This is a genomic window from Hephaestia sp. MAHUQ-44 (assembly GCF_023806085.1).
Taxonomy (GTDB): Bacteria; Pseudomonadota; Alphaproteobacteria; order Sphingomonadales; family Sphingomonadaceae; genus Sphingomonas.
The window spans coordinates 57672-115168 of record NZ_JAMSLX010000001.1 but is presented as its reverse complement, the minus strand read 5'-3'; the positions used below and the strand labels follow the sequence as shown (position 1 = coordinate 115168).

Sequence of the window (57497 nt, the reverse complement as noted above, 5' to 3'; positions counted from 1 at the left end):
GGGCGGCATCGCGCATATCGAGGGCATCACCGGCAAGCGTTTCGGCGATGCGGCCGATCCGCTGCTGGTATCGGTGCGCTCGGGTGCGCGCGTCTCGATGCCGGGGATGATGGATACCGTCCTCAATCTGGGGCTCAACGACCAGACGGTTGCCGGGCTCGCCGCCAAGGCGGGCGACGAGCGGTTCGCGTGGGACAGCTATCGCCGCTTCATCCAGATGTATTCGGATGTGGTGCTCGGGCTCGATCACGGGGCGTTCGAGGAAGCGCTCGAAATCGCCAAGGAAGATCGCGGCTACAGCCTCGATACCGAGATGAGCGCCGACGACTGGAAGGGGCTCGTCGCCGAATATAAAGCGGTGGTCGAACGCGAATGGGGCAAGCCCTTCCCGCAGGACGTCAACGACCAATTGTGGGGCGCGATCGGTGCCGTGTTCGGCTCGTGGCAGTCCGAGCGCGCCAAGGTCTATCGCCGGCTCAACCATATTTCGGGCGATTGGGGCACCGCGGTCAACGTCCAGGCGATGGTGTTCGGCAATATGGGCGATACCTCGGCGACGGGCGTTGCGTTCACGCGCGATCCGGCAACCGGCGAAGCGGCCTATTATGGCGAATTCCTGATCAACGCGCAGGGCGAGGATGTGGTCGCGGGCATCCGCACGCCGCAATATCTGACCCATGCCGCCCGCGCGGCGGCGGGGGCAAAGGCCGCGTCGATGGAAGAGGCGATGCCCGAGACCTTTGCCGAGCTGGCCAAGGTCTTCCGGTTGCTCGAAGACCATTATCGCGACATGCAGGACATCGAGTTCACCGTCGAGCGCGGTACCTTGTGGATGCTCCAGACGCGCAGCGGCAAGCGCACCGCCAAGGCCGCGCTCAAGATCGCGGTCGATATGGCGACCGAGGGGCTGATCACCGAGGAAGAGGCCGTCGCGCGCGTCGATCCGGCGGCGCTCGATCAGTTGCTGCACCCGACGCTCGACCCGCAAGCGGTGCGCGACGTGCTCACCAAGGGCCTCCCCGCGAGCCCCGGTGCCGCATCGGGGGCTGCGGTGTTCGACAGCGATACCGCCGAACGCCGTGCCAATGACGGCGAGGCGGTCATCCTGGTGCGGGTCGAGACCAGCCCCGAGGACATCCACGGAATGCATGCCGCCAAGGGTATCCTGACCGCGCGCGGCGGGATGACCAGCCACGCCGCCGTCGTGGCGCGCGGCATGGGGCGGCCGTGCGTATCGGGGGCGGGTACGCTCTCGATCGATGCCAAGGCCCGCGTGATGCGGATCGGCCAGCGCGAGATCAAGGAAGGCGAGACGATCACGATCGACGGCGCCACCGGCGAGGTGATGGCGGGCGCGGTGCCGACCGTGCAGCCCGAGCTTGCGGGCGATTTCGGCACGTTGATGGTGTGGGCCGACAAGGTCCGCCGGCTCAAGATCCGCGCCAATGCCGAAACCCCGGCCGATTGCCGGACCGCGCGCGAATTCGGTGCCGAAGGCGTGGGGCTGTGCCGCACCGAACATATGTTCTTCGATGCCGCGCGCATCACCGCGGTGCGCCAGATGATCCTTGCCGCCGACGAGCAGGGGCGGCGCGCCGCGCTCGACAAATTGCTCCCCGAACAGCGGGCCGACTTCACCCAGATTTTCGAGGTGATGGCGGGGTTGCCGGTGACGATCCGGTTGCTCGATCCGCCGCTGCACGAATTCCTGCCGCACGAGGAATCCGAATTCGCCGAGGTCGCCGCAGCGGCCGGGGTCGATGTCGAGACGCTCAAGCGCCGCGCCGCCGAACTCCACGAGTTCAACCCGATGCTCGGGCATCGCGGGTGCCGGCTGGGCGTGACCTATCCCGAAATCTACGAGATGCAGGCGCGTGCGATCTTCGAGGCGGCGTGCGACGTTGCGGCGAAATCGGGCTCAGAGTCTCATGGGGCGGTGGTGCCCGAAGTGATGGTGCCGCTCGTCGCTACACGGCGCGAGCTGGAGCTGATGAAGGCGGTGGTCGACAAGGCCGCCGAGGCGGTGTTCGCGGAGCGGGGCCGGCGCCTCGATTATCTCGTCGGGACGATGATCGAACTGCCGCGCGCCGCGCTCAAGGCGGGCGAGATCGCCGAGGTCGGCGCGTTCTTCTCGTTCGGCACCAACGACCTGACGCAGACCACGCTGGGCGTCAGCCGCGACGATGCCGGCCGCTTCCTGACCACTTATGTCGATCGCGGCATCTATGCGACCGACCCGTTCGTCAGCCTCGATGTCGAGGGCGTCGGCGAACTGATCGAGATCGCCGCCGAGCGCGGACGCACGACGCGCCCCGACATCAAGCTCGGCATCTGCGGCGAGCATGGCGGCGATCCCGCCTCGATCCACTTCTGCGAGGCGCTGGGGCTCGATTACGTCAGTGCGTCGCCCTACCGTGTGCCGATCGCCCGGCTCGCGGCGGCACAGGCGGCGTTGAAGAAGCGCTGAGCGTTCGCGCCCGCCATCCCGGCCTGCGCGCCGGGGTGGCGGGCAGTCAGGTCAGGCGGCGGCGTTGCCTTCGCGCAGCATCCGGGCGAGCGCACGCCAGCGTTGCTCGCCGATCGTGCCGTCGGGGACGCCGATTTCGCGTTCGAGCGCGGTCTCGGCATTGGCCGGGATCGCCTCGATATCGGCGAAGCTGCGGATTCCGGCGGCACGCAGCCGATTGGCGAGCATCGCGTCGATGCCGCGAATCCGTGTCAGATCGTCATCGTCGCCCGCGCCGAGCCATGGGCCACGCGCCGGTGCGCCCATCGGGAGTGCGGCCGCGGGCACCGCGACGCGTGCATGGCCCAGCGCGGCATTCTCCCGCTCGAGCGCGTCGATCCGCGCGTCGGCCTGGTCGCGATAGGCGGCGTGCGCTTCGCGCTCGGCCTCGTAGCGGTCGCGCCATTTGCGGCCGCCGGGGTGGCTTGCGAGCCCGAACAGCCAGCCCGCGACCAAGAGCAGGGCCAGCACGGCATATTGGGTCGGCGTGGTGAACAACATCGTCGAGCGCTCCCAAGGGTTACGGGGCGTCAACGATGCGGCGTCGCCCGCGTTCCCTCGGGGGAGCGGGCCGGCGCCGCAAGCCACGCAAATGACTTACATCAATTGGTGAGCAGCGCGTCCTTGATCGAGCACGCCGCCGGCCCGAGGATGACCACGAACAGCGTCGGCAGGATGAACAGGATCAACGGCACCGTCATGATCGCGGGCAGCCGGGCGGCCTTTTCCTCGGCGCGCATCATCCGTTCGTTGCGGAATTCAGCCGACAGCACGCGCAGCGCCGAGGCGAGCGGGGTGCCGTATTTCTCGGTCTGGATCATCGTCGTCACGACGCCCTTGACCGCATCGAGATCGACGCGCTGGGCGAGGTTTTCGAATGCCTGCCGACGATCCGACAGAAACCCCAGCTCGATCGCGGTCAGCGTGAATTCGTCACCCAGCTCGGGATAGGCGCGCCCGAGTTCGCGCGCGACGCGGTGGAAGGCGGCGTCGACCGTCAGCCCCGCCTCGGCGCAGATGACGAGCAGATCGAGCGCGTCGGGCAGGCCCTTGCGGATCGCATCGGTGCGCTTGGTGATCTTGTTCTTGAGATAGATGTCGGGTGCCTTGTAGGCGAGGATGAACGCGCCGGCGACGACGCCGTAACGCTTGAGCGCGCTCCATTCGGCGAGCCCGCCCATGCCGTAGACCCATAGCGCCATGCCGCCGCCGATCACGATCGGCAGCACCAGCCGGCCGAAGATCACCGCAACGGCATATTCCTTCCGGCGGATGCCGGCCTGCATCAGCTTGATCTGCGCGGTCTTGACCTGGCTGTCCTGCAACACCTTGAGCGACGACAGGAAGCTGCGGATGCGATCGGTGGTCTGGTTGTGGCGCACCAGCTTGGCGCGGCGCTTCGAGGTCGAGGCGGTGATGCCCGCCTTCAACTGCTCGCGCCGGTCGTTGAGCGCCTTGACGCGCTTCGCCATCGGATCGCGCACGGTGGTGGCCGCGTAGATCGCGAGCAGCACCGCGAAGGCGGCGACGCCCGACAAGAGCGTCGCGACCCACAGAACGTCGACTCCAAGAAGGGTTGGTCCGCCGGTTTCAGCCATAATCGTCGCCGTCTCCCGTCAGATCTCGAAATTGACCATCTTGGCCATGATGAAGGCACCGATGCCCATCCAGATCAGCCCGCCGATGCCCGCGACCATCAGCCGCGGGTCGATGAAGAAGTTCTGCATATATTCGCCGTTGATCATCAGGATCAGGAAGAACACGATGAACGGCAGCGAGCCGACGATATAGGCCGAGGCCTTGGATTCGGACGACATCGCCTTGATCTTGAGTTTCATCTGCCCGCGCTGGCGCAGCACGGTTGCGAGGTTGGCGAGCGTCTCGGCGAGGTTGCCGCCGGTTTCGCGCTGGATCGCGATCGAAATGACGAAGAACTGGAATTCGGGCGTGTTGAGCCGGTCGGCGGTTTCCTGGAGCGCGACATCCATCGTGCGGCCGATCTTCATCTTGTCGGAAACCGCGCGGAATTCCTCGCCGACCGGGCCATCGACCTCGTTGCCGACGACGGTCATCGTTTCCGAAATCGGCAGCCCCGACCGCAGCCCGCGCACGAGCAGTTCGATCGCGTCGGGAAATTTGGCGGTGAATTTGTTGACGCGGCGCTGGATCGTCTTGCCGACCACGAAATGCGGAATGCCCAGCCCGAGGAATACGCCGAGGAACAGCCCGAGCAGCAGCGGCATACCCTTGAGCCACAGCACGAGGCCGACGAGCAGGGTGATACCGAGCGATACCATGCCATATTGGCCGAGCGTCCAGCTCTGGCCGGTCATGGCCAGCCGTTTCTTGAGCAGCGCCGGGCGCGGCAGCAGCCGCATCGCGGCGGCATCCACGCGCGTCGAGCGGTCCGCGGTAATCTTGCGCAGTCGAGCCTCGACCACCGCGGCCGCCGAACCCGAATGGCGTTCGCGCACGAGCTGGAGGCGGCGTGCGCTGGCCTTGGCCGGCGACGGGCCAGCGAAGGCGAACGCGACCAGCGCCACCACCACAAGGGCCCCTATGGCCATCAACATCAACGGCAAGATCGCCATGGTCGTTTCCGTTCTCCGGTCCGCCGCTCAGCCTGCCCGATTCGGACAGCGCGTCATTTCTTTTCGCGGCGCTTTGATATCAGCGCTTTCAGATCGGTGAATTTGCCGATCAGCGATGTACCCCTGGTCTTGGCCTTGTCGTCGTCGCCATCATCGCCGGCGTCGCTTGTGGCCATCAGGCGATCGGCGAGGTTGACTAGCGGCGCGATCGTCTTGCTGCCCTTGCCGGCCTCGGCCATCGGCTTGCCCAGTTTCGCCGATTGCGCGGCGGTCTTCTGGTCGAAGGGGACGACGTAATCGACCGCGCGTTCAATCGAGCCTTCGAAATCCTTGCGGCTGATCTCGAGCACGCTGGCGAGCGGTACGCGATTGGCAACCACGATGATCTGCACATGCGCGGCGTTCGATTTGAACCATGACAGGATGCGGATCGTGTCGCGCGCCGCCGCCAGCGTCAGTTCGGTGACGACCACCGCGACCTGAATCTCGCTGATGAGGTGCGGATGCTGGACGAGCATGCCGCGCGGCAGATCGACGATCGTGCATTCGAACGCCGTGCGCATCTCCTCCTGAAGCTGATAGAAAGCGGAGCCGTCGGTGATGACCGGCGAATTCATCGGGGCTTCTGCCGAGAGCACGGCGAGCTTTTCGCTCGCCCTGACCATCGCACGTTCGATGAACAGCCCGTCGATCCGGCTGGGATTTTCGATCGCGTCGGTCAGCCCGCGGCCCGGTTCGAGATCGAGCGCGAGCGCGCCGGTGCCGAAATGGACATCGAGATCGAGCAGGGCGGTGGCGCGCTTGCCGCGCTCGCTGAGCAGCCAGGCGAGCGAGGTTGCGAGCGTCGAGGCGCCCACGCCGCCGCGCGCGCCGATCACCGCGGTTGCGCAATGCGGCCGTTCGACCGAGGCCTCGACGGCCTTGGGGGCGTTGAGCATCGTCTGGGCGTGCGCAAAGGCTTCGCGCAGCATATCCGGGCTGAGCGGCTTGAGCAGGTAATCCTGAATCCCGCTGGCGACGAGATCGCGATAGAGCCGGACGTCGTTGACCTGCCCGGCCGCGATCACGATCGTCCCCGGCTCGCACACTTCGGCGAGCGCGTTGATGTCGTTGAGCGGATCGCCCGATTCGGAAAGATCGACGAACAGCACCTGCGGGCTTGCCGATACCGACAGCGATTGCACCGCGTTGCGCAGGCCGCCCTTGTTGACCTTGTCGACCGACCAGCCGACCTCGGCGGCGATCGGGCGGATCGCCTCAGCGGTGGTTTCGTCGCAGACGAAGGCAACGAACGGCTCGCGATTGCCGGCGCGCGCGGGATTCCAGGGAGCGTTCATCATTTGCCTCCGGTGGTTTCGGATTGCAGCCCGTTGGCGCCGGTCGGCTTGGCGGTGCGGAAGGTCTGGATCGCCTTGGTGGCGGTGGCCGGATCGACCGACGGCGCGCCCGGCTGGCCGCGCACCAGATCCTGCGGCCGCGCGACCATCGCGGCGAGGTTGCTGTTGACCGCGCAGCCGAAATTGGAGCTGAGGCTGCCGCTGAATTCGTGGTTGCCGAGGCGGCTGAAATCGGGGCAGCCGGGCACCGCCGCGGTCATGCGGGTAACGACGACGCGCATCGTATCCGGGGTCAGCGGTTGCAGCGACACCGCCGGCACATCGGCGACCAGCAGGCCGTAGCGCGCGACCTGCTGTGCGATCTCGTCGCGCGCCGGGGTCGCATAGGGCGAGGGGTCGTCGATCCCGACACTGTCGCCATAGCCGACGTTGAGCGAGGCGAGCCAACCGTCGAGCCGCCGGGCTTCACCCGTCGCCAGATGGCCGTTCGCGATGCTCAGATCGAAGGCGTAATCAGCGCGGGTGACGACGGGCTGGTGCACCGATTCGAGGCCGCGGTTGACCGTGCCCCCGCAACCCGCGAGCAGCAGCGCCGGCAGGGCCAGCGCGAGAGTGAGGGAACGCTTCGACATCATCGTCTCCACAGGCGCGATCAATTGAGGCTGAAGCCGGGCGCGGCTTCGGTTTTGGTCGATCCGGCGGCCAGCACGGCCTTGCGGTCGGCGGGCGCGGACGGAGGCGGCGTGCCCGGCGAAACCGGCGCGACCGCACCGATCGAGGGCGCGCCACCGGGGGCGGCGACGGTCGGTTTGGGGCGTTCCGCCCCGCTCTTGCCGCCACCGACATTGCCAAGCAGGATATGCTCGAGATCGGTCGGTTCCTGATAGCCGTCGGTGGGCAGCACGACCTGGTTGGCGTTGATCGGCTTCACCAGATACGGCGTGATTACGATCACCAGTTCGGTTTCGTTGCGCTTCCAGCCGTTCGAGCGGAACAGCGCGCCGAGCACCGGCACGTCGCCGAGCCCCGGGGCCTTTTCGATCGTGTTCGCGCGGCTGTTGCTGAGCAGGCCGGCGATGACGAAGCTCTGGCCCGAGCCAAGTTCGACCGTCGTTTCGGTACGCCGTGTCGTCAGCCCCGGCACCGACGTGCCGCCGACCTGAACCGCGTTGGCATAATCGAGTTCTGACACTTCGGGGCGGACACGCAGCGAGATGCGCCCGTCCGACAACACCGTCGGCGTGTAGGCAAGGCTGACGCCATATTGCTTGTATTCGACCGAGGTCGTGCCCAGCCCCTGGCTGAGCGGGATCGGGATTTCGCCGCCCGCGAGGAAGGTCGCGGTCTCGCCCGACAACGCCGTCAAATTGGGATTGGCGAGCGTCGTCACCTGGCCGCTGGTCTCACCCAGATCGAGCGACGACAGCACGTCGAGCCCGAGCAGCTTGCCCGCGAAGCCGAGCATCGTCTGCTGCGAGCCGCGCGAGAAATCGTAAGCGGTGCCGGGATTGGCCGGATTGATGATCTTGCCGGTCGCCAGGTCGTAGGGAACCTGCGTCGTCCCGCCACCCGGAAGCGGATAGGGGATGGTCGGATATTTGGAGACGTCGATCGCACCGATCGTGCCCGGCGAGCGGCCCGAACCGATCCCGAAGCTGAACCCGCCGGTGGTGTCGCGCGTCAACAGATTGGCGTTGAAATTCTTGATGAAGCTCTTGCTGACCTCGGCGATGCGGACCTGCAAATTGACCTGAAGCGGGGTCGCGGTGCGCAACCGGCTCAGCACCTGGGTCTTGTCGCCGACAAAGGCCTGGACGAGGCGTTCGGCCTCGGCCGCATCGTCGGGCGCGGCGACCGTTCCGGTCAACAGCATCAGCCCGTTCATCGGCGTCGCGGTGACGCGCGCATCGGGCATCGCCAGCAGCAGCATCTGCTGGACCGAATCGATGTTGTTGCCAACCTGGATGGTCGAGGAATAGACGACCTTGCCCGCCTTGGTGGTGGCATAGACCGTGGTTTCCCCCGGCGCCTTGCCGAAGACGTAGAGCTGCGTCGGCGAGCGGACCTGGACGTCGGCGATGCCCGGATCGGCGACGAACAGGTCGCTCATCGGTGCAGGCAGCGTCACCAGCCGGCCGCGGCCGGTGTTGATCTGGACGATCGCGCTCGGGCTGGCCGACACGGTCTGCGCGGCGGATGGTGCCGGGGCGGTGCCGAGCATCCCCGCGGCGAGCGCCACGGCGAGCGGCCAGCCGATCGGCTTGGACGTGATCCGCATCTCAGTTCTTCCCCCCAACCGGAACCTCGGTGACCGCGGTTCCGCGTGCAACCCGGACGACCGGGCCGGTAATGATCGCCTTGCCGACGGGAATGCCGGTGGCACCGTCGCCGAGCGCCGGCGGCGCCTGTTCCGTCTTGCCGGGCACCGAACTGCGCTGGAAGCGCGACACATCGGCGCCGGTCGAATAAGTGGAGCCGCCGGCGACCGGCTGGCTCGCGATTCGGAGCAGCATCGCCTTTTCGGCCTTCGGATCGCCATCGGGCACGTTGACGTCGCCCGAGGCGATCGCCTCTTCGAGCTGGGTCTGGTTGTCGGCGATCGAGCGCAGCGACAGCGAGAGCTCGCCGACGGTCTGCGCGACCGCGACCTGCTCGGCGATCTTGGGCGTGGCTTCGACGGTGACGGTCGAGAAGGTCTTGACCACGGTCTTGCCTTCTTCGTCGGTGGTATTGTCGGTGCGCTGGTCGGTCGCGAGCACGCGCAGGTTGCGCATCACCGTTTCCGAGACCTTGAGCGGCGGGCCGTCGCCGCCACCGGCAACGTCCTGTGTCAGCACCAGATCGACCCGGTCGCCTGGAAACACGAAGCCCGCGACCGCCGTCTTGGCGGAGACCGGGAAGGTGACCGCGCGCATGCCGGGGCCAAGCGCCGCAGCGAGGAAGCCGCGATCGCCGGGCTTGACCAGCGCGCCCTGCGTCACCGGCTGCCCGGCGGTGATCGCGTTGCGCACGACGGTGCCTTGCAGCGCGGTCAGATCGGTCGACGCCTTGAGATAATAAGCGTTGTCGACCAGTTCCTTCGGCCAGGGCTGAAACTTGATCGCGCTGGCGTCGAGAATCGTGCCGACCGGCAGCGCGCGCGTTGCCACGAGCACTTCGGGGCCGTCGATCTTCGCGGCTTCGACCGCGGCGGACGCGTTCGGGGCCGCGGCGCCGGAAATCAGGCTCCGCGCCATGAAAGCGGTGATCGCCGCAACGACCAGCGCGCCGACCAACAAAAAGACTTTCCTACCATCCATGACGCATCAGGCCTTTCGGACGAGAACCGGTTGAGCCGGCATTAAGCATGCAACTGGTTAAAAAGCGGTTCGCGAAGTGCGAGCAGCGCGGCGACCGCGATCGCGACGCCGTACGGAATTTCGAGCGGGGTCGTCGCGCGGCGCCAGCGATGCTCGATCGCCAGCGCCAGCGTGATCACGCCGCCCGCCAGCGACATCACCACCAGCAGCCACACCAATTGTTGAAGCGGGAACCACAAGGCGAGTGCGCCGATCAGCTTGACGTCGCCGCCGCCCATCCAGCCCGCCGCGAAGATCAGCACGAACACCGCGAACACCGCCGCTGCGAGCCCGAACTGGATCGCCATGTCGGGCCATGGAGCGAGTCCGCTCGAAATCCACCAGAGCGGTGCGATAAGCGCGATCGCCGCATTCTTCCAATTGGCGATCTCGCGCGTGCGCACGTCCTCGATCCCCGCCGAGACGAGGAGCAACGCGAGGCTGCCGAGCAGCGCCAATGACAAATTCCCCCAAATCATTGCATAAGCCTCTAGACGGGATGGCTTGCTAAAAAGTAACCACAGGGAAATGCTCGCTTCAGCGGATTTCAGGCGCCACCTTCCCGATGGCGCGATTGTCGATCACTGGACGGCGGCCGATGGCTGGCCGCTGCGCCGGTTCGACTGGCCCGCCGACTCGGAAACGCCGCGCGGCACCTTGTTCTTTCAGGGCGGGCGCGGCGATATTTTCGAGAAGTATCTCGAACTGTTCGCCCATTGGCACCAGCAGGGCTGGTCGATCATCTCGCTCGACTGGCGCGGGCAGGGCGGATCGGGGCGGCTCTCGCCCGATCCGCGCGTCGGTCATATTCGGCGCTTTGCCACCTTTATCGACGATTATCGCGCCTTCTGGGCGAGCCAGGCTCCCGAGGTGCCGGGGCCGCGCGTGTTGATGGGGCATTCGATGGGCGGGCATCTGGTGCTGCGCGCGATGGTCGAGGCGGCGGTGCGCCCCGACGCCGCAGTGCTGATCGCGCCGATGCTGGGCCTGGAGAGCCCGCTTGGCGCGCGTGGGGGCAGATGGTTCGCCCGGGCGATGGTGTGGCTCGGCAATCCGGCGCGCGCGGCATGGAAAACCAACGAGCGCCCGATCTCGCCCTCGCCGCGACAGGTGCTCCTGACGCATGATGTCGATCGCTATGCCGACGAACTGTGGTGGCGGGACCAGAAACCCGAACTCGCGGGCGGCCCGCCGAGCTGGCAATGGCTCGCCGAGGCCTTCGCCTCGACCGCCGCGGTGCGTGCCGACCCCCGGCTGGCGACGCTCGACGTGCCGACGTTGATGCTCGTTGCCGATGCCGACAAGCTGGTCGACCCCGTCGCGGCGCGTGCCGTCGCGGCACGCCTGCCCGATTGCACCCTCGTCGGTTTCGGCGGCGAGTCCGCGCATGAGATTTTGCGTGAGGTCGATCCGATCCGCGATCGCGCGATCGGCGCGATCGATACCTTCCTGGATGAGCGAGTGCCCGCCTGATGCGCTATGATATTGTGATCGTGGGGGCCGGCATCGCTGGTGCGAGCCTCGCGGCTGAGGTAGCGCCGCATGCGTCGGTGCTGTTGCTCGAAGCCGAGGAGGCTCCCGGCTATCACGCCACTGGCCGCTCGGCGGCCTTCTGGTCCGAGACCTACGGCGGGGCGTCTATCCAGCCGCTGACCACGGCCTCGGGCCCGGCGCTTCGCGAGGGCGGATTCCTGGACCCGCTCGGCGCGCTCGCCGTGGGGCGGGCCGAGGATGCTGCGGCGATCGACGCCTTTTTGGCCGAGTTCGAGGGCACCGGCATCGTGATCGAGCGGCGCGACCCGCACGAGGTCGTGCCCGGCCTTCGGCCCGGCTGGGATCTGGGTGTGTACGAACCCAATTGCACCTATATCGATGTCGCCGGGCTGCATGCAGCGTTTCTTGCGACCGCGCGCCGCCACGGCGCGGTGCTGGCGACGCAGGCGGCGCTCGAATCGGCGGCGCACGATGGGCATTGGCGGATCGAGACGCGCGGCGGGCGTTACGAGGCCGATATCCTGGTCGATGCGGCGGGTGCGTGGGCGGATGATGTGGCGATCCGCGCCGGCGTCGCGCCGATCGGGTTCCACCCCTATCGCCGGACGATGCTCCAGATTGCGACCGATCCCGCGCCGCCACCGGCGCTGCCGCATATCTGGGGGATCGACGGCTCGTTCTATTTCAAACCCGAGGCAGGGGGGCGGCTGTGGCTGAGCCCGCATGACGAGATCGAGAGCGATCCGTGCGACGCGCAGCCCGAGGAACTCGATGTCGCGATCGCGATCGACCGGTTCGAGCACGTCGTCGACTGGCGCGTGAATACGCTCGAGCGCAAATGGGCGGGGCTGCGCACCTTCGCCCCCGATCGGCGGCCGGTCTATGGCTTCGCGCCGCAGCAGCCGGCGTTCTTCTGGTGTGCGGGGCAGGGCGGGTTCGGGATCCAGACCGCACCTGCCGCAGCCCGGCTCGCGGGCGCATTGCTGCTGGGGCGGGTGCCCGATGTGCCGGGGGTCGATCCCGGTCTCTATGCACCCGGCCGCTTCGTTGCTAGCCTTCGTTGATCGACAACCGCGGGAGACACCCAATGGCGCACAAGTTCGAAATCTATCGTGACAAGGCTGGCGAGTATCGCGTCCGTTTCAAATACAATAGCGAGACCATGTTCTCGACCGAAGGCTATTCGAGCAAGAGTTCGGCCCAGAACGCGATCGATTCGTTCAAGAAGAACGGCCCCGGCGCGCCTGTCGAAGACAATAGCTGACCGTCACCGCCGCCCGGCCGCGATCGCCGCGTCGCTGGCGAGCGTATCGGCGCGTTCGTTGTCGGGGTGGCCGGCATGGCCCTTGACCCATATCCATTCGATCCGATGGCGCTCGGTCGCAGCAACCAGCGCTTGCCATAGATCGGCATTCTTGACCGGCTTTCTGGCGGCGGTTTTCCAGCCGTTGCGGCGCCAGCCGTGGATCCATTTGGTGAGGCCGTCCATCACGTAGCGGCTGTCGGTCGAGAGGATGACGTGGCACGGGCGCTTGAGCGCATTGAGCGCCTCGATCACCGCGGTCAGCTCCATCCGGTTGTTGGTGGTATCGGCGACGCCACCCGACAGATCCTTTTCGCGCGTGCCCGAACGGATCACCGCGCCCCAGCCGCCGGGGCCGGGATTGCCCTTGCACGCACCGTCGGTGGCGATCTCGACCCTGGTGAGTTCGGTCACGCAAACGCCCCGCGATGCGCGGCGTACCAATCGAGCCGCCGGACATAGGCGCGCGGATCCTTGCGCGTGACGAGCGCGTCGGCGGGGGTGTTGAGCCAATCCCACGCACGGGTCAGCGCGAAGCGGATGCACGCGCCGCGCGCGAGCACCGGCAGCGCCGCGCGCTCGGCCTCGGTCAGCGGCAGCACGCTTTCATAGCCGTCGACCAGTGCCCGGCCGACCGCGGGATCGGCGGGGGCGCCATCGGGATCGAACGCCCAGGCGGAATGCATCACCGCGAGATCGTAGGCGCGGATATCGGTGCACGCGAAATAGAAGTCGATCAGCCCGGAGACGCTGTCGCCGCGCATCAGGACGTTGTCGGGAAACAGATCGGCGTGGATCGCCGAGCGCGCGAGCCCTTCCGGCCATTTCCCGAGAACATCGGTCAATGCCGTATCGAGGGTGGTTTTCAGCCCCGGCGCAATGCCATCGAGATCGTCGCCGCAGCGTGCGAGCAAGCGCGGCCATTCGTCGGGGCCGAGCGTGTTGGGGCGCTCCAGCGTGAAATCGGCGAGCGCGCGGTGCAGATCGGCCATCGCCGCGCCGGCGGCGCGCGCCTGCGCGGGGGTGGGGTGCGTCACCGAGACGCCGGGCAGGAATTTGATCAGACACGCCGGGCGCCCCTCGAGTTCCTGGATTTCACGGCCCGTTCGATCGGGGATCGCCGGGGGCACCGGGTTGCCGCGGTCGGCGAGATGATCGAGCAACGCCATGAAGAACGGCAGATCGGCGGCGGCGACGCGCTTTTCGTAGAGCGTCAGGATGAAGCGATCCTGCGTCGTATCGACCAGATAATTGCTGTTCTCGACGCCCTCGGCGATGCCCTTGACCGAGACCAGGTCACCGACGTCGTAGCGCGTCAGAAAGGCCGCCAGCACCTCGGCGGAAACATGCGTATAGACTGCCAAATTCTGCCCCCTGCCGATCGAAATTGCGGTGCCGAAGGTTCCGAACGTTCCGGGAAAACGACAACAGCGGCCGTCCCTATCGCCGGGCGGTGCGCCGGGCCAGCCTCTTCATACCAGCGACGCCGTTTGTAGGACAGCGTTTGTGCGATACGGCCCGTTTGTTCCCGGAATCGAGCCGGGGTTGTCGCAGCGTCGCCCTTGTCGCGGCGTCGCAAGAAAGAACGGCCCTTCGTCAAGCTCAGGGCGAACGGCCTGCCGGGCTGGAGTCGGTGCCGCTATCCACGCTAGTGGATCACATTCTACGCGATCTCCAGCCCGCGCGGGAGCTTGAAGGACACTTGCTCGCGGATGGTTTCGACCTCGCGTTCGACGACCTGATAATGTTCGGCGAGCGAATCGACGAGTTCGCGCACGAGCAGTTCGGGGGCCGACGCGCCCGCCGTGACGCCGAGCGTGCGCACGCCCTTGAGCCAGCCGAAATCGAGATCGGCGGCGCGCTGGAGCAGGATCGCGGGGCGGCCCTGCCGCTCGGCGACCTCGACCAGCCGCAGCGAATTGGATGAATTGGGCGCACCGAGCACGATCACTGCGTCGCACGAGGCCGCGATCGCCTTGGCGGCGGCCTGCCGGTTCGAGGTGGCGTAGCAGATGTCCTCGCCGCGCGGTGGCTCGATCGTGGGGAAGCGGCGCTCGAGCGTCGCGACGATCTCGGCGGTATCGTCGACCGACAGCGTCGTTTGCGTGAGGAACGCGAGATTGCCGGGATCGGCGGGCGCGATCGCCTCGGCGTCGGCGACCGTCTCGACCAGCGTCATCGACCCCGGCGGCACCTGGCCCAGCGTTCCGATCACTTCAGGATGGCCGCGATGGCCGATGAAGATGATGTGCCGCCCGGCGGCGACGTGCCGTTCGGCCTGACGATGGACCTTGGAGACCAGCGGGCAGGTGGCGTCGAGATAGTCGAGCCCGCGCGCCTCGGCGTCGGCGGGCACCGATTTGGGCACGCCGTGCGCCGAAAACACCACCGGGGCGCCATCGGGCACCTCGTCGAGTTCCTCGACGAACACCGCGCCCTTGGCCTTGAGTTGATCGACCACGAATTTGTTGTGGACGATTTCATGGCGGACATAGACAGGCGCGCCGTGCTTCTGGATCGCGAGTTCGACGATCCTGATCGCGCGATCGACGCCCGCGCAGAAACCGCGCGGGGCGGCGATCATCAGTTCGAGAACGGGTTTGGTGGCATCGCTCATGACGCGCCAGCCTCTACGCGATTGCTTGCGTGCGCGAAAGCCGCTTCCTATGAAGCATCCCACCGGGTTGGCCCCAAGCGAACGGCCGCCCTTCGTCTGTCGAGAAGGTCCGCGTACCCGTGAAACTGAGCCAGATCGCCCCGATCGCCTTGATTCTGCTCGCCACCGGCTGTGCCCGGTCAGGCGACATCACCGCGGGCGGCATCACCGCTGTCCGCACCGCGTGCCCTGCGGTCGGCGTGCCGGCCGGCACCGGCGACATCACCTTGTTCAACCCCGCAAGCTCGGTCGACGCCAGCGCGCTCGACGTATCGGCGGTGATGACCAACGTGCGTTCGACCTGCGGCGACGCGGCCGAGGCGGCGGAGGTCGTGACCACGATCACCTTCGACGTGTTCGCGCAGCGACGCGATACCGCGGCCGCGCGCGACGTGACGCTGCCCTATTTCATCACGGTGGTGAACGGCGGCACGGCGGTCGTCGCCAAGCGGCTCGGCCATGTTTCGCTCCATTTCGAGGCGGGGGCGGCGCGCGCGCAGACGCGCGGCCAGGCCACCGCGATCGTCAACCGCGCGGCGGCGACGCTGCCCAAGGACATTCGCGACGAGATCACCCGCAAGCGCAAGCCCGGCGACGTCGATGCCGCGATCGACCCGCTGTCGCAGCCCAACGTCCGCGACGCGGTGCTGCGCGCGAGCTTCGAGGCGCTGGTCGGATTTCAGCTTACCGAGGATCAGCTCAAATATAATCTGACGCGCTGATACGGCATGGCCGATCCGCGCTGGGTGGCTGCACGGATCGCTTATGAGCGGGAGGTGCGGGCGCTGGCCGGTGAGGCGCGTCGTCGTAAGACCGATGGCGAATCGCTCGAAGTGATCGCACGCGATCTCGTCACGCGGCGCAACGCGCTCAAGCAGCGCTTCAGGGCCGGCGATGACCCCGCCATCGTCGCGCTGATGGAGCAGCGTAATCGGTTGAAATACGGTGATCCGATCGGGCCGGACGCTGATTGGTTGTTCCGCAAATACGGCAGTTGGGAAGCGGTGATCGCTGCGGCGTGCCGCCCGGCGCGAATCGCGTCGTCTTGAGCGTTTTGCGCCGGCGCACTACATTGATGGGCAGGAGATCGCGATGAAGTTGATCGAACTCGATGCCGGCAACGTCAGTCTGGAATATCGCCCCGAAGATGCGGCGGTCGTCAGGCGTCGCCTTGGCGAAGCGGGGCGATTGCGGGTGACCAAGGCTGCGACCCATGATGTCATCTCGGTCGCGGGGATGCGGTTCATCGCCATGAACGATTGGGATGAGCCCTGCCTCATCTCGCAATCGACCGCGGGTGCCGCCTTGTTGCGATCGATCGTTGCGCCGCGCGAAAAGCGGCAGGCTGTCGTTTCGGGATAAGCACCCCCCAAACGACGGATTGACTCGGCTTTTGCACTTCGCCAGAGCTTGCGGCGTCGATGGCGGTTTGACCGGCATGGGCACGCGCGGGAGAGCGATCTGGTCGGCAGGTCTGGCCGGGTCCGCCGAAGGAGCAACCGCCCCGGAATCTCTCAGGCACCAGAGACCGCGCGTGGCTTTGACACTCTGGAAAGCGCCTTCGGACCTGGTCCGGGGCCACCGAAGGGGTAAGCCGTTTCAGGTAAACGGTGAAAGCTCTCAGGTTCCGTGACAGAGGGGGCGGCGTAGCGGAACCGGGACACCGGCCGATGCGTCGTCTTTTCAGATAACGGAGGCCGTGCGTGCGCGACGAAACCGACCTCGACCCTATCGAGCCGCAGCTGTTGCCGCTCGACGCCTGGCACCGTGCGCAGGGCGCGCGGATGGTGCCGTTCGCGGGCTATATGATGCCCGTTCAATATGAAGGCATCATGGCCGAGCATCTGTGGGTGCGTGAAGCGGCCGGGCTGTTCGACGTCAGCCATATGGGCCAGCTGTTCCTGTCGGGCGAGGGGCTCGACGACGCGCTCGAGGCGCTGCTCCCGACGGACGTGAAGGGCGTGAAGCCCTTTACCCAGAAATATTCGCTGCTGCTGGCGGAGAATGGCGGGATTCTCGACGATCTGATGATCACGCGCTGGGAAGACGGCATCTACATGGTCGTCAACGGCGCGGTGAAATATGACGATATCGCGCATTTGCGGTACGAATTGCCCGACGAGATCACGCTCAACCAGATGGACGAGCATGCGCTGTTCGCGCTGCAGGGCCCCAAGGCGGCCGCGGTGCTCGCACGGCTGGTGCCGGGCGTCGAGGCGCTGGTGTTCATGCACGGCGGCCGGTTCGCATGGAATGGCGTGCCGCTGTGGCTCAGCCGTTCGGGCTATACCGGCGAGGACGGGTTCGAGATCTCGCTTCCCGCCGCGCACGCGCAGGCCTTCGCCGAGGCGCTGGTCGCCGAACCCGAGGTCAAGCCGATCGGGCTGGGCGCGCGCGATTCGCTGCGACTCGAGGCGGGGATGCCGCTCTACGGGCACGATCTCGACGAAGAGACGACGCCGATCATGGCCGATCTCGGCTTTGCGGTCGCCAGCAAGCGGCGGCGCGCGGAAGCCAATTTCCCCGGCGCCGCGCGCATCCTGATCGAGCGCGAGCAGGGCGCGATCGTCAAGCGCGTCGGGTTGGTGGTCGATGGCCGCCAGCCGGTGCGCGAGGGCGCCGCGGTGCTCGATAGCGACGGCTCGACGGTCGGCAAGGTCACCTCGGGCGGGTTCGCGCCGACGCTCGGGGTGCCGATCGCGATGGCCTATGTGCCGCTCGCGATGGCCGCGCCCGGCACCCGCATCCAGCTTACCCAGCGCGGCAAGGTCCATGAAGCGACCGTCGCGACGACACCGTTCGTTCCCCACCGCTACGTCCGAGGAGCAGCGCAATGAGCCGATATTTCACCGAAGATCACGAATGGGTCGATGTCGATGGCGACACCGGCACCGTCGGGATCACCGATTATGCCCAGGGCCAGTTGGGCGACATCGTGTTCGTCGACGTGCCCGACGAGGGCAGGACCTTCGCCAAGGGCGACGACGCCGCGGTGGTCGAATCGGTCAAGGCCGCGTCGGACATCTATGCGCCCGTCTCGGGCAGCGTGATCGAGGGCAATGCCGCGCTCGGCGATACGCCGGGGCTCGTCAACGAGGATGCCGAGGGCGAGGGCTGGATGTTCAGGCTGACGCTGAGCGATCCGGACGAACTCAAGGCGTTGATGGACGAGAGCGCCTATGAGGCGTTCGTCGCGAAATTGTGATCAGATTCTCCCCTCCCTTTCAAGGGAGGGGCCGGGGGTGGGTGGCGAGCGCATGCGAGCCTCCGACGCCTGCCTCCACAGCACCGCCGGGGCATCGAGCCCCGACGCTGCTCACCCACCCCTAGCCCCTCCCTTGAAAGGGAGGGGGAGACGAGATGATGCGCTACCTGCCCCTTACGCCTGACGACCGCCGGGCGATGCTTGCCACGATCGGCGCGGAATCGATCGATGACCTGTTCGTGGATGTGCCCGCTTCGGCCCGGCTCGACGGGCCGATTCGCGATCTGCCGATGCACGCCTCCGAACTGGCGGTCGAGCGGCACATGGCGGCGCTTGCGCGCAAGAATGTGGTGGCGGGCGATGTGCCGTTCTTCCTCGGCGCGGGGGCGTATCGGCATCATGTGCCCGCCTCGGTCGATCATCTGATCCAGCGCGGCGAGTTTCTGACCGCGTACACGCCGTACCAGCCCGAGATCGCGCAGGGCACGTTGCAGATGCTGTTCGAGTTCCAGACGCAGGTCGCGCGGCTGCTCGGCACCGATGTCGCCAATGCGTCGATGTACGACGGCTCGACCGCGTGCTGGGAAGCGATCGGGATGGCGCGGCGGATCACGCGGCGCGGCAAGGCGATCCTGTCGTCGGGGCTGCACCCGCATTATGTGTCGGTTGCGCGGACGATGGCGCGGTTTACCGGCGACGTGTTGGAGACCGCCGCGCCGACCTTCGATGCCGCGCCCGATACCGCCGCGCTGATCGACCGGATCGACGACGAGACGTCGTGCGTCGTGGTGCAATATCCCGATATTCTGGGCCGGATCGGCGACCTTTCGGCGCTGGCTGCCGCGTGCCACGCGAAGAAGGCGCTGCTGATCGCGGTGGTCACCGAGCCGGTGGCGCTCGGCGCGCTCAAATCCCCCGGCGAGATGGATGCCGATATCGTCGTCGGCGAGGGGCAATCGATCGGCGTCGGGCTGCAATTCGGCGGGCCCTATGTCGGGCTGTTCGGGTGCAAGCAGCAATATGTTCGGCAGATGCCGGGGCGGCTGTGCGGCGAGACGGTCGACGCCGACGGCAAGCGCGGTTTCGTGCTGACGCTTTCGACGCGCGAGCAGCATATCCGGCGCGAAAAGGCGACCTCGAACATCTGCACCAACAGCGGATTGTGCGCGCTGGCCTTCTCGATCCACATGACCCTGCTGGGCGAGGCGGGGCTGCGCACGCTGGCGGCGGTGAACCATGCGGGCGCGGTGGCGGCGGCCGAACGGCTGGCCCAGGTGCCCGGCGTCGAGCTCGTCAACACAAGCTTCTTCAACGAATTCACGCTGAAATTGTCGAAGGAAGCGCGCCCCGTGGTGCGCGCGCTCGCCGATCGCGGGGTGCTGGCGGGGGTGTCGCTCGGGCGGCTCTATCCCGAGGTGGCGGCGCTCGCGAACGGGCTCGTCGTCGCGGTGACCGAAACCACCACGCGCGAGGATGTCGAAACCTTCGCCGTCGAGCTTGAGGAGGTGCTGGCATGAGCGTCAACCGGAGCGGCTGGCGCCCCGAAGCGCCGCAGGCGGGGGGCGTCGATGCCCCGACCTTCACCGGCAACCGCGCGCTGATGCTCGACGAACCGCTGATCTTCGAGATCGGCTCGACCGCGACGACGGGGGTCGATATTCCCGAGATCGCGACGGGGCCGAGCCGGCTGGCAGGGCTCGAGCGCAGCGCGCCGATCGGGCTGCCCGGCCTGTCCGAACCCGAGGCGGTGCGGCATTATACGCGGCTCAGCCGGCAGAATTACGCGATCGACCTCGGGCTGTTTCCGCTCGGCTCGTGCACGATGAAGCACAATCCGCGCCTGAACGAGAAGGTCGCGCGGCTGCCGGGCTTTGCCGACGTTCATCCGCTTGCGCCCGTCGATACCGTGCAGGGCGCGCTGGGGGTGATCGACGAACTCGCGCACTGGCTGGTGACGCTGACCGGGATGCACGCGGTCGCGATGAGCCCCAAGGCGGGCGCGCACGGCGAATTGTGCGGCATCCTCGCGATCCGATCGGCGCTGGAGGAGCGCGGCGAGGGCGGGCGCACCGTCATCCTCGTCCCCGAAAGCGCGCATGGGACCAATCCCGCGACCGCTGCTTTCGCGGGCTTCAGTGTCGAGGATATTCCCGCCACCGCCGAAGGGCGCGTCGATCTGACGGCGTTGAAGGCGCGGCTGGGCCCCGACGTGGCGGGGGTGATGATTACCAACCCCAATACCTGCGGGCTGTTCGAGCGCGAGATGAAGGCGATCTCGGACGCGGTCCACGCCGCCGGCGGCTATGTCTATTGCGACGGCGCCAATTTCAACGCGATCGTCGGGCGCGTGCGGCCGGGCGACCTCGGCGTGGATGCGATGCACATCAACCTCCACAAGACCTTCTCGACCCCGCATGGCGGCGGCGGGCCGGGATCGGGGCCGGTGGTGTTTTCCGAGGCGCTGGCGGCCTATGCGCCGCTGCCGTTCGTCGAGAAGACCGCGGAGGGCTTACGGATCGTCGAGGAAGAGACCGCGGGCGATCACCATGCGCGCTCGTTCGGGCGGATGGTCGCGTTCCACGGCCAGATGGGGATGTTCACCCGTGCGCTCGCCTATATCCTTAGCCATGGCGCCGACGGGTTGCGCCAGGTAGCCGAAGATGCGGTGCTCAATGCCAATTACATGCTCAGGAGCCTTGACGACGTGCTCGACGCGCCGTTCGGAGGCGCGGGGCCGTGCATGCACGAGGCGTTGTTCTCGGACGACGGCTTTGCGGAAGGCTTCACCACGCTCGACGTCGCCAAGGCGCTGATCGACGAGGGCTATCATCCGATGACGATGTATTTCCCGCTCGTCGTCCACGGCGCGATGCTGGTCGAACCGACCGAGACCGAGTCGAAGGCCGCGCTCGATCAGTTCATCGGCGCGCTGCGCAGCGTCGCCGCGCGTGCCAAGGCGGGCGACGCAAGCCTCAAGACCGCGCCGCATTTTGCGCCGCGCCGCCGGCTCGACGAAACGCTTGCCGCGCGCAAGCCGGTGCTGGTGTGGCACGACCCGGCGCTCGCCGAGGCCGCGGAATAGGCGATCGCGATCCGCCCCCTGCGCGGGCACGTCGCTTCCATCGGCGGCGAACAGGTTCTAGGTTGCCGGCGGAACCGATCAGGGGATCGTCGATGGACCGAGATGCCGCACCGTCGCACGCCGGAATGCTTCATGCCGGCAACGCCACGAGTGCGTCCGGCATGGGGCACGCATGATGACCGAGCGTCCCTGGCTCGCCGCCGATGCCGAGGCCGAGGGCCCGCGCCGCCATGCGCCCGCGACGCGGCGCAATCGCGAGGCGATCGCCGAGGTGCTGATGAACGCGCTGCCGGTCGCGGGGCTGGTGCTCGAAGTGGCGAGCGGCAGCGGCGAGCATTGCGCGCATTTCGCGCGCGAATTTCCGGGGCTTGTCTGGCAGCCGAGCGATCCCGATCCGCACGCGCGCGCCTCGATCGTGGCGTGGAGCGAGGGGCTGGCCAACGTGCGCGCGCCGCTCGATCTCGATGCGGTGGCGGACGACTGGCCGATCGCGCGTGCCGATGCCTGTGTGTGCATCAACATGGTCCATATCAGCCCCTGGGAGGCGACGCTGGGGTTGTTCGCGGGGGCGGCGCGGATCTTGCCGCGGGGCGCGCCGCTGGTGCTTTACGGGCCGTATCGGCGTGACGCGGTGCCGACCGCGCCGAGCAACGAGGCGTTCGATGCCGCGCTCAAGGCGCGCGATTCGCGTTGGGGGTTGCGTCGCGTCGAAGCGGTGCGCGCCGCGGCCGAGGATGCCGGTTTCGGCTTCGACCGGCTGGTCGAGATGCCTGCCAACAATGTGTCGCTGGTGTTCAGGCGGCGGTAGCGCGGCCGGCCCTGAATACGATCCGTTCGTGCTGAGCTTGTCGAAGCACCGTTCTACTCTTCGGGGTCGAAAGAAGAACGGCCCTTCGACAGGCTCAGGGCGAACGGTGTAGGTGTAACGCTCGCCGCTCCGGCCGGCCGGCGCCCCCAAGCATCTCAATCGCCGATCGCGCGATCGGTTTTGCGGGTATGACGGATGTGTTCGCGATAGACGATGTAGAGGCCGCTCGCGATAATCACGGGGGCGCCGATCCAGGTGCCTTCGGTCGGCAGCGTTCCGAAGATCAGCCAGCCGTAGGCGATGCCCCAGATGAGGCTCGAATAGTCCATCGGCACCACCGTCGAGACGGGCGCGAAGCGCACCGAGGCGGTGATCGCGAGCTGGCCGAGCCCGCCGACCAGCCCGACCGTGACCAGCACCGCCCAGGTGGCGGGATCGTGCGGCTGGAGGTTGAACAGATAGACGATGCCGAGCGGCGGCAGCGACAGGACCGAGAACCAGAACACCGTGGTCGCGGCGGGCTCGGTACGCCCGATCTGGCGCAGCAGGATCGCGATCACCGCGACCATCAGGGCCGCCAGCAGCCCGACCAGCGCGCCGGTGAGCGGAAACGCGCCGCTGCCCGGCTGTGCGACGATCAGCACCCCGGCAAAGCCAAGGATCACCGCGCCCCAGCGATGCCATCCGGTCGGTTCGCGCAGCACCAGCGCGCTCAGGATGGTCGCGAAGATCGGCACCGTGAATTGCAGCGTCATCGCCTCGGCGAGTGGCAGCAGCAGTACCGCGCCGAAGGTGCACACCATCCCCATCAGCCCCACGATCGTGCGGGTGAGATGCGCGCCGATCCGTTGGGTGCGGATGCTCGCCAGCCCCGGCCCGGCGGCGATCCACGCGACCACCAATGGCACCGCGCACGCCTGACGGAAGAACATCGTCTCGGGCAGGCTGGCGCCGCGTGCCTCGGCGAGTTTGACCAGCGCCTGCATCGACGCGAGCAGCCCTACCGAGAGCAGCCTGAGGCCCAGCCCGGCAAAGATGCGCTCTGGCGCGGCGGAGGTCATGGGGGTGGGTCTTAGAGGGTGATCGGCTTGCGTGGAAGCCACGCCGGCCCGCCAGGATTCGGCGCTGCTGAATCCGCTTCGGGTGTCGTGCGGCATGTGGATGGTGGACGCCACCGTCCGGGCAGTCTAGCAGATCGCGTCATTCTCAAAGGCCCGCCATGATCAAGCATGCCCTTTCCGTCACCCGTGAGCAGGATTTCGCCGCCTGGTATCAGGCCGTCATCACCGAGGCCGACATGGCCGAGGAATCGGGGGTGCGCGGCTGCATGGTCATTCGGCCATGGGGCTATGGCGTCTGGGAACGTATCCAGCGGCTGCTCGACGATCGCATCAAGGCGACGGGGCACGACAATTGCTATTTCCCGCTGTTCATCCCGCTCTCCTATTTCGAGAAGGAGGCCGAGCATGTCGAAGGATTTGCCAAGGAAATGGCGGTCGTCACGCATCACCGGCTGATCGGCGACGGCAAAGGCGGGCTGATCCCCGATCCGCAGGCGAAGCTGGAAGAGCCGCTGGTCGTGCGGCCGACCTCGGAGACGGTGATCGGCGCGGCCTTCTCGCGCTGGATCCAGTCGTGGCGCGATCTGCCGGTGCTGATCAACCAATGGGCGAACGTGGTGCGCTGGGAAATGCGCACGCGGATGTTCCTGCGCACCAGCGAATTCCTGTGGCAGGAAGGCCATACCGCGCACGCCACCGCCGATGAGGCGCGCGACGAAACGCTCAAGATGCTCGAAGTCTATCGCAGCTTCGCGGAGGATTGCCTCGCGGTGCCCGTGGTTGCGGGCGAGAAGCCCGAGCATGAGCGCTTTCCCGGCGCGGTCGAAACGTGGTCGATCGAGGCGATGATGCAGGACGGCAAGGCGCTCCAGGCGGGCACCTCGCATTTCCTCGGCACCAATTTCGCGGCCGCGCAGAACATCCGCTTCCAGAATGCCGAGGGGCAGTTCGAGCTGGCGCATACGACGAGCTGGGGCGTGTCGACGCGGATGATCGGCGCGGTCATCATGACGCATGGCGACGATGACGGCTTGCGCGTACCGCCGCGGATCGCGCCGTGGCAGGTGGTGATCGTGCCGATGCTGCGCGATAATCCCGAGGATGCGGCGATCGTCGATTATTGCCGCGCGCTTCAGGCCGAGCTGGCGCAGCAGAGCGTGCTCGGCGAGCCGATGCGCGTGCTGCTCGATCTGAAGCCGGCCAAGGCGGCGGTCAAGCGTTGGGGCTGGGTCAAGAAGGGCGCGCCGATCGTCGTCGAGGTCGGCGGGCGCGATGTGGCGGGCGGCAATGTCTCGGTGATCCGCCGCGATCGGCTGTACCGCGACGACGGCAAGCTCGATTCGGCGATCGTGGCGCGCGATGCTTTCGTCGGCGACGCGGCCGGGTTGCTCGAGGGCATCCAGCACGGGCTTCATGCCGAAGCGCGCGCGCGGATGGACGCCAACATCGATCGCAGCATCACCGATTTTGCCGGGGTGGAGGCGTTTTTCGCCAAAAGCGGCAAATATCCCGGCTGGGTCGAGGTGCAATGGGCCAGGCCGACCGGCGCGGCGCTCAAGCAGGTCGAGGAACGGCTCAAGGCGCTCAAGCTCACCGTGCGCAACGCGCCGCGCGATGCCGCCGAAGCGGACGGGACGTGCGTGTTCAGCGGGGCGCCGGCGGTGGAACGCATCCTGATCGGCCGGGCTTACTGATTGCGCGGGTGACGCGCGCCGCGCGAGGCCGTATCTCCCGTACGATGGCGAAACCAAAACCGAAGCCCGGCCTGCCGTCGCGACAGCAGATCCTCGATTTCATCACCAGCAGCGATACGCCCGCGGGCAAGCGCGAGATCGCGCGCGCCTTTGCGCTTCGCGGTGCGGACAAGATCGCGCTCAAGGCGCTGCTCAAGGACATGGCGGACGAAGGGCTGATCGATTCGGCCCCCGGTCGCGCTTTCCACAAGATGGGCGGCGTGCCCAGGGTGACCGTGCTGCGCGTCGCCGATGTCGATGACGGCGGCAATGTGTGGGCGGTGCCCGAGCATTGGCACGCCGATACGCCGCCGCCGCGGCTCAGGGTGCGCGAACGCGGCAAACGCAGCGCGCTGGGCGTCGGCGACCGCATTCTCGCGCGCACCGAAGAGGCGGGTACGGGGTGGATCGCGCATCCGATGAAAAGAATCGCACGCAGCGAGGAGATGATGCTCGGCGTGCTGCGGCAGGACGGCGAGCGCTTCTGGTTGCAGGGGATCGAGAAGAAGGAGCGGCGCGAATTTGCGGTGTCGGATACCGGCGGCGCCGAGGCGGGCGATCTGGTGCGTGCCGAACTGGGCGGGCGGGGGCCGCGGATCAGTGCCAAGGTGGTCGCCCGACTCGGTGATCCGTTCGAGGCGCGCAATTTCTCGCTGATCGCAATCGAGAAGCTCGGCATTCCCGATGTCTTCCCCCAGGCGGTGCTCGACGAGGCCGAGCGCGTGTCGGGATACCGGATCGCCGATGCGCCGCGCGAGGATTTGCGGCATCTGCCGATCGTCGCGATCGACCCCGCCGACGCGCGCGACCACGATGATGCCGTCTGGGCCGCGCCCGACGACGACCCCGACAATGAGGGTGGATGGCAGGCGATCGTCGCGATCGCCGATGTCAGCTTCTACGTCCGCCCCGGATCGGCGCTCGATACCGAGGCGCGCAAGCGCGGCAACAGCGTCTATTTCCCCGATCGCGTGGTGCCGATGCTCCCCGAAACGCTGTCGGCGGACATGTGTTCGCTGAAGCAGGGGGCGGATCGCGCGGCGCTGGTGTGCCAGTTGCAGGTCGCGAAAAACGGCACGCTCAAGAGCTGGCGGTTTGTGCGCGCGACGGTGCGGATCGCGGCCAATATCGCCTATGAGGAGGCGCAGGCGGCGATCGATGCCGGCAAAGGCAAGCATATCGAGGCGCTCAAGCCGCTGTGGGGGTGTTGGCGCGCGCTCTACACGGCGCGGACGAAGCGCGAGCCGCTCGATCTCGATCTGCCCGAGCGGCGGATCGAACTCGATGAAAAGGGCCGTATCCTCTCGGTGGCGCCGCGCGAGCGGCTCGATGCGCACAAATTGATCGAGGATTATATGATCGCCGCCAATGTCGCGGCGGCGAAGGCGCTGGAGGGGAAAAAGGCGCCGGTGATGTACCGCGTCCACGAACCGCCGAGCCGCGAGAAGCTGGTCGCGCTCAAGGACTATCTCAAGACCTTCGATCTCGAATTCGGGCTGGGGCAGGTGATCAAGCCCGCGACCTTCAACCGCGTCCTCGCGCGCGTCGGCGAGGCCGATTTCAAGCCGCAGGTGATGGAACAGGTGCTGCGCAGCCAGACGCAGGCCTATTATGCGCCGCTCAATCACGGCCATTTCGGGCTCGCGCTCGGCAGCTATGCGCATTTCACCTCGCCGATCCGGCGCTATGCCGATCTCATCGTCCATCGCGCGCTGGTGCAGGCGTTCGCGCTGGGGCCGGGCGCGCTCACCGATGACGAGGCCGCGCAGATGGAGCGCACCGCCGAAATCATCAGCCAGCTCGAACGCCGCGCGATGGAGGCCGAACGCGACACCACTGACCGCTATGTCGCGGCCTATCTCGCCGAACGCGTCGGCGAGGTGGTCGATGCGCGGATCACCGGGGTGCTCAATTTCGGCTTCTTCGCGACCGTCGAGGGGATCGGCGGCGACGGGCTGATGCCGGCGCGCGATCTGGGCCGCGAATATTTCCGTTATGACGAGGCGGCGCAACGGCTTGTCGGCGAGGAATCGGGCGAGACCTACGCCTCAGGGCAGCGACTGAAATTGCGGCTGGCCGATGCCAATCCGGTGTCGGGCGCGCTGCGTTTCGAGCTGGTGGACGGCGGCGGGGGCGCACGCGGAGGCAATGGCAAGCCCCGGCCGGGGCGCGTCTTCAAGCATCGCGGGCGGCCGGCCAACATCCGCCATCAGGGGCGGAAGAAATGACGCGGCGGTTCCGGCGGCCCCGTGGCCCCTCGCTCGCACACCGGTTGCGGATCGAGGCGCATGCGGTGTGGCTGGCGGCGCGCGACCGGCGCACGCCCTGGGCGGCGCGGATCGTCGGGCTGCTGATCGCGGCTTACGCGCTGTCGCCGATCGACCTGGTGCCCGATTTCATCCCCGTGCTCGGGCTGGTCGACGATGCCTTGCTGATCCCGGCGGGGGTGTGGCTGTTCGAGCGGCTGGTGAGCCCGACGCTGATGGCCGAGCATCGCGCCACCGCCGAGGCCGCCGCGCGGCGGCCGATCGCGTGGAGCGGGGTGGTGATCGTGCTGACCTTGTGGGGGCTCGCGGCGTGGCTCGTGTGGAGCGTGTTCAACTTCGCGTATGATTAGAGTGATTTCGAGCCAGATGGGATCATCTGGCGACTCGGAAATCGCGGCAAACAAAAGATCATTCAGGGGCGGGCGTCGTCACCCCGGACTTGTTCCGGGAGCCAATTGTCCATGAACGCGGGCGTTTGAGGCGCGTTGGACCCCGGAACAAGTCCGGGGTGACGGGTTTCACGCGACCTTTGGTGCCTCGTCCCGTTCCACCCCGTCGAAGCGCGCGATCCATTGCTCGACGATCGGCGCGATCCTGGTGCGCCATTTCGAGCCGTTGAAGATACCGTAATGGCCCGCGCCCCTGGCGAGATGATATTGCTTCATCGCCTCGGGAAGATGCGGGGTGTGGGTGAGCGCGGCCCTGGTCTGGCCGATGCCCGAAATGTCGTCGCGTTCGCCCTCGATCGCGAGGATCGGCACATCGGTGATCGCGCCGAGATCGACCGTGCGGCCACGGTGCGTCATCTGGCCGCGCGGCAGCGCGTGACGCTGGAACACGATGTCGATCGTCTGGAGGTAGAATTCGGCGGTCATGTCGCACACCGCGCGATATTCGTCGTAGAAATGCTTGGTCGCTTCGGCGCCTTCGTCGTCGCCCTGGACGAGATGTTTGAACATTTCCCAGTGCGAGATCATGTGGCTGCCGAGGTTCATCGTCATGAACCCGGCGAGCTGGAGGAAGCCGGGATAGACCTGCCGCCCGCCGCCGGCATAGGTCATCGGGACGGTCGCGATCACATTCTGTTCGAACCAGCTGTGCGGGCGCTGCGTCGCGAGCGTGTTGACCGCGGTCGGCGCCTTGCGGGTGTCGATCGGGCCGCCCATCATCGTCAGCGTCTGCGGGCGGCATGGGTGGCGATCAGCGCTCATCAGCGCGGTGGCGGCGAGGCATGGCACCGAAGGCTGGCAGACCGCGAGCATGTGCGTGCCCGGACCGATATGGTCGAGAAACGCGATCAGATAGTCGATATAATCGTCGAGATCGAAGCTGCCGTCGGCCAGCGGAACCAGCTTGGCGTCGCGCCAATCGGTGATGAACACGTCCGCCGAGGGCAGCATCCGCTCGACCGTGCCGCGCAACAGCGTGGCGTAATGGCCCGACATCGGCGCGACGATCAGCAATTTGGGGCCGCCCGTGACGCCTGCCCGCGCGAAATGCTTGAGCTGGCCGAACGGTTTGCGAAGAACGATTTCTTCCTCGACCGCGATTTCCCGGCCGTCGATCATCGTCGATGTCAGGCCGAAGGCAGGTTTGCCGCGCGGTGCCGCGGCGTGGGCGAACACTTCGAGCGCCGAGCCCATCACCGGCCCACCGCCGAAATAGGCGAAGGGATTGGCGGGATTGTTGAGCAGGCCGGCGCCGAAATCGGCCATCGCGCTGGCTCCGGCCAGCATCGATCGCTGGAATTCGTATGCGCCGTAGAGCATCGCAATCCTTTACTGTCGGGCCCACCGGAAACCGGTTTCGCAGGGGGAACGCATAGGCGCGCCGGCCGGTGCTGGCAACATGGGTGCGCGGTGAGCCGTTGAGGCGCGCCGCCGCCACTGCTAGGCGGTTCGGCGATGTCCGATACCCCGCCCCCAACGCCGCCGGCGCCACCGCCGCCCCAACCGCGCCGAAAGCTCAGCAACCTGCTGATCGTCTGGGGCTATGCGTCGCATTATCCGTTCCAGATTGCCGCAGCGCTGATCGCGCTGGTGGTCGCGGCGGTGGCGACCCTGTGGATTCCGCGCACCTTTCAAAAGGTGATCGACAACGGTTTTGCGGCCGGGGCCGATCCGACGACGATCGCGCCCTATTTTCAGGGGCTGATCGGAGTCGTGCTCGCGCTGGCACTGGCGTCGGCGGCGCGCTTCTATTTCGTGTCGTGGCTCGGCGAGCGCACCGTTGCCGATGTCCGCATTGCCGTGCAGCGCAATCTGCTGCGACTCGCGCCGCGCTGGTTCGAGGAAAACCGCCCGTCGGAGATCGCCTCGCGACTCACCGCCGATACCGCGGTGGTCGAGATCGTGGTCGGCACGACGCTGTCGGTGGCGCTTCGGAACCTGCTCGTCGGCGTCGGCGGCGTGGTCTATCTGTTCGCGCTGTCGCCCAAGCTCGCGCTGTGGCTGATCCTCGGCATTCCCGTCATCATCCTGCCGTTGATGCTGCTCGGCAAGCGCGTGCGGCTCTATTCGCGCACCAGCCAGGATCGGATCGCCGACATCGGGGCGATCGCCAACGAGACGCTGGGCGCGATGAAGATCGTCCAGGCGTTCGGGCAGGAAGCCCGTGAAGGCGATCGGTTCGAGGCTGCGGTGCGCGATGGCTTCGCGGCGGCCAAGCGCCGCTTCGGGATGCGCGCGCTCCTGACCGCGCTGGTGATCGCGCTGCTGTTCAGCGCGATGACGCTGATCATGTGGGATGCCGTCCACGATGTCGCGAGCGGCGACCTGACCGGCGGATCGCTGGCGGCGTTCGTGTTCACCGCGGGGATCGTCGCGGGGGCGTTTCAGGCGCTGACCGAAGTCTATGGCGAATTGCTGCGGGCGTCGGGCGCGGCCGGGCGGCTTTCCGAATTGCTCGCCGAATCGCCCGAGATCGCCGCGCCCGCGCATCCGGTGGCGCTGCCCAGCCCGGCGCGCGGTGCAATCGCGTTCGAGCAGGTCACGTTCCATTATCCGACCCGGCCCGACATCGCCGCGTTGCATGATTTCTCGCTTGAGATCGCACCGGGTGAGACGGTGGCGGTGGTGGGGCCATCGGGCGCGGGCAAATCGACGCTGTTCCAGTTGCTCGAACGCTTTTACGATCCGCAGGCGGGCGTGGTGCGGATCGACGGCGTGGCGCTGCCCGATACCGATCCGGCGGCGATTCGCGAGCGGATCGCGCTCGTGCCGCAGGAGACACTGCTGTTCGGTGCCTCGGCGCGTGACAATCTGCGCTATGGCCGCTGGGATGCGAGCGACGCGGCGATCTGGCACGCCGCCGAAGCCGCCAATGCCGCCGATTTCCTGCGCGATCTGCCGCAAGGGCTCGATACGTTTCTCGGCGAAGGCGGGGCGCGGCTGTCGGGCGGGCAGCGCCAGCGGATCGCGATCGCGCGCGCGGTGCTGCGCGATGCGCCGATCCTGCTGCTCGACGAAGCGACGTCGGCGCTCGATGCCGAGAGCGAGCGGCTGGTGCAGGAGGCGCTCGAACGGCTGATGCGCGACCGCACGACGCTGGTGATCGCGCATCGGCTGGCGACGGTGCGCGCGGCGGAGCGGATCATCGTGATGGATGGCGGGCGGATCGTCGAATCGGGCACCCATGCCGCGCTTTCGAGCGGCGACGGGCTTTATGCGCGGCTGGCGAGCCTGCAATTCACCGAGGCGGCGTAACCGCCTCAGGGCCGTTCGCGCGGCGTTTGTCGACGCACCGTTCTTGCTTCGGCGCGAGAGAAGAACGGCCCCGTTGCGCGATCGTGGCCGCGTGCCGCGATCGGCTCGACATCGCGGGCGCGGATGCCTATCGGTCTCGCAACCCATCCAGGAGAGTTCGCCCCAATGACGACAGCAAGCCATGTGCTCGACCGTGTCCTCGTGCTCGAGATGGTGCGCGTCACCGAGGCGGCCGCGATCGCGGCCTCGGCGCTGGTGGGGCGCGGCGACGAAAAGGCCGCCGACGCCGCCGCCGTGCAGGCGATGCGCGAGGCGTTCAACGGCCTCTACATGGACGGCACCGTGGTGATCGGTGAGGGCGAGCGCGACGAGGCGCCGATGCTCTATATCGGCGAGAAGGTGGGCTCGGCGCCGGGCAAGGGGCCCAAGATCGATATCGCACTCGATCCGCTCGAAGGCACGACGATCACCGCCAAGGCCGGCCCCAACGCGCTCGCCGTGCTGGCGATCGCGGAGAAGGGCGGGCTGCTCAACGCGCCCGACGTTTATATGGAAAAGATCGCGATCGGGCCGGGCTATCCCGAGGGCACGATCGACCTCACGAAAAGCGCGACCGGGAATATCGAGGCGCTGGCGAAGGCCAAAGGCGTCAAGCCCGCCGAGATCATCGCCTGCGTGCTCGATCGCCCGCGCCACGAAAAGCTGATCGCCGAACTGCGCGGGATCGGGTGCGGCATCATGCTGATCCCCGACGGGGACGTCGCGGGGGTGATCGCGACCAGCAACCCCGACACCACGATCGATATCTATATGGGGCAGGGCGGCGCGCCCGAGGGTGTACTCGCGGCAGCGGCGCTGCGCTGCGTCGGTGGCCAGTTCCAGGGCCGTCTCGTGTTCCGTAACGACGACGAGCGCGCGCGGGCACACAAATGGGGGATCGAGGATCTCGACAAGATCTATCAGCTCCACGATCTCGCCAAGGGCGATTGCATCTTCGCGGCGACCGGCGTGACCGACGGGTCGCTGCTCGAAGGCGTCAAGCGGATGCGCGGGCGGATGACGACCGAAAGCGTCGTGATGCGCGCCAGTTCGGGCACGGTGCGCTGGGTGAAGGGCGAGCACCGCCTCTAAGGGGCACGCCGTGGCGCTGATCGTTCTGGTGCTCGCGCTCGGTGCCTATGGCTATTTCTTCAAGGGCAATTTCGGGCGGCTGGCGCAGCTGACCGCGGCGCGGCCGCCGGGCTGGCGTCGGCGGCGCTACCGGATCTGGATCGCCAAGGCAGCCGTGCTGTTCGCGGGGCCTGCCGTGCTGGGGCTCGCGCTGCTCGGGCGGCTCGAGGCGCTGATTGTGCTGCCGTCCGAGTTCGGCGCGCTTGCCGCGGCGGCGGGCTATCCCTTGCCGATCGGGCTGCTCGTGATCGAGGCGTTGGGCGGGCTGGCGATCGGGGCATTGCTCGGCGGGGGCTGGACGTTATGGCGGCGGCGTCGCGGCAAGGCGCCAGCGATGCTCGGCGATTTCTCGCTCTTATTGCCGCGCGGGCGGGGCGAGATGCTCCACGCCGCAGGATCGGCGCTGGCGGCAGGCGTTACCGAGGAGCTTTATTTCCGCCTGCTGCTGCCGCTGACGATCGCGCTGGTGACCGGCAATGCGGTGCTGGGTTTCGCGGTCGCGACCATGTTGTTCGGGCTCGCGCACCGCTATCAGCGCTGGCAGGGCGTGGCCGCCACGACCGCGGTCGGCGCGGTGCTCGCGTTCGTCTATCTCGCGAGCGGCGCCTTGTGGCTCGCGATCCTCGTGCACGTGCTGGTCGACCTCAACGGCCTGTTGCTGCGGCCTTGGCTTGGGGGCGGTCTGCGCGGTGATTAGAACGGGCCGGTGCCGCCTCGACTCAACCTAGTTCTTCAGCCGCCAGCCGGTCTTGAAGATCCACGTGATCAGCGCGAGGCACAGCGCAAGGAAGCCCGCGATCGCCATCAGGCTGACCCCGATGCTGACATCGCCCTGATCGAAGAAGCTCCAGCGGAAGCCGCTGACGAGATACACCACCGGGTTGAACAGGCTCACCGTGCGCCACGGCTCGGGCAGCATGTCGATCGAATAGAAAGCGCCGCCGAGGAAGGTGAGCGGCGTCACCAGCAGCGCGGGCACCAGGCTCAATTGCTCGAACCCCTTGGCCCAGATGCCGATGATGAAGCCGAACAGGCTGAACGCGATCGCGGTGAGCACGAGGAACGCGATCATCGCCAGCGGGTGCGCGATGTGGAGCGGCACGAACAAGGTCGCGGTGGCCAGGATGATGAGCCCGAGCACGACCGATTTGGTCGCCGCGGCGCCGACGAATCCGATCACCATTTCGAGCGACGAGATCGGTGCTGAGAGCAGTTCGTAGACGGTGCCGATGAATTTGGGGAAGTAGATCCCGATCGACGCATTCGAAATGCTCTGGGTGAGGAGCGAGAGCATGACCAGTCCCGGCACGATGAAGCTGCCGTAATCGACCCCGCCGACATTCTGCATCCGGCTGCCGATCGCGCCGCCGAAGACGACGAAATAGAGGCTGGTGGTGATGACCGGGGTCGCCACCGATTGCCACAGCGTGCGCAGCGCGCGCGCCATCTCCCAGCGATAGATCGCCCAGATGCCATGCCAGTTGATCGCAGGGGCGGCGCTCATGCCGCCTGCTCCTGCCGGTCGTGGACAAGATCGACGAAAATATCCTCGAGCGAGCTTTTGGAGGTTTCGAGATCGTTGAAGCCGATGCCGAGATCGCCGAGTTTGCGCAGCAGCGAGGGGATGCCGGTATGTTCGGCCTTGGCGTCGAACACATAGACGAGCCTCTTGCCCTCATCGTCGAGCGCGACATCCCAATCGTCGAGCGCGGGCGGGATCGCCGCCATCGGTTCCTGGAGCAGGATCGTCATCTCGCGCTTGCCGAGCTTGGCCATCAGCGCGGCTTTTTCATCGACCAGGATGATCCGGCCCTTGTTGATGATGCCGACGCGATCCGCCATTTCCTCGGCTTCCTCGATATAATGCGTGGTGAGGATGATCGTGGTGCCCTTCTCGCGCAGCTTGTGGACGAGCTTCCACATATCGCGGCGCAGTTCGACATCGACACCCGCGGTGGGTTCATCGAGGAACAGGATGTCGGGTTCGTGGGAAAGCGCCTTGGCGATCAGCACGCGGCGCTTCATGCCGCCGGACAATTCCATGATCCGGCTCTTGCGTTTGTCCCACAGCGACAGATCCTTGAGCAATGTCTCGATATAGGCGTCGTCGGGGGCCTTGCCGAACAGCCGGCGACTGAAGCGCACCGTCGACAGCACCGAGACGAACATATCGGCGGAGATTTCCTGCGGCACCAGCCCGATCCGGCGACGCGCGAGCCGATAATCGCGGATCGCATCGTGCCCGTCGACGCTGATCGTGCCCGACGACGGGGTGACGATGCCGCAGATGATGCTGATCAGCGTCGTCTTGCCCGCGCCATTGGGGCCGAGCAGCGCGAAAATCTCACCGCGATTGATCGACAGGTCGACCGGTTCGAGCGCCTTGAAGCCGCCGTCATATGTCTTGCTGACGTCGGCGATCGACAGGATCGGGTCCATATATTCCCCTTGCTCCGAAGGGGGGCAACGTAGGGCGGCGCGCGAAACTTTCAATCTGGATGAAGGGTGTCCGCCGCGTTGCCGACGATCGTGGCGTCATGCCGGAACATGCCCGGCATGACGGCATCGGCTCAGCCTTGCTTGCGGGCCTCGGCCACGGCATCCTTCATCTGATCGAGCGTCATCGCGCCCGACATCACCCGATCGCCGATCACCCACGCCGGGGTGCCGGTGATGCCGAGTTGCTGCGCCATCGCCATGTTGGTGCGGATCGCGTCGTCGATGCCCGGCGCGTGCGCGGCCTCCCGCAGCGCGGCCGGATCGAGCCCGGCGGTGCGCGTGGCGGCGGCGAGCGAGGCGTCGCTGATCGGCCCGGCGGCATAGAGCGCCTCGTGGAAGGCATTGAACTTGCCCGCCCTGGCCGCCGCCAGGCTCCAGCGCGCGGCGACGCCGCTTTCCTCGCTCAAGACCGGCAACTCGCGGAACACGATTTTGACGTTGGGATCGGCCTTCACCAGCGCGGCGATCGTCGGCAGGCTGGCGCGGCAGAAACCGCAATTATAGTCGAAATATTCGACGATCGTGACGTCGCCCTTGGGATTGCCCATCCACGCGCTGGCGACGGGGGTGAGGATCGCTTCCTGGTTCGCGGCGATCACCTGCCCGGTTTCGCGATCCTGCAACCGCCGCATCGCCTCCGGGATCAGTTCGGGATGGTCGAGTACATATTGGTGCACCACCTTCTCGATTTGCGCGCGATCGCTGCCGCCGCCACCGGGGAGCCAGTTTTGCATCGCGAACAGGATGGCGGCGCCGATGAACGCGGCGAGCACGAACAACCCCGTCAGCGCGAGGCGGCTTTGCGAGAGACGCGTGATCATCGGCGGCGGCGCTGGTCGTCGAGTTCGTTCTGAGCGGTCAAGGCAATATCCTGTGCATGAATCCAGTCGGTCGTATTGGAGGGCAAGCCCGCCATCGCGGTGCGCGCGCTTTGCACCGCGAGCGCGGTCTGGCCGGTCATCACCGCGCGCTCGGCAGTGGCGAGCGCGGCGCGTGCATAATCGCCGGTACGTTCGTAGACGGTGCCGAGTTCGTACCAGGCGAACGGATTTTCGTCGTCGCGCGCCACCGCCTGACGCAGCACCTTGATCGCTTCGGGATAATGGGTGCTGTCTTCGGTGGCGATCAGCGCGTGGCCGAAGGTGGTGGCGATCAGCGGCTGGTAATTGGTCTTGGCGGTCGCTTCGCGCAGCGGCGCCAGTGCCTCGGCCGGGTTGCCGCCTTCGAGCAGGATCTGACCCTTCAACTCGAGGAAATAGGGGTCGTGCGGATCGGCGGCGATCAGCGCCGCAACCTCGGTGTTCGCCTTATCGGGATAACCGCCTTTGTGATAGGCATAAGCGCGCGCGTAATGGCCGTAGACGCTTTTGTCGGTCAGCGGATAAGCGATCAGCGTCTGGCGCGGATCGTCGACATAGCCTTCGAGCTTGGCCTTGACGCGCTTGAAGGCTTCTTCGAGCGACGGATCGGTCGGGGTGTCCCACGCCGGCGAGCTTTGCAGCGTGTGCGTCAGCGTCGCGACACGCTGGCCGCTCAGCGGATGGCTCTGCGCGAACGGATCGGTATCGGTATAGCCGTAACGGAATTCCTGGTTCTGGAGCTTCTTGAAGAATTCCAGCATCCCCTTGCCGCTGATGCCCGCCGTCTGAAGGAATTTGGCGCCGGTGGCGTCGGCGGTCGCCTCCTGAACGCGGGTGAAGGCGAGGAACTTGCCCATCGCGGCGGTTTGTCCGGCGGACAGGATGCCCGCGCCCGCTTCGCCCGCGCCGGCCGCCATCGCGGCGACGCCGAGCACGAGGCTGAGCAGCGAGATGCCCATCGCGGGCTTGGCGCCGTTGCTGAAGGTCACGACGTGCGCGTCGGCGATGTGGCCGAGTTCGTGCGCGACGACGCCCTGCACCTGGTTGACGTTGTCGGCGGCGGCGATCAGCCCCGAATGGAGGTAGACGGTCTGTCCGCCGACGACGAAGGCGTTGATGCTGTCGTCGTGGATCAGGCGGATTTTGACATTGGCGGGCGACAGGCCCGACGCGCGGATCAGCGGTTCGGACATGCGCGCGAACAGCGCCTCGGTCTCGGCATCGCGCAGCAGTTCCTGCGCGGCCGCGGGGCGGCCCACCAGCAGCACGGTGAGCACGAGCAGGGCGAGGAACCGCTTCATGCTTTCCCTATCGCCCACATCGCTGTGCGCTTCAACGTCATGGCGCGACCCGATAGGTCGCGGGGGCTGAACATGGGGTGAAGTGCGGTGTCGCGACGTCCCACCGTTCGCCCCGAGCCTGGCGAAGCGGCCGTTCCTTTTTCTCCGATGGGGGAGAAGAAGAACGGTGCTTCGCCAGGCTCTGCACGAACGGACTAGGGTTTCTGGTTCAGCCGCCGAAGGTGCGCTGCCACCAGCCACCGCGACGCGGGCTACCGTCGTCGGTGTCGGCAGCGGTGTCGGCCGCAGCCGCATCGCTCGCCGCATCGGCGGGCGCAGCGTCGTTGCTGGCGACCGGCTGCGCGGCCCCGACCTCGGCCGCTTCCTCGGCGGCAGCGGCGGGCTCGGCCTTTTTGCGGCGCGGCGCGCGCTTCGGCTTGGGCGCGTCGGCGACGGGCTCGGGCGCTACCTCGACCGGGGCGACCTCGGCCTCGACGACAGGTTCGGCCTTCTTGCGGCGCGGGGCGCGCTTGGGCTTGGCGGGGGCCTCCTCGGCTTCAGCTTCGGCCTCGACGGCAGGCGCTGCTTCGACCGGCTCGGGCGCGGCCTCGACCGCCGGCGTTGCGGCCTTGCGGCGGCGGCCCCGGGCGGGCTTGGCCTCGGGTTCGGCGGCAACCTCGACCTCGACCTCGACCTCGACCTCGGCGACGGGCTCGGGCGCCGGTGCGTCGGTGGCGGTCACGCTGGCCTCATCAGCCTCGGTGCGCGCGCGCGGACGGCGCCGGGTGCGCTTGGCCGGGGCAGCGGGCGCTTCCTCGGCAACCACGGGCTCGGGCGCCTCGATCGGTTCAGCAGGGACGGGATCGGGCTCGGGTGCCGCGCCCTCGGCGGGTGCCGCTTCGGTCTCGTGCGACCGATCGTCGCCGTTCGCGCCACCACGGCCCCGACCGCCACGACGCCCGCGCCGACCACGGCGACGGCGGGGTTCGCCGTCTTCGTTGGTCGCCGCGACCGGCGCGTCTTCGACCCCGTCGTGATCGTCGTCATGATCGTGATCGTCGTCGTCGTGATCGTGATCGTGATCGGCTTCGGCCTGATCCGGTGCTTCGCCGTCGTGCGGGTCGGACGATGCATCATGCTCGTCGCGTCCGCGCCCGCGGCGGCCACGCCGACGACGGCGACGCTTGCGCTCACCGCGCTCGGTCTCGGATTCGCCGGCATGCGCGCCGGTGTCGTCTGCGGACGTGGTTTCTTCTTCGTCCTCGTCGAAGATGTCGTCCTCGATCTCGGGATCGTCGTCGATCACCGCCGGCGCGAACCGCGGCGCGTGCAGGGGTGGCCCACCCGACGCCTCGACCGACATGCGGGCGCCTTCCTGCTCGCCATCGGCCTCGACGTCGATATGGACGCCGTAGCGATCCTCGATTTCGGCGAGTTCGGCGCGCTTCTGGTTGAGCACGTAGAAAGCGGCTTCCTGACTCGCGCGCAGCGTGAGGATCGAGCCGCGGCCGCGGGCGGCCTCGTCCTCGATCATGCGCAGCGCCGAGAGCCCGGCCGACGATGCGGTGCGGACCAGCCCGGTGCCTTCGCAATGCGGGCATTGGCGGGTGGAGGCTTCGAGCACGCCGGTGCGCAGCCGCTGGCGGCTCATCTCCATCAGCCCGAACGAGCTGATGCGGCCGACCTGGATGCGCGCGCGATCGTTCTTGAGCGCCTCCTTGATCGTCTTTTCGACCTTACGGACGTTCGATCCGTGATCCATGTCGATAAAGTCGATGACGACCAGCCCGGCCATGTCGCGCAGCCGCAACTGGCGGGCGATTTCGTGCGCGGCCTCGAGGTTGGTCGCGGTCGCGGTCTGCTCGATATTGTGCTCGCGCGTCGAGCGCCCCGAGTTGATGTCGATCGACACCAAGGCCTCGGTCGGGTTGATGACCAGATAGCCGCCCGATTTGAGCTGGACGACGGGGTGGTACATCGCCGCGAGCTGATCCTCGACATGGTGGCGCTGGAACAGCGGCACCGCGTCCGAATAATGTTTCACGCGCCGGGCGTGGCTGGGCATCAGGAGCTTCATGAAGTCCTTGGCCTGGCGATAGCCGTCCTCGCCCTCGACGATCACCTCGTCGATATCGCGATTGTAGATGTCGCGGATCGCGCGCTTGATCAGATCGCTGTCACCATAGATCAGCGCCGGCGCCGACGAACCGAGCGTGGTCTCGCGAATCTCGTCCCACAGCCGCGCGAGGTAATCGAAGTCGCGCTTGATCTCGGTCTTGGTGCGCGAGAGCCCGGCAGTACGGACGATGCAGCCCATCGTCGAGGGCAGCTTCATATCGGCCATGATCGACTTGAGCCGCTTGCGATCGCTGGCATTGCTGATCTTGCGGCTGATCCCGCCGCCGTGCGACGTGTTGGGCATCAACACGCAATAACGGCCCGCGAGGCTGAGATAGGTGGTCAGCGCCGCCCCCTTGTTGCCGCGCTCTTCCTTGACGACCTGCACCAGCAGCACCTGGCGGCGGCGGATGACGTCCTGGATCTTGTAGCGGCGGCGCAGCGCCATGCGGCGCTCGCGCAGTTCGTCGGCAGCGGCATCGGCTTTGCTGCCGCGACGCCGGCCACGGCGACGGTTGCCGCCGTCGTCGTCCTCGGCCCCGGCCTCGGATTCCGACGCGTTGTCGTCGTCGCTGTCGTCGGCATCGCCGTCCGCGTTGATCTCGGTCGCCTCGTCGTCGAAATGGTCGAGCATATCCTCGTCGGCGTCGAGCGCGTCGCCTTCGTCGTCGCTCTCGGCGCGCAACGCGGCCTCTTCGGCGGCGTGCTCGGCCTCTTCGCGCAGCAAGGCGTCACGATCGGCCTTGGGAATCTGGTAATAATCGGGGTGGATTTCGCTGAACGCGAGGAAGCCGTGGCGATTGCCACCGTAATCGACGAATGCCGCCTGAAGCGACGGTTCGACGCGTGTCACCTTGGCGAGATAGATGTTGCCTTTGAGCTGCTTGCGCTCGGCAGATTCGAAATCAAATTCCTCGATTCGGTTCCCTTTGACGACGGCGACGCGGGTTTCCTCCCGGTGCCGTGCGTCGATCAGCATACGCATGGTCATTGAAATATCTCCGGGCGCGCGGCGGCGGCACAGGGTGCAGCGGCTGCGCGCGATGAACGGGCGCGGTCAGTGCCGCGGCGCGAAGGCCGCCGGCGCGGATCACGCGGGTTTTTGTTGATTGTGCCTGAACTCGCCGCGCACGTTCGGACCTGAGGTTCCGAACTCCCGCACCCGCATCACCGCCGGCATCGGCCGTGCGGATCGAGGGGGAGGGGAAATGCGTCATGCGAGTGTGTCAACCTGGTGAAGCAGCGCCCCGAATGGTAAGGCCGGGGCGGCGAAATAAACCGGTATGTGAAATTTTGCATACCGGTGCAGCAAGGTGCCTAGCACCGCGTTTGCGGTACGGCAACCTGAATGGACGGGTCGCGCGACCTGAACGGTTCATCGGTTAAAAGATACTAAACGTCGCATTAACCTTTTCTTTTAACCCTGATGAGAGGTCCGCTTAATATCTGGGGGTGTTGTAAAGAGTTAACAGCGGGAACCCCCCTCCCATGTCTTTTCGCTGGACCGGCGATGACCGGACACGGCAGTATCGGTTGGTGTCCTTTGTGCTTGCGCTTCTCGCCTGCTGGATTGCCGGTGCGCCGGGTTTCGCAGCCACCGTCGATCGCATCGATGTCGAGCGCGATCGTATCCTGATTCATTTCGACGGCGGGGTGTCGCTGGCATCGAGCTTCGTGCTCGATCAGCCGCAACGGATCGCGGTCGATGTCGAGGGCGCGACGCCGGGAGGTTCGGTGGCGACGGCGGGGGCGGTCGGCCGCGTTCGCCAGGGCGTGCGTGACGGCAATGGGGCGCGGATCGTGTTCGATCTGGTGCAGCCCGCGATCATCACCAGCGGTACTTTCGGCAATGGCGGGCGGACGCTGACGCTGTCGCTGGCGCCGGTCGACAAGGCCGATTTCGCGCGTGCGGCCACCAAAAGCCCCAAGCGCTACAGTGTTTCGATGCCGGTCCCTGCGGCAACCGGAAGGCTTGATTTGCCCAGCGTACGCGGCGACGACAGCCGTCCGTTGGTGGTGATCGACGCCGGGCATGGTGGGCATGATCCCGGGGCGATCTCCCCCGATACGGGGCTTCAGGAAAAGGACGTCACGCTCAAGATCGCCAAGGCGATCCGCGAACAGCTCCTCAAATCGGGTCGCGTGCGCGTGGCACTGACGCGCAGCGACGATCGCTTTCTGGTGCTGCGCGAGCGGTTTCAGATCGCGCGGCGGCTGAAGGCGGATCTGTTCATTTCGATCCATTGCGACAGCGCCGACAATGCCGATGCGAGCGGCGCGACCGTTTACACGCTGTCGGAGGTGGCATCGGACAAGGAGGCCGCGCGGCTGGCGGCGCGCGAGAATCGCGCCGATATCCTCGGCGGGGTCAATCTGGCGGGGACATCGAGCGACATCTCGTCGATCCTGATCGATCTTGCGCAGCGCGATGCGATGAACAGTTCGGCCGATTTCGCGCGGCTGCTGGGTCGCGAGGCCGAGCCGCTGGTGCCGCTCAAGCCGAGCTTCCACCGCATGGCGTCGCTGATGGTGCTCAAGGCGCCTGACATGCCGTCGGTGCTGTTCGAAACGGGTTATATCTCGAACGCGGCCGACGTCGCTTTCCTCAATTCGGCCGATGGGCGGCGTCGGATCGCCGAAGCGACCAGCCGCGCGATCAACGTCTATTTCGCGAAGCAACTCGCGTCGCGCTAGGTTTGGAAGCGGCACCGGCCCGCTCCCCCACCCCGCCTCCCAAGTCATTATGCTGCATGGGAGGCGGGGCGGGGGAGCGGGCCGGTGCCGCTTCCACATAAGTGGACGAACCCCAAGCCACGCCCGCCTGCCGCATCTGTGCTGGCAAGGATGGAGAAAGTTGCTACAGCAGCGCCGCAATGGCGGGTACCGAAACGAGCATGCAGCTTAAGTTGCGCCGCGAGGTCGAGGGCGTCGGCGGCTTCATCAAGCGGGTCTGGAGCCGCTGGTGGGGGAAGGCGCTCGTCCTTCTGGTCGGGCTCGGGCTGCTTGGCCTGTTCCTGATCTGGCTGCTGTTCGCGCGCGGCCTTCCCTCGGTCGATACGCTGCGCGCCTATGAGCCGCCGCTGCCCACCTATGTGCGCGGCATCAACGGCGAACCGATCCATTCCTATGCGCGCGAACGCCGCATCGAATTGTCGTATGAGGAATATCCGCCGCTGCTGGTGAAGGCGTTCCTTGCCGCCGAGGACCGCACCTTCTTCCAGCACCACGGGGTCGATCTGGCGGGTATCGCCAAGGCGGCGTGGACCAACCTTACCCGGTCGGGGCGCCCGATCGGGGCCTCGACGATCACCCAGCAGGTCGCCAAGAACCTGCTGATCGGCAATGAGGCGAGTTATACCCGCAAGGCCAAGGAAGCGATCCTCGCCTGGCGGATCGAGCAGGCGCTGACCAAGCAGCAGATCCTCGAATTGTACCTCAACCAGATTTTCCTCGGCCGCAACGCTTATGGCGTCGAGGCGGCGGCGCATGCTTATTACGGCAAGCCGCTCGACCAGCTCGATCTCGCGCAATTCGCCTATCTCGCGATTCTGCCCAAGGGCCCTGCCAATTACGACCCCGAACGCGACCGCGACGCGGCGCTGGCGCGGCGGCATTATGTGCTCAAGGGGATGCTCAGCAACGGCTTCATCGATCAGGCGCAATATGCCCGGGCCGATGCCGAGCCGCTGGGCACGGTGCGCCAGCGGTTGCAGAAGTTCGATCGGGTCGGCGGTTATTTCATCGAAGCGGTGCGGCGCGAGCTGATCGACCGGTTCGGCGAGCAGACCCGCGACGGCCCGCACAGCGTCTACGCCGGGGGGCTGTGGGTGCGCACGTCGCTCGATCCCCGGCTGCAGGGTTATGCGCAAAAGGCGCTGCGCGACGGGCTGATCCGCTACGACCGGGGGCGGGGCTGGTCGGGGCCGATTCGCCATGTCGAGGTCGAGAACGGCGGCTGGCAATCGGCGCTGCTGCTCAGCAATATCGGGCTCGATTACGAGGATTGGCAGGCGGCGATCGTCTCGGGCGTCGCGGGCGGCAGCGCCAGCCTCGTCTTTGCCAATGGCAGCACCGGTAACCTGCCGCGCGACAATGCGACGATGCCGGTGCGCGACAAGGGCGGCACCGCGTTCGCCGCGTTGAAGCCCGGCGACATCATCGCGGTCGCGCCGTCGGGCGCGGCATGGTCGCTGCGCAGCATTCCGATGATCTCGGGCGGCATGGTCGTGCAGGAACCCGCCACGGGGCGGATTCTGGCGATGCAGGGCGGGTTCGATTCGCGCGTCCAGTCGTTCAACCGCGCGACGCAGGCGATGCGCCAGCCGGGATCGACGATCAAGCCGATCGTCTATTCGGCGGCGCTCGAACAGGGGATGACCCCTGCCTCGATCATCGTCGACGGGCCGTTCTGCGTCTATCAGGGCGCGCGGCTGGGGCAGAAATGTTTCCGCAATTTCGGCGGCGGCAGCGGTGCCGGGCCGCACACGATGCGTTGGGGCATCGAACAATCGCGCAATCTGATGACGGTGCGCGCCGCGGCGCAGACCGGGATGCCGCATGTCGTCGATCTCGCCAAGCGGATGGGGGTGGGGGATTACGAGCCCTATCTGTCGATGGCGCTGGGCGCGGGCGAGACGACCGTCGAGCGGATGGTCAACGCTTTTTCGGTGCTCGCCAATCAGGGCAAGTGGCACGATCCGACGCTGATCGATTTCGTCCAGGATCGCCATGGCAAGGTGATCTGGCCCGCCAATTGGCGCGCGTGCACCGGCTGCAACGCGCCCGACTGGAACGGCAAGCCGATGCCACGCCCGCAGATTCGCGCGCGCCAGGCGATCGATCCGCTGACCGCGTTCCAGATGGTCCACATCACCGAAGGCGTCGTCCAGCGCGGCACCGCGACGACGCTGCGCGATCTCGGGCGGCCGATGATGGGCAAGACCGGCACCACGACCGGGCCCACCGACGTGTGGTTCATCGGCGGCACCCCGCAGATGATCGGCGGGCTATATCTGGGCTATGACAATCCGCGGCGGCTGGGCGGCTATGCGCAGGGCGGCACGATCGCGGCGCCGATCTTCAAGGCATTTGCGGAAAAGGCGTATAAGGATTTGCCGGTCGAGCCGTTCCGCGCGCCGCCGGGGATTCGCATGGTCCGCATCGATCGCCGCAGCGGCAAGCCGGTGTTCGGTGCCTGGCCCACCAACGAGCCGCTGTCGCCGGTGATCTGGGAGGCGTTCAAGCCCGAAAGCGAGCCGCGCCGGACGATCAAGCGCGACGAAACGATCGTCGAAAAGCCCAAGGAGGCAGCACCCGTCGCGCCCCCGCGTGACAGCGACTTCTTGCAAAGAGAGGGCGGTATTTACTAGGTGCGCGCCCGCACTACGTCATGCGAGCACGGGGATATGCTCCGTGCGTGACGGTTAACGTATCTGGAGTGAAGCGAATGCGCGCCGAAGCGCAGGCCCATATCGACACGATCAACGAGGCGCTGGCGCTGCTGCGCCGCTTCCTCGATTGGGATCGCGCGCTTCGTCGCCTCGATGAATTGAACGCCCGCGTGGAAGATCAATCCCTGTGGGACGACCCCAAGCTCGCCCAGGCGGTGATGCGCGAGCGCCAGCGGCTCGACGAGGCGATCACCGCGACGCGCGGCATCGAGACCGAGCTGTCGGATACCGTCGAGCTGATCGAGATGGCCGAGGCCGAGGGCGATGAGGACATGGCGGTCGAGGGCACCGAGAATCTGGGGGCGCTCGCCGCGCGGGCCAACGAGAGCAAGGTCAAGGCGCTGCTGTCGGGCGAGGCCGATGGCAACGACACCTATATCGAGGTCAATTCGGGCGCCGGCGGCACCGAAAGCCAGGACTGGGCGGGGATGCTCCAGCGCATGTATACGCGCTGGGCCGAGCGCCACGGCATGAAGGTCGAACTGATCGACCAGCATTCGGGCGAGCAGGCGGGGATCAAATCCGCCACCTTGCTGCTCAAGGGCGAGAATGCGTATGGCTATGCCAAGACCGAAAGCGGCGTCCATCGCCTGGTGCGGATCAGCCCTTATGACAGCGCGGCGCGGCGCCACACCAGCTTTGCCAGCGTGTGGGTCTATCCGGTGATCGACGACAATATCGAGGTCGAGATCAACGAGAGCGAACTGCGCATCGATACCTATCGCGCGTCGGGCGCGGGCGGGCAGCACATCAACACCACCGATTCGGCGGTGCGGATCACGCATCTGCCCACCGGCATCGTCGTTCAGTGCCAGAACCAGCGTTCGCAGCACAAGAACAAGGCCGAAGCGTACAACCAGCTTCGCGCGCGGCTCTACGAGCGCGAATTGCAGGAGCGCGAGGCGGCGGCGAACGCGGAGAATGCGAGCAAGACCGATATCGGCTGGGGGCATCAGATCCGGTCGTACGTCCTGCAGCCGTACCAGATGGTGAAGGATCTGCGCACCGGCATGACCTCGCCGACGCCGTCCGACGTGCTCGACGGCGATCTCGATGAATTCATGGCCGCCGCTTTGTCGCAGCGCGTGACCGGCGAGACGGTCGAGGTCGAGGACGTCGAATGAAGCTCGCCGCCGTCATCGGGCTCGCGCTCGTGCTGGCGGCGTGCGACGGCTCGACGCCGCTCATCAAGCATGACGAGAAGGAGGATGTCGGCACTTTCCCCGACGCCGACCGTCCCGTCGCCACGATCATCTCGAGCCGCTGGTCGACCGAGGAGGCACGCGACCGGCTCAACGAAGCCACCGAGGTGATGGACAAGGCCGGCATCGCACCCGGCATGACCGTCGCCGATATCGGCGCGGGGCAAGGCTATTATACCGTCCGGCTGGCGAGCCGCGTCGGCGCCGAAGGCCGCGTGCTGGCCGAGGATATCATGCCGCAGGTCCGCGATGCGCTCGCTGAACGCGTCGCGCGCGAGCGGCTCGACAATGTCAGCGTCCGGCTGGGCGAGCCCGCCGACCCCAAGCTGCCGCCCGACAGCTTCGATCGCGTGCTGATGGTGCATATGTATCACGAGATCCAGCAGCCTTATGAGTTTCTGTGGCGGCTGCGGCCGTCGCTTGCCGCCAAGGGTGAGGTCATCGTCGTCGATGCCGATCGCGTGCCGCAGAATCACGGGATGCCGCCCAAGCTGCTGACGTGCGAATTCGCCGCGGTCGGCTACGAACTGGTCGAGATGCGCCAGATGCCCTCGGCGGGGGGCTATCTCGCCGCGTTCCGCGCCGTGGGTACGCGGCCGGCGCCCGATGCAATCAAGCCGTGCCGACTCGATCGGACCCAGCGCGAAGCCCGGTAGCCGACACCCGCACCACCGGCTTGGCGTGGGCGTGGCAAGCCGCTACGCGTTGCGGATGCGCCAATATCTCGATCTGATGCAGCGAATCCTCGATACCGGCGTGCGGCAGGACGACCGCACCGGGGTGGGCACGCTATCGGTGTTCGGTGCGCAGATGCGCTTCGATCTCGCCGCCGGTTTCCCGGTGCTAACCACCAAGAAGCTGCATCTGCGCTCGATCATCGTCGAATTGCTCTGGTTCCTGCGCGGCGACACCAATGTCCGCTGGTTGCAGGAACGCAAGGTGGGCATCTGGGACGAATGGGCCGACGAGAAGGGTAATCTCGGCCCCGTCTATGGCAAGCAATGGCGCGACTGGGTGACGGCGGACGGCCGCCGGATCGACCAGATTGCCGAGCTGATCCAGCAGATCCGCACCAATCCGGCGTCGCGGCGCCAGATCGTGAGCGCGTGGAACCCCGGCGATCTGCACGCGATGGCGCTCGCACCGTGTCATTGCCTGTTCCAGACGCATGTCGCGAACGGCAAGCTGAGCCTGCAACTCTATCAACGCTCGGCCGATATCTTCCTCGGCGTGCCGTTCAACATCGCGAGCTATGCGCTGCTCACCCACATGCTCGCGCAGCAATGCGATCTGGAGGTCGGCGAGTTCATCTGGACCGGCGGCGATTGCCACCTTTATTCGAACCATCTCGATCAGGCGCGCGAACAATTGGCGCGCACGCCGGGGCCATTGCCGCGGCTCGAGATCGCGCGGCGCGCCGAGGCGATCGATGCCTATGATTACGAGGATTTCCAGCTCGTGGGCTATGAAGCGCAGGCGCATATCAAGGCACCGGTGGCGGTTTGATTACGCTGGTGCTCGCGCGGGCCGAGAATGGCGTCATCGGTCGGGACGGTGGGTTGCCGTGGCGGCTGCCTGCTGATCTCAGGCGGTTCAAGGCGCTGACGATGGGGCGGCCGATGATCATGGGCCGCAAGACCTTCGAGAGCTTCCCCAGCCCGCTCCCCGGCCGGCGGCACATCGTGCTGACCCGCGACGCGCAGTGGCGCGCCGAGGGCGCCGAGCTGGCGCACACGCCGGGGCAGGCGCTGCGGCTGACCGGCGGCGATGCGGCCGTGATCGGCGGCGCGGAGATTTTCGCGCTGTTCCTCGATCGCGCCGAACGAATCGAGCTGACCGAGGTTCATGCGACGCCCGCCGGTGACGCGATCGTGCCGCCGTTCGACGATGCGTGGCGCGAGACGCTGCGTGAGGACCATGAGGCCGAGGGCGGTCGCCCGGCGTACAGTTTCGTGACATTGGTGCGCGGCTGAGTGCACGCCGGGGGCTGGCATGGACGGGCGCACCCCCCTATAGCGCGGCCGATGGAGCGGCTGGATGGCGGCTCGGCGGTGCCCGCGGCGTTGCGCGGGGGGATCGTCGCGCTCGGCAATTTCGACGGTTTTCACGCGGGGCATCAGGCAGTGGTGGGCCGTGCGGTCGCGCGCGCCCGCGCCGAGGGGCGGCCTGCGCTGGTCGCGACCTTCGATCCGCACCCCGCCCGCTTCTTCAAGCCCGATCTGCCGCCGTTCCGGCTGACCACGCTCGACCAGCGGCAGGCGCTGTTCGCCGCGGCGGGGGCCGATGCGATGCTCGTCTTCCATTTCGACGCCGCGCTGGCCGGGCTGTCGGCCGACGGGTTCGTGCGCGAGCGGTTGATCGCGGCGATCGGCGCGGGCGGGGTGGTGACCGGCGAGGATTTCACCTTCGGCTACAAGCGCGGCGGCGATGTGCGGATGCTGACCGAAATGGGCGCGGCGCTCGGCTTTTCGGTCGATACGGTGGGCGCGGTGATGGCGGGCGGCGCGGTGGTGTCGTCGAGCCGTATCCGCGATTTGCTTCAGGCGGGCGATCCGCGCGGGGCCGCGGCGCTGCTGACGCGGCCGTTCGCGATTGAGGGCGCGGTCGAACATGGCGACAAGCGCGGCCGCGCGCTCGGTTACCCCACCGCCAATGTGGCGCTCGGCCCCTATCTGCGGCCACGTTACGGCATCTATGCGGTGCGCGGGCGGCTGGCCGACGGGCGCGTGCTCGATGGGGCGGCCAACCTTGGCGTGCGGCCGAGCTTCGATCCGCCCAAGGAACTGCTCGAACCCTTTTTCTTCGATTTCACGGGCGATCTTTACGGCCAGCGACTCGAGGTCGAATTGATCGAATTCCTCCGCCCCGAGGCGAAGTTCGACAGCCTCGACGCGCTCACCGTCCAGATGCAGGCCGATTGCGATCGGGCGCGGACGATACTCGCGAGCCTCTCTGCGCGGTGAGCCGGTTCCGACCGCGCCCGGCGATGCCTGTTCCCCTTGCCGCGACACTCCGCTAAGGCGCGAAAACTCATGACCGACGCATCCGACACCACGCGCGACTGGCGCGACACCGTCTTCCTGCCGAAGACCGACTTCCCGATGAAGGCGGGGCTCGCCGCCAAGGAACCCGGCATTCTCGAACGCTGGCAGAAGATCCAGCTTTACCAGCGGCTGCGCGAGCAACGCGCCGACCGCAAGCGCTTCATCCTCCACGATGGCCCGCCCTACGCCAATGGCGACATCCATATGGGCCATGCGATGAACAAGGTGCTGAAGGACATCATCGTCCGCAGCCGATCGCTGATGGGCCGCGACGCGCCCTATGTGCCCGGCTGGGATTGCCACGGCCTGCCGATCGAGTGGAAGGTCGAGGAAGCCTATCGCGCCAAGAAGCTGAACAAGGACGAGGTGCCGGTCGCGCAGTTCCGAGCCGAATGTCGCGCCTATGCCGAAAAATGGGTCGCGGTGCAGCGCGCGCAGTTCGAGCGGCTGGGGGTGATGGGCGATTGGGCCGATCCGTATCTGACGATGAAGTTCGAGGCCGAGGCCGCGATCGTCGGCGAATTGCTCAAATTCGCCGAGAGCGGCCAGATCTATCGCGGCGCCAAGCCGGTGATGTGGTCGCCGGTCGAAAAGACCGCACTCGCCGAGGCCGAGGTCGAATATGAGGACGTGGTGTCGACCCAGATCGACGTCGCGTTCGAGATCGTCGAGGCGCCGAACGCGCCCGAACTGGTCGGCGCGCATGCGGTGATCTGGACGACGACGCCGTGGACGATCCCGGTGAATCAGGCGCTGAGCTATGGGCCGGAGATCGAGTACGTTGCGATGCGCGCCGGCGATCGCGTATTCGTAACGGCCCTTGATCTTTGGAACGACACAGCGGAGCGAGCGGCTCAGTCCCCTTGGTTGTCTGAAGGCAAAGGTTGGGTCGTTGTATGGACAGGCAAGGGTTCTGATCTCGCCGGCGCCACCGCCCGCCACCCGATGCACCATCTCGGCGGGTTCTTCGCCAAGCCGCGGCCGTTCCTGCCCGGCGATTTCGTCACCACCGATGCGGGGACCGGGCTTGTCCATATGGCGCCCGATCATGGCGAGGACGATTTCCTGCTGTGCAAGGCGCACGGGATCGATCCGGTGTTCGCGGTCGATGCCGGGGGCATGTATCGCGCGGATTGGGCGTGGCTCGGTGGGCAGGGCAGCGTCATCAACAAGAAGTTCGTCGCGGCCGACGGGCCGATCTGTTCGGATCTGCGCGCGGCCGGGGCGCTGCTCGCGGCGACCGACGATTTCGCGCATAGCTATCCGCATTCGTGGCGGTCGAAGGCCAAGGTCATCTTCCGCGCCACGCCGCAATGGTTCATCCCGATGGACCGTAGCGCGTCGGAATCCCCCGCCCGCTTGCGGGAGGGGCAAGGGGAGGGGCTGTTCGCTGGCGGTGCTGCTTCCCTGACAAGCCCTCCCCCGGCCCCTCCCGCAAGCGGGAGGGGAGAGAACGGCGCTACGCTCCGCGAAACCGCGCTCGACGCGATCGAGCGGACGCAATGGGTGCCCGCGCGATCGCAGAACCGCATCCGGTCGATGGTCGAAGGGCGCCCCGATTGGGTGATCTCGCGCCAGCGCGCCTGGGGGGTGCCGATCGCGCTCTACGTCAACCGAGCGACCGGCGAGTATCTCAACGATGCCGCCGTCAACGCGCGGATCGTCGCGGCCTTTCGCGAGGGCGGGGCCGATGCGTGGTTCACCGGCGATCATCAGGCGCTGCTCGGCGCCGAATACGATCTCGCCGATTACGAACCGCAGCACGACATTCTCGATGTGTGGTTCGATTCGGGTAGCACCCACGCCTTCGTGATCGAAGCGCGCTATGGCGAGGGGACGCGCGCGGACCTTTATCTCGAAGGTTCGGATCAGCATCGCGGCTGGTTCCAGTCGAGCCTGCTCGAAAGCTGCGGCACGCGCGGCCGGGCACCGTATGACGCGGTGCTCACCCACGGCTTCGCGCTCGATGGGCAGGGCCGCAAGATGTCCAAGAGCCTCGGCAATGTCGTCGATCCGCTGAAGGTGATCGGCGAATCGGGCGCCGATATCCTGCGCATGTGGGTCGCGCAGACCGATTATTTCGAGGATGTGCGGATCGGCAAGGAGGTGCTCGGCACCACCTCGGACGCGTATCGCAAGCTGCGCAACACCTTCCGCTATCTGCTCGGCGCGCTCGACGGCTTCACCGACGCCGAGAAGATCGCCGTGCGCGCGATGCCCGAGCTTGAACGCTATGTGCTGACGCTGCTCGGGCGGCTCGACGCCGATCTGCGCGACGCGGCGGAGAAATATGAGTTCAACCGCTATTTGCGGCGGCTCACTGACTTTGCGCAGGACGATCTGTCGGCCTTCTATTTCGATATCCGCAAGGATAGCCTCTATTGCGATGCCGCCGACGGCATCAAGCGCCGCGCCGCGCGGACGGTGTTCGACGTGCTGTTCCACGCGCTAGTGCGCTATGCGGCGCCGATCCTCGTCTTTACGGCCGAGGAAGTGTGGCAGGCGCGTTTCCCGAGCGACGACGGCTCGGTGCATTTCCTCGAATGGCCCGAGCTGCCGGCGCTTCCCGGCGATCAGGCGATCGGCACCAATTGGGACGATGTGCGGCGGCTGCGCGAGACGGTGACCGAGGCGATCGAGCCGCTCAGGCGCGAAAAGGTGATCCGATCGAGCCTCGAAGCCGAGGTGAGCGTGCCCGAGCTGCCGCTCGATGCCGCCAGCCTTGCCGAGGTGTTCATCGTCGCGACAGTGCGGCAAGGGGATAGCGTGTCGGTGGCGCATACCGATTATCACAAATGCGGCCGCTGCTGGCGGCTGCTGCCCGAGGTCGTCGAGGACGGCGCCTTGTGCGATCGCTGCACGGAGGTGGTGTCGTGAAGAATATCCGCTGGTGGGGCCCGATCGTCGCGCTGGTCGTGTTCGTGGTCGATCAGATCGTCAAATGGGTCGTCACGCAGGGGCTCGGCATCCGCCAGCTCGGCGATATGATGGACGTGCTGCCGATCTTCCGGCTGCGCTTCGTGCCCAATGTCGGGGTGTCGCTGGGGTTGCTGCCCGCGAGCAGCGATGCGGCGCGCTGGGCGCTGGTCGTCCTCACGGTCGGGATCGCGATCGGGGTTGCGGTCTGGATGCTGCGCGAGCGGCATCGTGCCGATCTGATCGCGCTCGGCATGGTGCTGGGCGGCGCGCTGGGCAATATCCTCGATCGCGTGCGGTTGGGCTATGTCACCGATTTCGCCGATCTGCACTTCGGTGAGTGGAGCCCGTTTTTGGTCTTCAATGTCGCCGACGCGGCGATTACGATAGGCGTGTTGATCCTGTTGGTCCGGGCGCTCCTGGTCCGCGAAAAGCCGAAATCGCCAGCTTCTGTGGAGAATGTGAATGCGTAAGATCGTGCCGATTGCCGCCGCGTTTGCGGTGGCCGGGCTGCTCGCGAGTTGCGGCGGCAGCCGTCGCCTCGGCGGCGGGCCCAACGAATTCGCGGTCGCGCGCCAGGCGCCGCTCGTCATTCCGCCCAGCTTCGCGCTGGTGCCGCCGCAGCCCGGCGCGCCGCGCCCGCAGGACAACAACCCGAGCCAGCAGGCGCTCGACGCGATGTTCGGCGGCCCCGCCGCGCGTAGCGCCGCCGAAGCCACGACGCTGAGCGAAGCCGGGCGCAATCAGGCCGATCCGGGTATCCGTTCGGCGGTGGGCGATGCCGGAACCAATGTCGTCGACAAGGGCAGCACGACACGCGACATCGTCGCCGCGCCCGAAGGCGACGGCCAGAGCGCGCGCACGACCACGCCCTGAGGCTCCTGTTGCCCGCGATGAACGATTAAACGGGGAGCGGCCGGTGCCGCTCCCCGTTCTTGATTCAGAAGGCGACGCCGACCGAACCCAGCACGGTCGCGCCGCGGCCGTGCCGCTGTGCGAAACCGCCGGCGTTGGAAATGTCGGTGTCGAGATAGCTTACCCCGACCGTGAGCGGGCCGCCGGTCGCGGTGGCGGAGACCGACCAATCCCAATATTTGTCATCGCCCGGAAGCGGGTTGTAGAGCCCGAGCGCCCCCTTGGTGTGGCCGACATGCCCCTTGAGCGTGATCGGGGTCGAGGGGATGCCGAGCGACGCCTCACCGTAAAGGTAGAGATTGTCGTCATTGCCGGTGGTGAAATCGAGGCCCTTCTGGCCGCCCCAGGCATAGGTGCCGCCCAGTTCCGCCGAAACCGGGCCGATCGTGTAGCTGATCGAGGCATAAGGCTCGAAATAGTCGGTGTTGAGACCGCGGGCGTGATCGGGATAATAATAATAGAGCAGCCCGACATCGACCCCGATGCCGTTCGACATCGTTTTGGCATAGCCGCCGTACAGATCGATCTCGCCGCCGCCATAGCCCGGCAGCGAGACCTTGCCGTCGATCGTCGAGACGAAGGTGCCGACATAGAAGCCGGACGCCGAATTGAGGTTGAGCGTCGCCTGCGCCGCGCCGTCCTCGCCCGATTCGGTGAGGCCGCGAAAGCGATAGTCCGACACGAGCGTGACATTGCCCGTGATGCGGACCGGCGGCGGTGGCGCGGTATCCTGGGCGGCAGCGGGCAGCGCCGCGAGCAACGCGATGACGGGCAGCACAAGCGCGCCCGCATGGAGGGTGGTGAAGCGCATCGTTTTCCTGTCCTTGATTGAAGAAAGCCGATGTTCCCGCCTGCGCCTGCCGTGCGGCGTCTCATTGCGCCCCGTTCGACCGGCATCGGGAAAGTGCCCGAACTTGCTGCATCGCACAACAAAAAATGGCGTGTCGGGCGATCGTTCGGGGCGGGCCTGTTGCGCGGGCGCAACACGGATCAGGCGTCGTCGCTTGCCTTTTCCGTGGCGGTGGCGTGGTGGAGGTGGATGTCGCGCTGTGCGAGCGGGATCTCGATCCCGTGCTCCTTGAACAATTGCCACAGCCGGATGAGGACATCCGAATGCACGCTGCCGACCCCGCCTTCGGGGTCGGAGATCCACACCAGAATGTCGTGCTCGACGGCGCTGTCGGCAAATGCGGTCAGCCGGACGGTGGGCTTGGGGCTGTCGAGCGTGCGCGGGCTTTCGACCGCGGCGCGCATCATCAGCGCTTGTGCCAGTTCGAGATCGGATTTGTACGAAACCCGCACCGGAATGCGCACGCGCACGTTACGATCCGAATAGGACCAGTTCTCGACTTCCTGCGTCATCAGATTCTCGTTTGGAATCAGATGTTCCTTGCCGTCGCGTGTCAGCACCGAGACCGCGCGCACCCCGATCTTGTTGACCCAGCCGAAGCTGTCGCCGACGACGATGATGTCGCCGGGTTTGATCGATCGGTCCATCAGCAGGATGATGCCCGCGATCAGATTGCCGATCGTTTTCTGCAACCCGAAGCCGACCGCAAGGCCGAACGCGCCCGAAAATACCGCGAAGGTGGTGAGATCGAGCCCAAGCAGATCGATTCCGAAGAAGAAGGCGACGACGATCACCGCGATCGCGGCGAGCTTCTGCGCGAGCAGTTTCTGCGTCGGATCGAGCGACCGCGCCTGGCCGATCGTATGGCTGAGCACGCGGTTGATCAGGCGGAAGGCGGCGAACAGTGCGACGAACGTCACGAGGATCGTGACCAGCGCCATCAGCGAGAAGCGGTGCTTGCCGAGATTGAACCCGATCATGTCGAGCGTCTCGGTGATCTTGTCGAGGCCGCCGACGGCGTTGCTCAGCAGCGCGACGAACAGCACCCCGGCGATCAGCCACGACATCCAGCGCGGCAGATTGAGCCCGCGCAAGACCTGCACCGCGGCAAGCGCGGCGGTGTAGCCGAGCGCGAGGCCGAACACGATACTCGCCGGCGTTTGCCATTCGTGCTGCGATCGGAACACGATCGACAGCAACAGGAACGCGACCAGATGGCGGATGATGAGGCCCATGCGGGGCCCGAGCCCCTCGGCATGACCACCCACCCGGCGCGTCCAGAATTGAGCGACCCGCGGGCCCAGCGCGCGCCCGGCGGCGTAGCCGAGCGCGAGGCAAATCAGCACGATCCCCAGCGCGACTGCGGCCTCGGTCAGCACCGGGCCGGTTGGCACGACGATAGCGTTTTCGGCGAGCCAGCGGTTGAGCCCGTTCACCCCCGGGCATCCCGGAACGCGGCCAGCGCCTGATCGATATCGGCGATCAGATCGGCGGTGTCCTCGAGCCCGATCTGGAACCGCACGATCGCGCCGCCCCAGTCACGCTCGCCGAGCGCGCGATGCGGATCTGCCGGGGTCGCGAGACTTTCGAAGCCACCCCAGCTATAGCCGATCCCGAACAGGTCGAGCGCGTCGATAAAGGCCGCGCGGCTCGCCTCGTCGGCGTTGTTGAGGACGAACGCGAACAGCCCCGACGATCCCTTGAAGTCGCGCACGAAATTCTCGTGTCCGGGGCATGAGGGCAGCGCGGGGTGGAGCACGGCGCCAACCTCGTCGCGCGCGTCGAGCCAGCGCGCGATCTCCAGCGCGCTCTGTTCGTGATGCCTGAGGCGGACCCCCATCGTCCGAAGCCCGCGCGAGCCGAGCCAGCAATCGTCGGGCGCGGCGACCTGACCCAGTTCGAAGCTGGTCTGGCGAAGTTTGGCGAAATGGCCCGGCCCGGCGGTGACCGAGCCCATCATCACGTCCGAATGGCCGACGACATATTTGGTGCAGGCGAGAATCGAGAGATCGACCCCGGCGGCGATCGCCGGGAAGAACAATGGGGTCGCCCAGGTATTGTCGATCAGCGTCGTCACCCCGCGCGCCTTGGCGGCGGCGACGATCGCGGGCACGTCCTGCACCTCGAAGGTCAGGCTGCCCGGCGATTCCATCAGGATCGCGCGCGTCCTGTCACCGATCAGCCCGGCGATCCCAGCGCCTACCAGCGGATCGTAGAAGCGCGTGGTGATGCCGAACCGTGCGAGCAGCCCCCTGGCCATCGCGCGCGTCGGTTCATAGGCGCTGTCGACGAGCAGCAATTCGTCACCGGGCGAGAGCACCGACAGCAGCGCCGCCGCGATCGCGGCGACCCCCGAGCAGTAGAGGAAGGTGCCTTCGGCGCCGGGTTCAAGCTCGGTCAGCGCGTCGGCGAGCGCCCATTGCGTGGGCGTGCCGCGGCGACCGTAATAGAGCCGGTGGTGGGTGTCGCCCCCGGTCGCGCGCATGTCGGCGATCGAATCGTACAGGATCGTCGACGCCCGCCACACCGGCGGATTGACGATGCCTTGCGTCCATTCCGCGCGCCGCCCCGCCGTCACGAGCCGCGTGCCTGCCCCGATACCGTCGCGCTTGCTCACGCGTCTCCCTTCGTTTTGGGGGTGGTGGGATCACCGCCCCATTCGGTCCATGATCCATCGTAGAGCGCCGCGCGGCGCCCGAGCAGGTGCGCGCCGAACACGAGCACCGCGGCGGTGATCCCCGAACCGCAGGTCGCAGCCATCGGTTGGTCGAGATCGACCCCGGCGGTGCGGAATTCGGCTGCCAACTCGGGGCCGCGCTTCCACTTGCCGTCGTCGTCGAACAGGCGCGCATAATGGAGGTGGCGCGATCCGGGAATGTGGCCGGGCTCGACGCCGGGGCGATGTTCGGGCTCGTCGCCGCGAAACCGCGCGCGGGCGCGGGCATCGATCACCTGCTCGGTGCGCTGATCGAGATTGGCACGCATATCGTCGATCGTGCGCAGGTCGGCGCGATCCTCATGGGGCGTGAAGCGCGCCTCGCCGATCGGCGAGGGGCCTGTCTCGAGGGGGCGGCCTTCGGCGCGCCACGCAGCGAGCCCGCCATCGAGGATCGCGACCTCGCGCTTGCCGAACAGCCGCATCAGCCACCACGCACGGGCCGACGAGCGGAGCGGCGAATCGTCGTAGAGCACGATCCGGCTGGCATCGTCGATTGCCAGCGCGCGCATCCGATCGGCGAAGAACGCTGCGGGCGGCACCGTCGAGGGCAGGGGACTGTCCGGATCGGCGAGCGTCGCCAGATCGAGGAAAGCCGCGCCGGGAATGTGCGCGGCCTCGAACTCGGCCCGCGCATCGCGGCGATGGTCGGGGAGGAAATAGGAGGCATCGACCACGCGCAGGTTGGGCGCGCCCAGTTCGGCCTCGAGCCAATCGGTGGAGACAAGCGCGTCCATCCACCCTTCCTATCGCGGCCGGGCGCGGGCGTCGAGCGGAGGCGTTTTCACCGGGGCGATGGCGGCCTATAGGGCGGAGATGGAAACGACCCATCTCGGCAAGCCCGCCCCGCTGCCCGCCTCGCCCGAGGCCGCTCAGCTCGATTACGTCCCCAACCCGCGGCCGGGGCAGCGCTATCTGGTGCGCTTCGCCGTGCCCGAATTCACGTCGCTGTGCCCCGTCACCGCGCAGCCCGATTTCGCGCATCTGGTGATCGATTACGTTCCCGACGCGACGATTGTCGAATCGAAATCGCTCAAGCTGTTCCTTGGCAGCTTCCGCAACCATGCGGCGTTTCACGAGGATTGCACCGTGGGTATCGGCGATCGCCTGGCCCGCGAGATGAAGCCGCACTGGCTGCGGATCGGCGGCTATTGGTATCCGCGCGGGGGTATTCCGATCGACGTTTTCTGGCAGACCGGGGCGCCGCCTGCCGACGTCTGGATTCCCGCGCAGGATGTGCCGGGGTATCGCGGCCGCGGGTGACCGATCGGCGCGGCCAGGGCCCGGGCCGCCGCGAATTTTCTTGCTGCACTGCACAAAATATGCAACCATACTCGACGTAAAGTGTTGAGTGTGGGGTGATCGTACGGGCGTAGGGGCGATATTGCGCAA

Annotated in this window: 51 protein-coding genes and 1 riboswitch (1 of these 52 only partly in view); of the genes, 29 read left to right on the top strand and 22 right to left on the bottom strand. The window is 66.9% G+C overall.

Features of this window, described 5'->3' with window-relative positions:
* Window positions 1-2467 carry the 3' portion of a pyruvate, phosphate dikinase gene (gene ppdK, locus NFE57_RS00490; RefSeq protein WP_252133598.1) on the top strand. The gene continues 209 nt to the left of window position 1, outside the view, so only the last 2467 of its 2676 coding nucleotides appear in the window; its start codon lies off the left edge, out of view; its stop codon occupies window positions 2465-2467.
* A 51-nt stretch (window positions 2468-2518) separates the two neighbouring features.
* On the opposite strand, the gene NFE57_RS00485 is transcribed toward ppdK, so the two are convergent.
* The 8 genes from NFE57_RS00485 to NFE57_RS00450 all read right to left on the bottom strand — a co-directional run bounded on the left by NFE57_RS00485 (window position 2519) and on the right by NFE57_RS00450 (window position 10251).
* Entirely contained in the window at window positions 2519-3007 is a 489-nt protein-coding gene (locus NFE57_RS00485; protein ID WP_252133597.1) for a helix-hairpin-helix domain-containing protein, read from the bottom strand.
* Between the two features lie 101 nt (window positions 3008-3108).
* Window positions 3109-4104: a type II secretion system F family protein gene (locus NFE57_RS00480; protein WP_252133596.1), complete on the bottom strand. Its 996-nt coding sequence runs from the start codon at window positions 4102-4104 to the stop codon at window positions 3109-3111.
* An 18-nt stretch (window positions 4105-4122) separates the two neighbouring features.
* Window positions 4123-5097, bottom strand: coding sequence for a type II secretion system F family protein (locus NFE57_RS00475; RefSeq protein ID WP_252133595.1), 975 nt, complete (start codon window positions 5095-5097; stop codon window positions 4123-4125).
* A gap of 53 nt (window positions 5098-5150) precedes the next feature.
* Complete coding sequence (locus NFE57_RS00470; RefSeq protein ID WP_252133594.1) at window positions 5151-6434, bottom strand: CpaE/TadZ family protein; 1284 nt, start codon at window positions 6432-6434, stop codon at window positions 5151-5153.
* The gene (locus tag NFE57_RS00465) at window positions 6434-7066 is read right to left on the bottom strand and encodes a CpaD family pilus assembly protein (protein ID WP_252133593.1); all 633 of its coding nucleotides are present in this window, start codon (window positions 7064-7066) and stop codon (window positions 6434-6436) included. The genes NFE57_RS00470 and NFE57_RS00465 overlap by 1 nt, the downstream gene beginning before the upstream one ends.
* Window positions 7067-7086: 20 nt before the next feature.
* Window positions 7087-8712, bottom strand: a complete 1626-nt coding sequence (locus tag NFE57_RS00460) for a type II and III secretion system protein family protein (protein WP_252133592.1) — start codon at window positions 8710-8712, stop codon at window positions 7087-7089.
* Window position 8713: 1 nt separating this feature from the next.
* Window positions 8714-9733, bottom strand: a complete 1020-nt coding sequence (cpaB, locus tag NFE57_RS00455; protein ID WP_252133591.1) for a Flp pilus assembly protein CpaB — start codon at window positions 9731-9733, stop codon at window positions 8714-8716.
* A gap of 41 nt (window positions 9734-9774) precedes the next feature.
* Entirely contained in the window at window positions 9775-10251 is a 477-nt protein-coding gene (locus tag NFE57_RS00450) for an A24 family peptidase (protein ID WP_252133590.1), read from the bottom strand.
* A 49-nt stretch (window positions 10252-10300) separates the two neighbouring features.
* Between NFE57_RS00450 and NFE57_RS00445 the strand changes: the two genes are divergently transcribed.
* The 3 genes from NFE57_RS00445 to NFE57_RS00435 are packed head-to-tail and all read left to right on the top strand — an operon-like array spanning window position 10301 to window position 12530.
* A complete protein-coding gene (locus NFE57_RS00445) occupies window positions 10301-11245 on the top strand; it encodes an alpha/beta fold hydrolase (protein ID WP_252133589.1) in 945 nt (314 codons plus the stop codon).
* Window positions 11245-12330: an NAD(P)/FAD-dependent oxidoreductase gene (locus NFE57_RS00440; RefSeq protein WP_252133588.1), complete on the top strand. Its 1086-nt coding sequence runs from the start codon at window positions 11245-11247 to the stop codon at window positions 12328-12330. Before NFE57_RS00445 ends, NFE57_RS00440 begins: the two co-directional genes overlap by 1 nt.
* 23 nt (window positions 12331-12353) lie before the next feature.
* Complete coding sequence (locus tag NFE57_RS00435; RefSeq protein ID WP_252133587.1) at window positions 12354-12530, top strand: YegP family protein; 177 nt, start codon at window positions 12354-12356, stop codon at window positions 12528-12530.
* A gap of 3 nt (window positions 12531-12533) precedes the next feature.
* Here NFE57_RS00435 and rnhA read toward each other — a convergent pair whose 3' ends face one another.
* The 3 genes from rnhA to ispH form a co-directional block, all read right to left on the bottom strand.
* Window positions 12534-12983, bottom strand: a complete 450-nt coding sequence (gene rnhA / locus NFE57_RS00430) for a ribonuclease HI (protein WP_252133586.1) — start codon at window positions 12981-12983, stop codon at window positions 12534-12536.
* Window positions 12980-13933, bottom strand: a complete 954-nt coding sequence (gene thrB / locus NFE57_RS00425) for a homoserine kinase (RefSeq protein ID WP_252133585.1) — start codon at window positions 13931-13933, stop codon at window positions 12980-12982. The genes rnhA and thrB overlap by 4 nt, the downstream gene beginning before the upstream one ends.
* A gap of 299 nt (window positions 13934-14232) precedes the next feature.
* Window positions 14233-15186: a 4-hydroxy-3-methylbut-2-enyl diphosphate reductase gene (ispH, locus tag NFE57_RS00420; protein ID WP_252133584.1), complete on the bottom strand. Its 954-nt coding sequence runs from the start codon at window positions 15184-15186 to the stop codon at window positions 14233-14235.
* Window positions 15187-15305: 119 nt separating this feature from the next.
* On the opposite strand from ispH, the gene NFE57_RS00415 reads away from it, so the two are divergent.
* From NFE57_RS00415 to NFE57_RS00380, 8 genes are all read left to right on the top strand, one after another.
* A complete protein-coding gene (locus tag NFE57_RS00415; RefSeq protein ID WP_252133583.1) occupies window positions 15306-15947 on the top strand; it encodes a hypothetical protein in 642 nt (213 codons plus the stop codon).
* 6 nt (window positions 15948-15953) lie between these two features.
* Window positions 15954-16274, top strand: a complete 321-nt coding sequence (locus NFE57_RS00410) for a hypothetical protein (RefSeq protein WP_252133582.1) — start codon at window positions 15954-15956, stop codon at window positions 16272-16274.
* 43 nt (window positions 16275-16317) lie between these two features.
* Window positions 16318-16587: a hypothetical protein gene (locus NFE57_RS00405; RefSeq protein WP_252133581.1), complete on the top strand. Its 270-nt coding sequence runs from the start codon at window positions 16318-16320 to the stop codon at window positions 16585-16587.
* Window positions 16588-16664: 77 nt separating this feature from the next.
* A riboswitch (glycine riboswitch) is annotated at window positions 16665-16766 on the top strand.
* 162 nt (window positions 16767-16928) lie between these two features.
* Window positions 16929-18062 carry a glycine cleavage system aminomethyltransferase GcvT gene (gene gcvT, locus NFE57_RS00400; protein ID WP_252133580.1) on the top strand — a complete coding sequence of 378 codons (1134 nt, stop codon included), beginning with the start codon at window positions 16929-16931 and terminating at the stop codon, window positions 18060-18062.
* On the top strand, window positions 18059-18430 hold the full coding sequence (gene gcvH, locus NFE57_RS00395; protein WP_252133579.1) for a glycine cleavage system protein GcvH: 372 nt from the start codon (window positions 18059-18061) through the stop codon (window positions 18428-18430). The genes gcvT and gcvH overlap by 4 nt, the downstream gene beginning before the upstream one ends.
* Window positions 18431-18588: 158 nt before the next feature.
* Window positions 18589-19947, top strand: a complete 1359-nt coding sequence (gcvPA, locus tag NFE57_RS00390) for an aminomethyl-transferring glycine dehydrogenase subunit GcvPA (protein ID WP_252133892.1) — start codon at window positions 18589-18591, stop codon at window positions 19945-19947.
* Complete coding sequence (gcvPB, locus tag NFE57_RS00385) at window positions 19944-21512, top strand: aminomethyl-transferring glycine dehydrogenase subunit GcvPB (RefSeq protein WP_252133578.1); 1569 nt, start codon at window positions 19944-19946, stop codon at window positions 21510-21512. Before gcvPA ends, gcvPB begins: the two co-directional genes overlap by 4 nt.
* A gap of 175 nt (window positions 21513-21687) precedes the next feature.
* Window positions 21688-22320, top strand: coding sequence for a DUF938 domain-containing protein (locus NFE57_RS00380; protein WP_252133577.1), 633 nt, complete (start codon window positions 21688-21690; stop codon window positions 22318-22320).
* Between the two features lie 155 nt (window positions 22321-22475).
* On the opposite strand, the gene NFE57_RS00375 is transcribed toward NFE57_RS00380, so the two are convergent.
* A complete protein-coding gene (locus NFE57_RS00375) occupies window positions 22476-23381 on the bottom strand; it encodes a DMT family transporter (protein ID WP_252133576.1) in 906 nt (301 codons plus the stop codon).
* Between the two features lie 158 nt (window positions 23382-23539).
* Here NFE57_RS00375 and proS point away from each other — a divergent pair, with 158 nt between their 5' ends.
* Genes proS through NFE57_RS00360 form a run of 3 tightly spaced genes read left to right on the top strand, consistent with a single transcriptional unit; the run spans window position 23540 to window position 27731 of the window.
* On the top strand, window positions 23540-25075 hold the full coding sequence (gene proS / locus NFE57_RS00370; RefSeq protein ID WP_252133575.1) for a proline--tRNA ligase: 1536 nt from the start codon (window positions 23540-23542) through the stop codon (window positions 25073-25075).
* A 44-nt stretch (window positions 25076-25119) separates the two neighbouring features.
* Window positions 25120-27342, top strand: a complete 2223-nt coding sequence (locus NFE57_RS00365; RefSeq protein ID WP_252133574.1) for a ribonuclease R family protein — start codon at window positions 25120-25122, stop codon at window positions 27340-27342.
* Window positions 27339-27731: a YkvA family protein gene (locus NFE57_RS00360; RefSeq protein WP_252133573.1), complete on the top strand. Its 393-nt coding sequence runs from the start codon at window positions 27339-27341 to the stop codon at window positions 27729-27731. Before NFE57_RS00365 ends, NFE57_RS00360 begins: the two co-directional genes overlap by 4 nt.
* A 168-nt stretch (window positions 27732-27899) precedes the next feature.
* Here NFE57_RS00360 and NFE57_RS00355 read toward each other — a convergent pair whose 3' ends face one another.
* The gene (locus tag NFE57_RS00355) at window positions 27900-29150 is read right to left on the bottom strand and encodes a polyhydroxyalkanoate depolymerase (protein WP_252133572.1); all 1251 of its coding nucleotides are present in this window, start codon (window positions 29148-29150) and stop codon (window positions 27900-27902) included.
* 135 nt (window positions 29151-29285) lie between these two features.
* Here NFE57_RS00355 and NFE57_RS00350 point away from each other — a divergent pair, with 135 nt between their 5' ends.
* From NFE57_RS00350 to NFE57_RS00340, 3 genes are all read left to right on the top strand, one after another.
* Window positions 29286-31085, top strand: a complete 1800-nt coding sequence (locus NFE57_RS00350; RefSeq protein WP_252133571.1) for an ABC transporter transmembrane domain-containing protein — start codon at window positions 29286-29288, stop codon at window positions 31083-31085.
* A 165-nt stretch (window positions 31086-31250) separates the two neighbouring features.
* On the top strand, window positions 31251-32216 hold the full coding sequence (gene glpX / locus NFE57_RS00345; RefSeq protein ID WP_252133570.1) for a class II fructose-bisphosphatase: 966 nt from the start codon (window positions 31251-31253) through the stop codon (window positions 32214-32216).
* Between the two features lie 10 nt (window positions 32217-32226).
* Window positions 32227-32952, top strand: a complete 726-nt coding sequence (locus NFE57_RS00340) for a CPBP family intramembrane glutamic endopeptidase (protein ID WP_252133569.1) — start codon at window positions 32227-32229, stop codon at window positions 32950-32952.
* 27 nt (window positions 32953-32979) lie between these two features.
* Here NFE57_RS00340 and NFE57_RS00335 read toward each other — a convergent pair whose 3' ends face one another.
* The 5 genes from NFE57_RS00335 to NFE57_RS00315 form a co-directional block, all read right to left on the bottom strand.
* Complete coding sequence (locus NFE57_RS00335; protein ID WP_252133568.1) at window positions 32980-33759, bottom strand: ABC transporter permease; 780 nt, start codon at window positions 33757-33759, stop codon at window positions 32980-32982.
* Window positions 33756-34694 carry an ABC transporter ATP-binding protein gene (locus NFE57_RS00330; RefSeq protein ID WP_252133567.1) on the bottom strand — a complete coding sequence of 313 codons (939 nt, stop codon included), beginning with the start codon at window positions 34692-34694 and terminating at the stop codon, window positions 33756-33758. The genes NFE57_RS00335 and NFE57_RS00330 overlap by 4 nt, the downstream gene beginning before the upstream one ends.
* 131 nt (window positions 34695-34825) lie before the next feature.
* Window positions 34826-35575 (bottom strand): DsbA family protein, encoded by a 750-nt coding sequence (locus NFE57_RS00325; protein WP_252133566.1) that lies wholly within the window; start codon window positions 35573-35575, stop codon window positions 34826-34828.
* The gene (locus NFE57_RS00320; RefSeq protein WP_252133565.1) at window positions 35572-36915 is read right to left on the bottom strand and encodes a M48 family metalloprotease; all 1344 of its coding nucleotides are present in this window, start codon (window positions 36913-36915) and stop codon (window positions 35572-35574) included. The genes NFE57_RS00325 and NFE57_RS00320 overlap by 4 nt, the downstream gene beginning before the upstream one ends.
* A gap of 208 nt (window positions 36916-37123) precedes the next feature.
* Entirely contained in the window at window positions 37124-40003 is a 2880-nt protein-coding gene (locus NFE57_RS00315; protein WP_252133564.1) for an Rne/Rng family ribonuclease, read from the bottom strand.
* Window positions 40004-40548: 545 nt separating this feature from the next.
* Between NFE57_RS00315 and NFE57_RS00310 the strand changes: the two genes are divergently transcribed.
* The 10 genes from NFE57_RS00310 (at window position 40549) to NFE57_RS00265 (ending at window position 52500) form a co-directional block, all read left to right on the top strand.
* Window positions 40549-41706: an N-acetylmuramoyl-L-alanine amidase gene (locus tag NFE57_RS00310; protein WP_252133563.1), complete on the top strand. Its 1158-nt coding sequence runs from the start codon at window positions 40549-40551 to the stop codon at window positions 41704-41706.
* Between the two features lie 179 nt (window positions 41707-41885).
* Window positions 41886-44381 (top strand): penicillin-binding protein 1A, encoded by a 2496-nt coding sequence (locus NFE57_RS00305; protein WP_252133562.1) that lies wholly within the window; start codon window positions 41886-41888, stop codon window positions 44379-44381.
* A 77-nt stretch (window positions 44382-44458) separates the two neighbouring features.
* The gene (gene prfB / locus NFE57_RS00300) at window positions 44459-45586 is read left to right on the top strand and encodes a peptide chain release factor 2 (RefSeq protein WP_252133561.1); all 1128 of its coding nucleotides are present in this window, start codon (window positions 44459-44461) and stop codon (window positions 45584-45586) included.
* Window positions 45583-46320 carry a class I SAM-dependent methyltransferase gene (locus NFE57_RS00295; protein ID WP_252133560.1) on the top strand — a complete coding sequence of 246 codons (738 nt, stop codon included), beginning with the start codon at window positions 45583-45585 and terminating at the stop codon, window positions 46318-46320. The genes prfB and NFE57_RS00295 overlap by 4 nt, the downstream gene beginning before the upstream one ends.
* Before the next feature lie 55 nt (window positions 46321-46375).
* Window positions 46376-47170 (top strand): thymidylate synthase, encoded by a 795-nt coding sequence (locus NFE57_RS00290; protein WP_252133891.1) that lies wholly within the window; start codon window positions 46376-46378, stop codon window positions 47168-47170.
* Complete coding sequence (locus NFE57_RS00285) at window positions 47167-47637, top strand: dihydrofolate reductase (RefSeq protein WP_252133559.1); 471 nt, start codon at window positions 47167-47169, stop codon at window positions 47635-47637. The genes NFE57_RS00290 and NFE57_RS00285 overlap by 4 nt, the downstream gene beginning before the upstream one ends.
* Before the next feature lie 51 nt (window positions 47638-47688).
* Entirely contained in the window at window positions 47689-48627 is a 939-nt protein-coding gene (locus tag NFE57_RS00280; RefSeq protein WP_252133558.1) for a bifunctional riboflavin kinase/FAD synthetase, read from the top strand.
* A gap of 69 nt (window positions 48628-48696) precedes the next feature.
* Window positions 48697-51585, top strand: coding sequence for an isoleucine--tRNA ligase (gene ileS, locus NFE57_RS00275; protein ID WP_252133557.1), 2889 nt, complete (start codon window positions 48697-48699; stop codon window positions 51583-51585).
* Window positions 51582-52097, top strand: coding sequence for a signal peptidase II (gene lspA, locus NFE57_RS00270; protein ID WP_252133556.1), 516 nt, complete (start codon window positions 51582-51584; stop codon window positions 52095-52097). Before ileS ends, lspA begins: the two co-directional genes overlap by 4 nt.
* Window positions 52090-52500 (top strand): DUF3035 domain-containing protein, encoded by a 411-nt coding sequence (locus tag NFE57_RS00265; protein WP_252133555.1) that lies wholly within the window; start codon window positions 52090-52092, stop codon window positions 52498-52500. The genes lspA and NFE57_RS00265 overlap by 8 nt, the downstream gene beginning before the upstream one ends.
* Before the next feature lie 64 nt (window positions 52501-52564).
* On the opposite strand, the gene NFE57_RS00260 is transcribed toward NFE57_RS00265, so the two are convergent.
* The 4 genes from NFE57_RS00260 to NFE57_RS00245 all read right to left on the bottom strand — a co-directional run bounded on the left by NFE57_RS00260 (window position 52565) and on the right by NFE57_RS00245 (window position 56842).
* The gene (locus tag NFE57_RS00260; protein WP_252133554.1) at window positions 52565-53350 is read right to left on the bottom strand and encodes a TorF family putative porin; all 786 of its coding nucleotides are present in this window, start codon (window positions 53348-53350) and stop codon (window positions 52565-52567) included.
* Window positions 53351-53529: 179 nt separating this feature from the next.
* Entirely contained in the window at window positions 53530-54825 is a 1296-nt protein-coding gene (locus tag NFE57_RS00255; RefSeq protein ID WP_252133553.1) for a mechanosensitive ion channel family protein, read from the bottom strand.
* Complete coding sequence (metC, locus tag NFE57_RS00250; RefSeq protein WP_252133552.1) at window positions 54822-56006, bottom strand: cystathionine beta-lyase; 1185 nt, start codon at window positions 56004-56006, stop codon at window positions 54822-54824. Before metC ends, NFE57_RS00255 begins: the two co-directional genes overlap by 4 nt.
* Window positions 56003-56842: a sulfurtransferase gene (locus NFE57_RS00245; protein WP_252133551.1), complete on the bottom strand. Its 840-nt coding sequence runs from the start codon at window positions 56840-56842 to the stop codon at window positions 56003-56005. The genes metC and NFE57_RS00245 overlap by 4 nt, the downstream gene beginning before the upstream one ends.
* A gap of 79 nt (window positions 56843-56921) precedes the next feature.
* Between NFE57_RS00245 and queF the strand changes: the two genes are divergently transcribed.
* Window positions 56922-57368, top strand: a complete 447-nt coding sequence (queF, locus tag NFE57_RS00240) for a preQ(1) synthase (protein WP_252133550.1) — start codon at window positions 56922-56924, stop codon at window positions 57366-57368.
* Window positions 57369-57497: the final 129 nt, after the last annotated feature.

Bases quoted from the DNA above. Each gene is read 5' to 3' on its own strand.
- NFE57_RS00485 (WP_252133597.1), bottom strand. From the start codon at position 3,007: ATGTTGTTCACCACGCCGACCCAATATGCCGTGCTGGCCCTGCTCTTG.
- NFE57_RS00480 (WP_252133596.1), bottom strand. From the start codon at position 4,104: ATGGCTGAAACCGGCGGACCAACCCTTCTTGGAGTCGACGTTCTGTGG.
- NFE57_RS00475 (WP_252133595.1), bottom strand. From the start codon at position 5,097: ATGGCGATCTTGCCGTTGATGTTGATGGCCATAGGGGCCCTTGTGGTG.
- NFE57_RS00470 (WP_252133594.1), bottom strand. From the start codon at position 6,434: ATGAACGCTCCCTGGAATCCCGCGCGCGCCGGCAATCGCGAGCCGTTC.
- NFE57_RS00465 (WP_252133593.1), bottom strand. From the start codon at position 7,066: ATGTCGAAGCGTTCCCTCACTCTCGCGCTGGCCCTGCCGGCGCTGCTG.
- NFE57_RS00460 (WP_252133592.1), bottom strand. From the start codon at position 8,712: ATGCGGATCACGTCCAAGCCGATCGGCTGGCCGCTCGCCGTGGCGCTC.
- cpaB (WP_252133591.1), bottom strand. From the start codon at position 9,733: ATGGATGGTAGGAAAGTCTTTTTGTTGGTCGGCGCGCTGGTCGTTGCG.
- NFE57_RS00450 (WP_252133590.1), bottom strand. From the start codon at position 10,251: ATGATTTGGGGGAATTTGTCATTGGCGCTGCTCGGCAGCCTCGCGTTG.
- NFE57_RS00445 (WP_252133589.1), top strand. From the start codon at position 10,301: ATGCTCGCTTCAGCGGATTTCAGGCGCCACCTTCCCGATGGCGCGATT.
- NFE57_RS00440 (WP_252133588.1), top strand. From the start codon at position 11,245: ATGCGCTATGATATTGTGATCGTGGGGGCCGGCATCGCTGGTGCGAGC.
- NFE57_RS00435 (WP_252133587.1), top strand. From the start codon at position 12,354: ATGGCGCACAAGTTCGAAATCTATCGTGACAAGGCTGGCGAGTATCGC.
- ispH (WP_252133584.1), bottom strand. From the start codon at position 15,186: ATGAGCGATGCCACCAAACCCGTTCTCGAACTGATGATCGCCGCCCCG.
- NFE57_RS00410 (WP_252133582.1), top strand. From the start codon at position 15,954: ATGGCCGATCCGCGCTGGGTGGCTGCACGGATCGCTTATGAGCGGGAG.
- NFE57_RS00405 (WP_252133581.1), top strand. From the start codon at position 16,318: ATGAAGTTGATCGAACTCGATGCCGGCAACGTCAGTCTGGAATATCGC.
- gcvH (WP_252133579.1), top strand. From the start codon at position 18,059: ATGAGCCGATATTTCACCGAAGATCACGAATGGGTCGATGTCGATGGC.
- gcvPA (WP_252133892.1), top strand. From the start codon at position 18,589: ATGCGCTACCTGCCCCTTACGCCTGACGACCGCCGGGCGATGCTTGCC.
- gcvPB (WP_252133578.1), top strand. From the start codon at position 19,944: ATGAGCGTCAACCGGAGCGGCTGGCGCCCCGAAGCGCCGCAGGCGGGG.
- NFE57_RS00380 (WP_252133577.1), top strand. From the start codon at position 21,688: ATGACCGAGCGTCCCTGGCTCGCCGCCGATGCCGAGGCCGAGGGCCCG.
- NFE57_RS00375 (WP_252133576.1), bottom strand. From the start codon at position 23,381: ATGACCTCCGCCGCGCCAGAGCGCATCTTTGCCGGGCTGGGCCTCAGG.
- proS (WP_252133575.1), top strand. From the start codon at position 23,540: ATGATCAAGCATGCCCTTTCCGTCACCCGTGAGCAGGATTTCGCCGCC.
- NFE57_RS00365 (WP_252133574.1), top strand. From the start codon at position 25,120: ATGGCGAAACCAAAACCGAAGCCCGGCCTGCCGTCGCGACAGCAGATC.
- NFE57_RS00360 (WP_252133573.1), top strand. From the start codon at position 27,339: ATGACGCGGCGGTTCCGGCGGCCCCGTGGCCCCTCGCTCGCACACCGG.
- NFE57_RS00355 (WP_252133572.1), bottom strand. From the start codon at position 29,150: ATGCTCTACGGCGCATACGAATTCCAGCGATCGATGCTGGCCGGAGCC.
- NFE57_RS00350 (WP_252133571.1), top strand. From the start codon at position 29,286: ATGTCCGATACCCCGCCCCCAACGCCGCCGGCGCCACCGCCGCCCCAA.
- glpX (WP_252133570.1), top strand. From the start codon at position 31,251: ATGACGACAGCAAGCCATGTGCTCGACCGTGTCCTCGTGCTCGAGATG.
- NFE57_RS00335 (WP_252133568.1), bottom strand. From the start codon at position 33,759: ATGAGCGCCGCCCCTGCGATCAACTGGCATGGCATCTGGGCGATCTAT.
- NFE57_RS00330 (WP_252133567.1), bottom strand. From the start codon at position 34,694: ATGGACCCGATCCTGTCGATCGCCGACGTCAGCAAGACATATGACGGC.
- NFE57_RS00325 (WP_252133566.1), bottom strand. From the start codon at position 35,575: ATGATCACGCGTCTCTCGCAAAGCCGCCTCGCGCTGACGGGGTTGTTC.
- NFE57_RS00320 (WP_252133565.1), bottom strand. From the start codon at position 36,915: ATGAAGCGGTTCCTCGCCCTGCTCGTGCTCACCGTGCTGCTGGTGGGC.
- NFE57_RS00315 (WP_252133564.1), bottom strand. From the start codon at position 40,003: ATGACCATGCGTATGCTGATCGACGCACGGCACCGGGAGGAAACCCGC.
- NFE57_RS00305 (WP_252133562.1), top strand. From the start codon at position 41,886: ATGGCGGGTACCGAAACGAGCATGCAGCTTAAGTTGCGCCGCGAGGTC.
- prfB (WP_252133561.1), top strand. From the start codon at position 44,459: ATGCGCGCCGAAGCGCAGGCCCATATCGACACGATCAACGAGGCGCTG.
- NFE57_RS00295 (WP_252133560.1), top strand. From the start codon at position 45,583: ATGAAGCTCGCCGCCGTCATCGGGCTCGCGCTCGTGCTGGCGGCGTGC.
- NFE57_RS00290 (WP_252133891.1), top strand. From the start codon at position 46,376: ATGCGCCAATATCTCGATCTGATGCAGCGAATCCTCGATACCGGCGTG.
- NFE57_RS00280 (WP_252133558.1), top strand. From the start codon at position 47,689: ATGGAGCGGCTGGATGGCGGCTCGGCGGTGCCCGCGGCGTTGCGCGGG.
- ileS (WP_252133557.1), top strand. From the start codon at position 48,697: ATGACCGACGCATCCGACACCACGCGCGACTGGCGCGACACCGTCTTC.
- NFE57_RS00265 (WP_252133555.1), top strand. From the start codon at position 52,090: ATGCGTAAGATCGTGCCGATTGCCGCCGCGTTTGCGGTGGCCGGGCTG.
- NFE57_RS00260 (WP_252133554.1), bottom strand. From the start codon at position 53,350: ATGCGCTTCACCACCCTCCATGCGGGCGCGCTTGTGCTGCCCGTCATC.
- NFE57_RS00245 (WP_252133551.1), bottom strand. From the start codon at position 56,842: ATGGACGCGCTTGTCTCCACCGATTGGCTCGAGGCCGAACTGGGCGCG.
- queF (WP_252133550.1), top strand. From the start codon at position 56,922: ATGGAAACGACCCATCTCGGCAAGCCCGCCCCGCTGCCCGCCTCGCCC.